Source organism: Marinobacter persicus (genome assembly GCF_900114155.1).
GTDB classification, from domain to species: Bacteria; Pseudomonadota; Gammaproteobacteria; order Pseudomonadales; family Oleiphilaceae; genus Marinobacter; species Marinobacter persicus.
In genome coordinates this window covers 286,219-343,312 of record NZ_FOSC01000002.1, presented here as the reverse complement: position 1 = coordinate 343,312, position 57,094 = coordinate 286,219, and the positions used below count along the sequence as shown (strand labels likewise).

The following is a 57,094-nucleotide window of genomic DNA, read 5'->3' as shown; positions in this document are numbered from 1 at the left end:
ACATCAGCACCACAATCGGCTCGTAATCGAGCCCCAGAGCGACGTTGCAGCCGATCACAGTGAAGGCCACCAGGCCAATGGCATCCAATACCAGAAACAGTTGATGCAAATGGCGCATGACCCGGGCAATGATAATGGTCACCAGGCCTCCGCCCAGAACCAGATAGATATAAAGCGGGTGTTGTGTCCAGTTAACCGGGTAGTTACCGAGCAGGATATCGCGGACCGTTCCGCCGCCCAGGGCGGTCAGGAAGGCCACCACGGCAACTCCGAAAATATCCATGTTACGACGACCAGCGGCAAGGGCTCCGGACATGGCTTCGGCGGTAATCGCCATCATATAGATATAGATCAGCACACAGCTCTCCTGCGTTTGCGTGCCTCTCCCCCTGTCCTGATACCTGAGAGTTTACAGGGTGGCCCCTGCTTGCCCCTTCGGTGGACTGCTCTGGCAGTCGCTCTCCAGTCGGCTTGATGTGAAGCTCCGCAGTACGTGTGCCTGAGCGTTTATGGGAGATTGCGCCTTCGGCGGGGCATTTGCACCCTCTCTCCTGCGGAGTGGCGGGATTATATAAGATAGATAAAGCGAAATCGAGCGGAGGAAAACCGGGGCGACACAAGCCGCCCCGAAGCAGATTAGACGCAACCTCTATTTCAAAGCACCATTCTGCCGGTCTTAATTGCCCCGATAAGTCGAGAAACCGTAAGGGCTCAGCAGCAGCGGCACGTGGTAGTGGTCGAGCGTTCCGTCCATGGTGAATACCACCGGAATTTCCGGGAAGAAGGTCGCGGTTTCATGCTTTTCGAACCACTCGCCGGTTTCGAACACCACGCGATAAGTGCCTTCTTCCAGCGCTTCACCTTCCGGATACAGCGCACTGATACGGCCCTGCTCGTTGGTCACCGCTTCGCTCAGATCCACCCAGTTGCCGTTCTCTTTACGCTCCAGAGTGACGGTTACGTCCGGAGACGGCAAACCGTTCTCAATGTTCAACACGTGAACGCTCAGCGGATTGCCCGCCGCGAACGCCATGCTGGACGTGCCCGCCAGAACCACACCTGCCACTACCGATTTCATGGAAAACATACACTCTCTCCTGTCTCATTGGTTGAGTTGATGGCAGCTACTTTGCCGGGCCGGCAGGAACAGAAGGTTTGCAGCTTTATTACCAAACATTCACTGAAAAAAGCGCACTATTTCCCCACCCTTTGCGCTCTCAAACGACCCTTTTTTTCAGCCACCTTCCCCGGAGCGCTCCCATGCGGATTCTGATAGTCGAAGACGAGCTCAAAGCAGCGGATTATCTGCGCAAGGGGCTTGCGGAATCCGGTTTTCAGGTGGAGGTAGCCCACGACGGTCTGGATGCGAGCCATCTGATTCTTGAGGAGTCGTTTGATCTGGTGGTACTGGACATCATGCTGCCCCACATCGACGGCTGGCAGCTGCTCAAACTACTACGCAAACACACCCAAACTCCCGTGTTGTTTTTGACTGCCCGGGATTCGGTGGAAGACCGGGTGCGGGGGCTGGAATCCGGCGCCGACGACTATCTGGTCAAACCCTTTTCCTACGCCGAGTTTCTGGCCCGGGTGCGCTCGCTGCTGCGCCGGGGTACCCAGACCCGGGATCTGGACCACCTGGTGGTGGCCGATCTGGAACTGAACACCAGAAGCCGGACGGTGACCCGCGCCGGGCAACCTCTCACCCTGACCGCACGAGAGTTCGCCCTGCTGCATTTGCTAATGAGCCACGAAGACGAAGTACTGGCCCGCAGCAATATCGCCTCGCAGATCTGGGACATGAATTTCGACAGTGACACCAAAGTAGTCGACGTGGCTGTTCGACGCCTGCGCGCAAAGATCGACGACAATCACGACCTGAAGCTAATCCAGACAGTGTGGGGTGTGGGTTATGTGCTGAAAGCGGAGCCGGCTGAATGAGGTGCCTTTCCCTGAGCCTGAGCCTGCGACTGGCGCTGCTGTTTGCCGCCATCACCCTCATCACCCTAGGCTCGCTCGGCCTTTTCCTGTACCTGTCGCTGGAGAAGGAACTGACCTGGCGTGACGACCAGACCCTGCGCGGGCGGCTGGAACGCATGGAGGCTCTGCTGTCACAGACCGATAGCGTAACCGCCTTGCAGGAACAACCCAGGCTCTACGCCAACATGCTGGGCAACACCGAAAACGTGCTCTGGGTGCTGGATGCCAACGGAAATGTACTCATCGACATCAACCCGCCCGGGTTGCCAGTGCCTCATGCCAGTCACAATACGCACATCCGGTTCAGTGCCGGCGAACAGCCAGAGCCTTACCGGCTGGCCCGGGTAGCCGTGGTCATACGGGGACAGACCCTGACCCTCGTCGCCGGCCGCACCCTGACCGAGCGAAACCGCATGCTGGCCGACTACCGCGCTACACTGGCCGGCGCACTACTGCTGGGCACCCTGGTCAGTGCATTCATGGGCTGGCTGGTCAGCCACCTGGGGCTAAGACCCGTGCGCCGCATTACCCGTACCATCGCCGACATTCACACAGATACCCTCGGCACCCGCCTGAGTCTCTCCGACCAACCGCCCGAACTACAACAATTGAGTGCTCGGCTGAACGCGATGATGGAGCGCTTGGAGGCCGGCTTTGATCGGCTGGCGCGTTTCTCCGAAGATCTCGCCCACGAGATGCGTACGCCCTTGCACACACTGATCGGGCAGACCCAGCAGAGCCTGTCTCGCCCCCGGAATACCGCAGACTACCGCCAGCTGCTGCTATCCAACCTCGAAGAACATGAGCGCCTGTCGCGCATGATCAATAGCATGCTGTTCCTCGCTCGCACCGAGCAGAGCGAGCGCACTCTTACCAAAGAAACCGTGGATTTGAACGCCCTGACGGACAACCTGTTCGATTATTTCCAGGACATCGCTGAAGAGCAGCAGATGACGCTGGAAAACAAGGCCACTGACACCCTGTGTGCCTCCCGTAAACTGGTGCAACGGGCGCTGGCCAACCTTCTGGACAACGCCTTGCGCTACGGTACACCCGGCGGGACCATCCGGGTGAGCAGCACCCGGGACGACCAGACCTTCGTCCTGAAAGTATTCAACACCGGCAACTCCATCGCCCCGCAACACCTGCCCAAACTGTTCGACCGCTTTTACCGCTGCGATCCATCCCGGCAGGATGCCTCGGAAACCGGTGGGCTGGGCCTGGCCATCGTAGCCGCAATCATGGCGCAACACGGCGGCAAAGCCATCATTGCCAATGCACCCGGCGGCGTTGAGGCTTCGCTGGTGTTTCCCTCAGCCTGAGTGCAGGCCGAGCCCGACACTCATGCTATGCTGCCGACAACAGCACAACCCACCCGCGACTCAGGGACCCGGGACATGATAAAACCGCTAGCGGCTGTCGCCTTGCTATTGCTGGCCACCCCGGTGGCCGCGCAAAGCGTGTTCAAATGCACCGATGCCCAAACTGGCGCCGTTGAATTCACTGATGAACCTTGCTCGGAAGAACAAACCACAGAGCAGATCGAGGTGCAACCCGGCACTGTGGTGAGCTCGGAACAGGTGTATAAGGAGCTGGATCGTATCGAGGCCGAGAAGGCGGCGGCCAGGGCGAAAGAGCAGGCGGAGAAGCAGAAGCAGCAGGGCGACCAGCCTTACCCGGATATTCATCCGGCGGCCGGCGCGCTGAATAAAATCAAAACCCTGATGGATACCTTAAAGGCGCCCTTTGGTGGAGAATAAGGGGCAGAGCCCAGGCGCTTACCAGAGATCGTTTTTGATGACTGACCAAAGCTCCCGATAAGCCGCTGCCGCCGGGCTTCTGGCGTCCAGTTTTTCCAGCGGAAGACCTTCTTCCCCCATGCGCTCCACCACGCTGGCGTAGGGGATGGCGACATCCGCATAGTTGTTCAGTCGTTCAGGCCCCTGCTGCACCAACGATTGGTGAAGGTTCTTGCGGCGGTCCACCATGGAGAAAAACGGGCGCAGCTTTTTCGCTCCCAGCTTCTTGTCTTTGGCGAACTCGTAAAGCTGGTTCCAGCTGTTCATGGAGAGCCACGTGGGCACCAGCGGCACGTAAACCTGGTCCGCCACGTCCAGCACCTGCTCGGTCAGGCGGGATAAGGTGGGGGGGCAGTCCAGAACCACCAGGCTGGTCTCCTCGGAAAGCGGCGCCAGCATTTTCTTCAGCTGATTGCCATCGCCATCATCCTGGTCCAGTTTGATGTCGAAATTGCGGAAACTGCTGTGAGCGGGAATGAAATCCAGCCCCGGATAGATGTCATCATGGACAAACTTGGCCATGGGCGACTTGCCTTCCAGCAGCTTGGAAAGCTTGCGGCCTTTCACCGGCTCCGCACCTGCCAGATAAAAGCTTGAGGCGCCTTGCGGGTCCAGATCCCATAACAGCGTGCGGCAGTTATCCTGGCTGGCCAGGTAAGCGATATTCACCGCCGCTGCCGTTTTACCCACGCCACCTTTGGGGCTGTATAGCGCAATTATCCTCATGACTGCCCTGCTCCTGCATTGATTTGGGTAGACTAAGCGGTACAGGATAACAGCTTGGGCTTTTTGACTTGTGACGCTTTTGTGACAAACGTCAATTTACAAGGGAGCACCGTTAATGACACTCACCATCTGGCTGACCTTCCTGGTCGCGGCCTTATTTATCAGCCTCTCACCCGGCGCAGGCGCGGTGAACTCCATGAGCAGTGGTCTGCGTTATGGGGTCAGGAAGTCTTTACCGACCATCGCGGGGCAGCAATTCGGTTACGGCGCCCAAATTGTTTTGGTGGGTGCAGGGCTTGGCGCCATTGTCGCTTCATCAACGACCGCGCTGATGGTCATCAAGTGGATTGGCGTGGCTTACCTGGTCTGGCTTGGCATCCAGAAATGGCGCGAGCCACCGGTGGAGGCCAGCCGGGGCGATCTGGCCGGCTTCAGCAAACGCCAGCAGTTCTGGAACGGCGCCCTGGTGAACCTGACCAACCCCAAGGCCACCATTTTTCTGATTGCCCTGTTTCCGCAATTCCTGGTGGCCGACGCCCCTCATGGCCCGCAACTGGCCACCATGGGCGCGACACTGATTCTGGTGGATATTCTGGTAATGGTGGGTTACGCCGTGCTGGCCAGCCAGCTGTTTCGATTCATGACCACTCCCCGGCGACAGAAACAGATGAACCGTGTATTTGGCACGCTGTTTGTTACCGCCGCCGCAGCACTGGCCACCTTCAAACGCGCCTGACACACCTAACCCAGCAGCCCCGGCGTGGCCAGCCATTGGCGCACGCCCGGGTACTGGGTCAGATCCAGCACAAATTCCTGTCCACGGGCCGCACATTTCAGCCGGCACCAATGCTCGTCTTCTCGTTGCCAGCGAGCCATCTTGTGATGGTAGCTGAGCGGTTCCTGATCCGGCCCGGGCATGAACGCTGCCGGCAAGCGCCAGTCCGTCACACCCGTGGCATCCGGCGCTGTCAGGCGCTGGAGCCCGCCAATAACCGGCACCACGCCGGCACCCGGGAGTGGTTGATTTAATCCGGGCAGGCTCAGTTGTTCCTTTGCCACATACAGACTGTTGTGAGCTGAACGCTGGCCATGCAGGTGCGGGTGATACGCGGCCCAGGCGGGCACCCGTGGTGCTTCGCCCAGCGGCCACACCTCTGCCACCTGCAACCAGCCCCAGACAGCGTGAAAAGCCCGCGTACCGGGAACAAACCGCCAGCGCCCTCTGTGCTGTTCCGCAGGGCGAAACAGTGCGAAGAATAAAAACAGATCCCCGTCGCCCACCCCATGATTGGCCAGATGCGCCTGCGCCGCGCTGTGCTGGCCCAGCAGCGGCCGCCAGCCCGGCTCCCGTTGATAGGCATCCGCCAGCAGATCCGGGTCCAGGTGCGCACCTTTACGGGAAAAACCCCGGTGTCCGGTTAGCTGCGACACCATGGGCCCAATCAATTCACCGGCATGTCGGACCTGGCTGTAGCGAATGGGTGATTGCGGGTCAGGAATGGGCAAAGCCAGGCCGCTGCCGTCCGGAAAGACCGGGTTCGGGCAGCCGCCAGCGGAGGTGTCGAAGCCTTTTCTGCTGAGGATCAGCTTCATGGGTTTACGCGCCTTATAGCTGTTAAATCAAAGCGTTGGTAAGCGAATACAGACTGTCCCGGATTACTGGACAAACCGTTCCGTCAAAATCTCTTTATTATCACTTGTTAACGATTATCATTTGCCCACCTGAAAGATTGCCAACCAGTAAGGAGTTATTCATGGCGTTCCAGAAAAAGCTGTTAGCGGTGGCCATTCCCCTGCTATCCACCGGGGTCTCCCTAAATGCCGCTGCCCAGCCAACCGAGCTTGACGAGATTGTTGTGTCGGCCTCCGGCTCTGAACAGAAAATAACAGATGCGCCGGCCAGTATCAGCGTGGTCAATCAGGAAGCGCTTCAGCAGAACCAGTATTCCAACCTGGCCGAAGCACTGGAAACCGTCGAAGGCGTGGATGTGCGCCAAAGCACCGGCAAAACCGGCGGCCTGAACATCAGCATTCGCGGCCTGCCCAGCGACTACACCCTTATCCTGATCGATGGCCGCCGCCAGAACGCGCCAGGTGGCGTTACCCCGAACGGCTTTGGCGACACTTCAACCAGCTTCATGCCACCGGTCTCCGCGATTGAGCGCATCGAAGTAATCCGGGGCCCCATGTCTACCCTCTACGGTTCCGATGCTATCGGCGGCGTGGTTAATATCATCACCAAGAAGGTGTCTGACGAGTGGTCCGGCTCCGTTTCCCTTGAGCACACTTTCCAGGAACACCGGGAATATGGCGACACTGGCAAAACCAGCTTCTACACCAGCGGCCCGTTGATCGAGGATACCCTTGGCCTGGCCGTACGAGGCAGCGTACTGGACCGCTCCGCTTCCGATATCACATTCGATGATGGCAGCGAGGCGCCCAAGCGGGGCGTGGCGCCGGTTGATGGCAGAAATAGTCATATCGGTGCCCGGCTGTCCTTTGTGCCGATGACCGGCCATGAGTTCTATCTTGACGCTGAGACCGGGCGGCAGGTTTATAACAATGACGAGTGCCAGTTGGGGACGCTAGATGGTCGAACAAGATCCTGCGAGCCAGACACCGACGACGAGGCTGACGGTTACTCCGATGAGCTGAGATTCAATCGCGATCAGTTGGCTTTAGGGAGCAACAGCCGATTCGGCTTCGGCACCTGGTCGAATGATCTGACTTACAACGTCACTGAAACTAAAGGCCGAACACTTCCTGGCCCGTTCGGAGAAGCCTACGATCCACCCTATCAGGATCTGATTGGCGGCGCAGATCGTGAACTGGAGTCCAAAGACACTGTTCTGGATACCAAGCTTGTCTCTCCCCTTGGCAACAACCACATCGCAACGTTCGGTGCACAATACCGTGACACAGAGCTGACTGACGGCATCGCAGGCACCACGTTTGAACAAAGCTCCTGGGCCGTATTTGCAGAAGACGAGTGGTACCTGCGTGACAACCTCGCACTGACGCTAGGCGGTCGCTATGAAGACCATGATGCTTTCTCGGGCCATTTCACACCCAGGGCCTATCTGGTCTGGAATACCACGCCAGCCTGGACATTCAAAGGTGGCGTAAGTCAGGGCTACAAGACACCGGAAATCAGCGACCTGCACGATGGGATCAATGGTGTAACCGGTCAGGGCGATACAATCACCATCGGCACTCCCGGCCTGGAGCCTGAAAAAAGCACCAACTATGAGATTGGGGCCTACTACGACAACCTGAACGGTTTCAAAGCGAATGCAACGGTGTTTTACACCGATTTTGAGGACAAAATTGATAGCGGCACCTCAGTCACTATCAATGGCGACCCGAACATTCCGGATGGAACCTACGATCAATTGGACAACATCGGCGAAGCCGAAACCCGTGGCATCGAGCTGGCCTCAAGCTGGCAGTTTGCTCAGGACTGGAGCGTGCTAGGTAATTACACCTTCACCGATAGTGAGCAGAAAAGCGGTGAAAATCGCGGTGCCAAGCTGACCAACACCCCGGAACACGTCTTCCATGCTCGCCTGAACTGGCAGGCCACCGATCAGTTGGATCTCTGGTTGTCGGGCGAATACCGCGGAGAAAGGACCCGCTTCACCAAGGTTAAAGGCGAGTACGATGACGAAGAGCAGGCCATCGACAACGCCGTGGGCGACCTGGATGCTTACGCGCTATTCCACCTCGGCGGCGCGTATCAGGCCAGCGACAAGGTGACCCTGACCGCAACTATCTACAACCTGCTGGACAAAGACTTCCTGTCTGGCGCGAGCTATACCTATGATGATGGCGGCACTCAGGAAACAGGCTGGGCATCTGATTACATTTATCAGAACCGAGGCATGGCCCAGGGCGGCACCATCGAACAAGGCCGTCGTCTATGGCTCTCCGCCACCGTGGAATTCTAAGCCCAACTATTTAAGTTAGCTCAGTTCAGGGGAGGCCATTCGGCCTCCCCTTTTTTGTCTAAACGCACTCTGAATTCTGCCGTTCAGTGGCGCCGGCACCGGCCGGCTCGACCCAGGCCTCCGGAACCGATCCCCGTACATGGGCAAGAAACGCCCGCACCCGGCGCGGCAGGTGCCCGTGGGGGTACAACAAGGTTACCGGCAATTCCGGCCCCTGCCAGTCTGGCAGGCAGCATTGAAAGCTGCCGGGGTGCGCTTGCATTCGGCGCTCCACAAGCCAGTGGGGCATCAGCCCAAGGCCTCGGCCCGCAGCAATGGCATCGCCCTGTACACAGGACTGATCCACCGTCAATCGCCGGGCGGGGGTGGCCACCGGATAAGTGCCCTGCCTCGGGTTTCGCAGCAATAACCCGCCCTGTGTGTCACCCAGCAGATCCACCCAGGGGTGGTCCGCTAAATCACCGGGTGTGGAGGGCATCCCGTTTTTCCGGAAATAATCCGGGCTGCCGTATATGCCTTGCGACAGCCCACCCAGTGTTTCCTGGCGCAGTGCGGTTTCCCCCACCAGGCCGAGCCAGAGGCAGACGCCGTCTTCCAGGTTATCCGGGACCTCTCGCTGGGTCTGGATCATCACCTGAAGGTCACCATGTTCGGCCATAAACGCTTCCACAACCCGGGAAAACCAGCCCCGTACGAACGATTCATGGCATTGCAGAACCAGTTTGCCGGTGACTTCCTCTTTCAGTTCATCCAAGGCTTCGCGTCCCTGGGCCATCAGTTCCAGCACATCGTTGCTGTAACGGTAGAACACCCTGCCCGCCTCGTTGGGCACAATCTTCCGGGACTGGCGCAACAGCAACGGCTGGCCAACGGTTTGTTCCAGCTGCCGTATGCGCCGGCTCAGGGTGGATTTGGGCAACCCCAGGTCTCGGGTGCTGGCCGTCAGACTGCCCGAACGCACCACCGACACAAAGGCTTCCAGTTCCTGCAAGTCATACATGTTTGCGTCTCACTAATTGCAACCGACTGTTCCAACTTAACACTTTAAAACACTAATGCGAACCATTATCATTATATTAATTCTTGATTTGCTTCCTACCCATGCATCAGAGAGCACCTGTACCAATGAGCAGCGTCCCCACGAAAACCCGATCTGCGGCCAAAAAGTCTTTTCTCGCATTGGCCGCCATCGCCTTTTCCCTGAATGTGGCAAAAGCAGAGAGCCGTACCGTCGAGACTGCTTTCGGCCCTGTCACCATTGAAGGTCAGCCCGAACGGGTGGTTACCCTGTACGAGGGTGCCCTGGACACGACACTGGCGGTTGGCTCCAGCGCCGTGGGTGCGGTGATTACCCGTGGCGGCAGTGACGTGGCCGACTACATCCAGCCACAGGCCGCCGATGTCGCCATCGTTGGCGCACCGGCAGAAACCAACATCGAAGCGGTCATTGCTGCCCGCCCGGATTTGATTCTGGCCGCACCGAGAACCAGTAAACAGCAATACCAACTGTTGTCCCGGGTGGCCCCGGTAGTTGTGTCAGATGTGCCCATGTTCCAGCCGGACAGCTGGAAACAGGAGACCCAGCTGTTCGCCCGGGCCCTGGGCCAGGAAGAAGCCGGCGAAGCGGTCATTGAACAGGTGGAAAGCCGGATAGCTGAAGTACGCCAGTTGGTGGAAGCCACCATTCCCGAAGACAGGCGCGACGCCACGCTGGTGCGCTGGATGCCACAGGGACCGCTGATCATGGCTGAGGGCCTGTTCTCAGCCTCCATCCTGCAAGCCACCGGTTTTGAGGTGACGGATAACAATCTGGTTAAAGAGGGCCGTCCGCACAGCGAACCACTGAGCCTGGAAAACCTCACGCGCATGGACCAAAGCTGGGTGGTGCTGGCGACTCTGAATGAAGACGGTAAAAAAGCGCTGGAGTCCGCCCGCAAGTCACCGGCCTTCGAACGCCTGAATGCCGTGCGGAACGAACAGGTCATCAGCGTCAGCGGCCAGCTCTGGACCAGCGCTTCCGGCCCATTGGCGGCACTGGCCATTCTGGATGACATCGAAACGGCCGTGCAAAACATTCAGCCCTGAAGGTTCCGTCCTTGAAAGCCATGGTCCCCAACCGCGCGGTTGCGTCCCGCGCCTCATTCCCGTCGCGGCTGTTAACGACATGGCTTGTGGCGGGCTTTTTGTTGTCGCTGGTTGTAATGGCCAGCCTGCTCTACGGTGCCGGACCGGTCTCCCCCGGGGACGCTTTTGCTGCGTTACTTGGCAATGGCCCGGATAATGCCCACTTCGTGGTCTCCGAACTGCGTGGGCCACGCACGATGATCGGCCTGGTTACCGGGCTGGCGCTGGGACTGGCGGGCGCCTTGCTGCAATCGATGACCCGCAACCCCCTGGCTGAACCCGGCTTGCTCGGCGTGAGCGCTGGCAGTGGCTTTGCCGTGGCGCTCGCCATTTTATTCGGCGCCAGCAACGCCACACTCACCACCTTCGTGGCCCAACTCGGGGCACTTGCCGGTTGTGCACTGGTCATTGCCGCCACCCGGGTGCAGGGCCTGGGCAATGATCCGGTCCGGCTGATTCTGGCCGGGGCCACATTGAGCGGCCTGCTGCTGGCGCTTACCTCCATGCTGATGCTGATGGACCAGCGGGCCGCCGATGAAATCCGCTTCTGGATCACCGGCAGCATTGCCGGAAAACCACTAACCCTGCTCAGCAGCACCCTGCCTGCCATTGCAGTGGGTTTGCTGATCATTGCCATGGTTGCGCGCCCACTGGCGGCCATGGCGCTGGGCGAAAAAGCGGCGGTCGGGCTGGGGCATCATCCCGGCCGCATTCGCTTTCTGATTACCCTCTCGGTCGCCTTGCTGGTGGGTTCCGCCACCGCCCTGGCCGGCCCGCTGATTTTTGTCGGGCTGGTGGTGCCTTTTATTGCCCGTGCCTTTGCCGGCCCGGATATCCGAAAAACACTGTGGCTTTGCTTACCGATTGGCCCAGCCGTGGTGCTGGGCGCTGACGTGCTCTCCCGGCTGATCGCGGCCCCGTCGGAATTACCACTGGGCGTAGTGACCGCACTGATTGGCGCACCCGTATTGCTGGCCATCGTCCGGGCAGGGCGAATGCCGTCGCTGTAACCCTTGAACCCGCAGGTTAATTGAACATGCTCCTTGCCCTGACCGACAAACGCACCGGACTCGCCAATGGCTTTCTTTTACTGGCTCTGGTAGCCGCCAGCCTGAGCTCGATGTCACTGGGCACGATTTCAGTGGCTCCTCTCGATGTTCTGGGCTCACTGCTGGGCAAGGCCGATCCGATGACGGATTTCGTGGTGAAAGAATTGCGCGGCAGCCGCATTCTCGCCGGCCTGCTAAGCGGCGCGGCACTTGCGGTGGCCGGCTGCCTGATGCAAACCCTGGCCCGCAACCGCCTGGCCACGCCGGGCATTATCGGTATCGATAACGCCGCCACAGCTTTTGCCGTGGCATCGGTGGTGGGCATTGGCCTGAGCCTGGCACCTTCAGCCATGGCACTGGCAGGCGCAGCTGCCGCTACTTCACTGGCGTTCGGACTGGCGGGCGCGAACGGTACGCGGGGTTATCGGTTCATCGTCGCGGGCATTGGTATTGGCGCCATCGCCGGTGCCGCGACTCAGGTGATGCTCAGCCGTGTGGCGATTGACGCCGCCAACGCCGCTTATCCCTGGACCGTCGGCAGCCTGAATGCCCGGTCCGGTCACAGTGTGGTAATCCTGTCCATCGGCCTGGTGCTTGCCGCTATCTTGCTGGCCATTATTAATCGTGGCCTGAACACCCTGCAGTTTTCCGACGCTGTGGCCATTGCCCTGGGCACCCGCTTGCGGGCTATCCGCATTCTGGGTCTGGGGCTCTCGGTATTGCTGACTGGCCTGGCGGTTTCTGTTTGCGGTCCCGTCGGGCTGGTCGCCCTGCTGGCCCCGGAACTGGCCCGCACGCTTTGCCGACCGGGCAAGGTTCCCCTGTTGGCCTCGGGGCTTGCCGGCGCCACCTTTATGGTGCTGGCCGATTTGCTGGGCCGCACCCTGTTTTCGCCACTGGAAATTCCCGTGGGCATCATCACTGCCATTGTTGGCAGCCCCTATCTTTTGTGGATTCTGCTGAAACCGTCCAATCGGAGCCTTACATGAACCTGACCGAGACCGCTACACTGGCTGCCGACAACATCACACTCGCCCACCGGAAGTTCACGGTTGCCAAAAACCTGAGCGTAACGCTCCCGCCAGGCAAAGTTACCGCCATTGTCGGCCCCAACGGCTGCGGTAAATCCACGCTACTAAACGGCCTGGCCCGGATTCACGCACCCGACACCGGCACGGTTCTGCTGGACGGCAAAGACATTCATGTCCTGCCCTCGAAGGAAGTCGCCCGCAAGCTGGCCCTGCTGCCCCAGGACAACACCGCGCCCGAAGGCCTGACCGTGGCCGATCTGGTGCGTTTTGGCCGCCAGCCACATCAGGGCTGGATGAAACAATGGTCCCGAAAGGACCAGCAAGCGTTCGACCACGCCGTGACCGCCGCCGATGTCATCGAGCTGCAGGATCGTGCACTGGACACCCTCTCCGGGGGGCAGCGCCAGCGGGCCTGGATTGCCATGGCCGTGGCTCAGGAGACACCCTTACTATTATTGGACGAGCCCACCTCGGCGCTGGATCTTGGCCACCAGATTGAAGTGTTCGAGTTGATCCGGCAGCTGGCAGCGCAGGGAAAAACCGTTGCCATGGTGGTGCACGACCTGGCTAGCGCCTGTCGTTATGCTGATCATATGGTGGCCATGAAAGCGGGCAAGGTGATTATGGAAGGTCCTCCGGGCGAGATTGTTTCGCCGGAGCTCGTGCATACCTTGTATGGGGTGCACTGTGATTTGCTGGAAGACCCGGCAACCGGGAGTCCACTCTTGGTGAATATGCGGCGAGAAAGAAGTGACCACGCCAGATGTCAGTAAGGGGGTAGGGCTTTCCAAAACTGTCTGCAGCCAGGGATGGCTGCAGTCAAGCCCTACAGGGATGTACTTGCGCGGCGTGTTTTGGAAAACCCTACCCCCTTACTGACTTGCACATAGTTTAATCAGCCACGCTTCGAAGCCAACCGCGCCTTTTCCCTCTGCACCGCCCTCGGTGCACCGAGTGCCAACAGCGCCGCACCCACAGAGCAGGCAAGCATGCTGGCGACAATCGGCAACAGGCTTTCGCCACCAAAGGTGGATGACAGAGCGCTGATGCCGCCAGCCAGGGTGAACTGAGAAGCGCCCAGCAAAGCAGCGGCGGTTCCCCCCATGTGTGGGAAGAAGTCGAGGGCGTTAGCCATGTTGTTGGGCACGATGCCACCCTGGAAGCCGATGCTGGTGATGATTAGCCCGGCCACCGCCCAGAACGGTCCATCCAGTGCCACAACCGTGACTAGTCCGACCAGCGCCAGGCTTTGCAGCAGCACCTGGAAGCGCAGCAGAACCACCGAGTGGAAATGGCGTAACAGCGGGCGGTTGATCAGGTTCAGTGTGGCCATCAGGGCAATGTTAGCGGCGAACAGGATAGAAAAGCTGCTGTTGGAAAGGCCAAACCACTCCTGGTAAATAAAGGACGAGTGGGTGATGAACAACAGCATGGCGCTGAAGCACAGTACCTGAATACCGATAAAACGCATGGTGGTTTTATGGCGCAGCACCAGCAGGTAGTTGGTCACCAGGGTGCTGACCGGCGTGGTGGCGCGGGGACGGGGTTTGAGCTTGGGAAACAAAGCCAGCTGCAGCACCATGGCCAGAAACACCGCGTAACCGGCCAGCACAACAAAGATAAAATGCCAGTCGCCCAGCGCCAGCATGAGCGCACCGAGTGAGGGTGCGGCCGCCGGGGCGATGAACATGATCAGGCCAATCAGGCCGAACAGTCGTGCGGCGTCCTGGCCGCTGACCTGATCGCGCACGATGGCCGGCACCGAGACCGCACAGAAGGCACCGCCAACGCCCTGGATCACCCGCCAGACCGACATTTCCATCAACGAACCGGCCTGCGCCACCATCACGGCCGCACCGGCGAAAATGGCCAGGCCGCCCAACAGAATCATGCGCCGGCCATAGCGGTCAGACAGCGGGCCGCCCACCAATTGGGCCATACCCAGTGTGGCCACGTAGGCGCTGAGGGTGAGCCCCACATCGGAGTGATGTATACCAAAACCGTCAGCAATGTCCGGGAAGGCGGGCAGGTAGGCATCGAGGGCCAGGGGGCCCAATGCTACCGTCATGCCCAGCAAAAGTGCCAAGTAAAAATGGGACAAGATCTACCTCCTGTTAGCAGGTAGATAGCTAACAATAATTATTATCAAAGAACAATGAGCGGTTTCCGAAGGTTCAGGGAACCGCCAGGCTTCAATCAACCGAGGATGCATTCCCGGCTGTGCTGCCGGCTCAGTTCACGGCGCTGCTCGCGCAGCCGGTTGCCCCGATCGTTTTCATAGCCGCTGCGCAACTGGGCCTGGATACGTTTAAGGCGCTGCTCCAGTTTTCGGCAACTGTCGGCTTTTGCGGATTTGTCTCCGGAGCTGAAGCGGTCTTCGTGCTCGGATTCCAGCATTTTACCCACGGCCCGCCGGCTGCGGCTGACACTGTCGGCCTGCTTCAGGTTCTCGTGCATGGGTACAGTAACCATGGGTTGCATGTCTAAGGGCTGGTGGTTGCCCTGCTCCGGCGGGGTGTCGGAGAAGTGCACGGCGCCTTTGGCGTCGGTCCATTGGTAGATTTCGGCAAACGCATGAGGGGAAAGCCCTGCACAAACCAGCAGGGCCAGGGCCGTGATCCTTGGCATGATGTTCACTTCCTGTGTTGTTTAATAGCTTGTTAATAGTCCGACCGTCAGTTTACGGGGGAGGCCTTTCCAAAACACGCTGTAAAGACATCCCTGTCCCGCTCGAGCTCCGCCATCCCTGGCTCCGCACGGTTCTGGAAAGGCCTCCCCCGCAAACCGACTCCTATCTGCAACCCTAGACTGAAAAGATCGACGAGTGCAATAAGGTGCACCTACCTATCCAACAACTCTACCCAGTGCTGCACCGGCACTTTGGCCTTGCTCTCCAGATGCAACTGGCAGCCAATGTTGGCGGTGACAATCCTCACCGGATCTTCCACCGTCAGTGCCTTCAGTTTGTTATCCAGCAGCTTCTGGCTCATTTCCGGCTGGGTGATGGAATAGGTGCCCGCCGAACCGCAGCACAGGTGCTTGTCGCGGGTTTGCGCCAGGGGCACGCCGGCACGGGTCAATACCTGTTCCACCACGCCGTTCTGTTTCATGGCGTGTTGCAGGGTACAGGGGCAATGGAACGCCACCTTGCCACCCTCGGCGCTGGCTTTCAGTGGTTCCAGATCCTCTTTTAGCAGGAACTCGCCCAGATCCACACACAACTCGCTGACACGCGCGGCTTTGCCGGCATAGACGGGGTCATGGCGAAGCAGGTGGCCGTATTCCTGCACCATGGCGCCACAACCGGAGGCTGTCATCACGATGGCCTCCGCTCCAGACTCAATGGCCGGCCACCAGGCATCGATGTTCCGGCGCATTTCCTGCAGGCCGCGTTCATGTTCGGAGAGGTGATAGTTCACCGCACCGCAGCAACCGGCCTGTGGCGCTTCCACCAGGGTTATGCCCAGCTTGTCCAGCACCCGGGCGGCAGCGGCGTTGGTGTTGGGTGCGGCCGAAGGCTGCACGCAGCCGGCCAAGGCCAGCACAATGCGGTTGTGACTAGACGACGGCCAGGGGCTGGCCTTTCGTCTGGGCGGCACCTTGGCCCGAAGCGCCTGCGGTAAAACCGGCCGGAAGGCCTGGCCTACACGCAGACCAAGACCAAAGAGGCGGCGGTTGGGCAGCAGGCGGGTCAGCCCCCAGCGCAGCCACTTTTCCTTGGCCGGGCGAGGCAATTGTTCGTCGATCAACCCCCGGCTGATGTCCACCAGGCGGCCGTACTTCACACCGGAGGGACAGGTGGTTTCGCAGCTGCGGCAGGTCAGGCAGCGGTCCAGGTGTTCCCGGGTTTTCTCGGTGACTTCGCTCCCTTCCAGGAACATCTTCATCAGGTAGATTCGCCCCCGGGGACCGTCCCGCTCGTCGTTCAGTTCCTGGTAGGTCGGGCAGGTGGCGGTGCAGAAACCGCAGTGCACGCAGGCCCGCAGGATTTCCTCGGCTTCCTGCCCCTCGGGGGTATTGGCAAATTGTTGAACCAGATTCGTTTGCATGATTACAACCAGCTGTAGAGGCGGCCCGGGTTAAACAGGCCGTCGGGATCGAACGATTGCTTGATGCGGCGCTGAATGGCTTTCAGCGCCTCGGGCTGGGAGAGCATCACCTCACCGGTGCGGTCTCCGCCACGGAACAGGCTGACCTGCCCGCCGGCCTCAAGAGCCAGTGGCTCCAGGTCTCTCAGGGTCGCCTGCCCCCGGTACCAGCGCTGGGCGCCGGCCCAGTCCACCAGCCAGGGGCCATCCAGGCTCGGCATGATCGCAGAGGACTTCACGGAAAAGCGCCAAAACGGGTCATCACCGGCGAAGAACTCGTGCTGCAGGTCCCGAATCTGCTGCCAGAGCGCATCGCCGCCTTCAAACACCTCGCCCTCCCACTGCTCAGCCGTGGCCTCCACCGCCGAACGGGCACCGGCCAGCCGCAGGTAGACTTTGCCATCGAACCAGCAGGCGCCGGTCAGGGGCTTGGGCTCGCCGGCGCGGCGGTTCATGTAATCAATGGCGCTGTCCAGGGGCATTTCCTGTACCAGGGTGGCGGTGGTCGCCGGCTTGGGCATGACTTTCAGGCTGATCTCTGTCATCACGCCGAGCGTGCCCATGGCGCCGGCCTGCAGGCGCGAGACATCGTAGCCCGCCACGTTTTTCATGACCTGCCCACCAAAGCGCAGGTGTTCGCCCTGGCCATTGAGCAGACGCAGCCCCAGCACCTGATCCCGCACCGAACCGCTCCAGGGCCGCGCGGGGCCGGACAGGTTGCAGGCCAGGGTACCGCCAATGGTGGCGCCCTCACCGTTTTCGCCCAACCGGGGCGGTTCAAAGTGCAGGCACTGGCCTTCCTCGGCCAGCACGGCTTCGATCTCACTCAGCGTGGTACCGGCGCGCACCGTCAGCACCAGCTCCACCGGGTGATATTCCACAACGCCAGTATGTTCGGCCAGGCTGAGAGTCGCGGCGTCATTGTCCGGTGTCCTCCCCATGAACGATTTGGTACCACCGCCGACGATATTCAGTGTTTGCCTTTCCGCGCGGGCCTTGAGTACTTGCTCCTGCAGGGATTGAATTTGATCAGCCATGCTCGGCCCCCGCCTGTTCGTGCTTGTGTTGTTTGTGCTCAATCGAGCGGTATTCCTGGCAGAACTTGAGCGTAGGCACGCCCTTGCCCGGGTTGAGGATACCCTTGGGGTCGAAGGCGACTTTCACGCTGTGGAACTGCGCCAGTTCCCGGTCATCGAACTGCACCGCCATCTGCCGGATCTTCTCCACGCCCACGCCGTGCTCGCCGGTGATGCAGCCGCCCACTTCGACACACAGCTCCAGAATCCGGGAACCGAAGGCCTCGGCCTTCTCAAACTCGCCGGGCACGTTGGCGTCAAACAGGATCAACGGGTGCAGGTTGCCATCGCCGGCATGGAAAACATTGGCCACGCGCAGGCCGAACTCGTCCGACATCTTTTCCATTTCAAGCAGTACGCGGGCCAGATGGCGCCGGGGAATGGTGCCGTCCATGCAGTAATAATCCGGGGAGATGCGCCCCACGGCCGGGAACGCCGATTTGCGGCCTTTCCACAACAGCGCCCGCTCTTCCTCGCTGGTGGAGGTGCGAATGGAGGTGGCGCTGAGCTTGCGGAACACGGCCTCGGCCTCGGCGATGTGTTCGTCCACTTCCTCTTCGGTGCCATCCACCTCGCACAGCAGCAGGGCCTTGGCGTCCCGTGGATAGCCGGCCTGGCAGAAATCATCGGCGGCAATAATGGCGTGGCCGTCCATCATTTCCAGGCCACCGGGGATAATGCCATGGGAGATCACCGCGCCCACCGCGTCGCCCGCCTTTTCGATGCTGTCGAAGCCGGCCATGATCACCCGCGCCACTTCGGGGGTGGGCAGCAGCTTCACGGTGACTTCCGTGACCACCCCCAACAAACCTTCCGAACCGGTCAGCAGCGCCAGCAGGTCCATACCGCAGGCATCCAACCCATCGCTACCAACGGTGACTCGTTCGCCCTCAACGGTGATCACTTCCACTTTCAAAAGGTTGTGAACGGTCAGCCCGTATTTCAGGCAATGCACGCCGCCGGAGTTTTCCGCCACGTTACCGCCGATGGTGCAAGCGATCTGGGAGGACGGATCAGGCCCGTAATAAAGGCCGTATTGCGCTGCCTCTTCACTGATGGCCAGGTTGCGCACGCCCGGCTGCAACCGGGCAGTGCGGGCCACCGGGTCAATATCCAGGATGCGATTGAACTTGGCCAGCGACAGCACCACACCCTCTTTATGGGGCATGGCACCTGCACACAGGCCCGTGCCCGCGCCCCGGGCCACGACCGGCACACCCTTTTCATGGCAGATGCGCATCACCCGCTGCACCTGCTCCACGGTTTCCGGCAGCACCACCAGCATCGGCATCTCCCGATACATGGCGAGGCCGTCGCACTCGTAGGGCTTGAGGGTTTCCTCGTCACTGATGACGAACTGTGGGTCGATAAACGACCGGAATTCGTCCGCCAGCTGCTGTTTGCTGGATCTGGATTCGCTTGTCATGGCTCTCTCGGGTGTTATTGGCGTTTGCCTAGAAAATAGTCGATTCCAGCCTGGGCGCAATCCATGTCCTGTTGCGGCGTGCCGGAGCTCAGGCCAATGCCGCCCACCACGTCGCCGTCGACGATAACCGGCAGGCCGCCACCGACGGAGCTGAGGCGTCCGCCCACTTCGGTGTTGATGCCAAAGGCCAGGTTACCGGGCACATTTGCGGCGTTGTATTCGTGGGTGGCTTTTCTGGCGGCACCGGCGGTGAAGGCCTTGTCCTGGGCGATGATCACGCTGGTGGTTTTGCCACCGTCCATCCGCTCAAAGGCAATCAGGTTGCCGGATTCATCAGTCACCGCGATGCACATGGGCACACCGATCTCCCGGGCCTTTTCCGAAGCGCCGGCAATCAAAGTCCGCGCGTCGTCCAGAGACAGTCGTTTTATGGTAAGCATGGTCGGCACCTATTTTGTTGTTGGAGGGTTACCGCGATATACCTTCGATGGTCTTTGGATTCGCCTCAAAGGTCCATAGGTTTTGCAACTGGTCCGACCAGTTTATTTGATGCCAGTTCGGCGGGTAACGCTAAGGTGCCGTGTATCGGGAAGTTTGCCCGGGCCCCGAGCCATCGCCTAAACTACCGGTAAACACAGCAACTGGTCAGACCAGCAGGCAATGGGCATATCCAGAGACATCTCCTATCGACTCGAACACCTGATTCTGGAAGGTGGGCTTGCACCCGGCCAGAAAATACCCTCGGAGCGCCAGCTTTCCGCCCGCTTGCAAGTGTCCCGCTCGGCGGTTCGCGAGGCGCTTCATGAGTTACAGGCGCGGGGCGTGATAGAGACCCGTCACGGCAAAGGCTCGTTCGTCGCCAGTATTGTTCCGGATGCCGACAACCGGCATTCCGACAGCCCTCTGATGTACCTGTACCAGGGCCACTCCCGCACCCTGTTTGACCTGCTGGAAGTTCGGGAGCAACTGGAAGGCCAGGCAGCGTTCCTTGCCGCCCAGCGCGCCACCAATCTGGATCGCCACCGGCTTACCCAGGCCTATCAGGCCCTGGAGAACACCGACCCGCTGCACAATGCCCGCCTGGACCACGGGTTTCATCAAGCCATTGTTGAGGCCTCCCACAACCCAGTGCTGGTACATGTGCTCAGCGGCCTGAAAAACATGATGCTGCTGACAGTCCAGGCCTCGGTATCGAACCTGAATCCCCGGGAGGAGATGCGGCGCCGGATCACCAGGCACCACAAGCAGCTGTACGAGGCAATCATGGCCGCCAACCCCCGGCAGGCCCGTAAAATTGCCACCCACCACGTTCAGTTTGTGCGCCAGACCTTGATGGAAATGGAAAAACGGGGCGACCAGCTACTGCGCGAGCCAGCCCCGGAAGCTCCTTAAGGCTTGCATTGATCAACAATTAAGCGAGAATGGCGTTCAAACATCCGTTTCGAATAAGACAATTTGCTATTGATTTCCTCGGCCGCAGTCCGTAAAACAAGCGCCTTTGAAAAAACAGCCTCAGGAGCCACCCCATGGCGGAACCCGCGCCTCTGATTTGCAGGGACATTCACAAAACCTTCGACAAGCACGAAGTACTGAAAGGAATCTCTCTGGAAACCCGCAAGGGCGATGTGGTCTCGTTGATTGGCAGCTCCGGTTCCGGTAAAAGCACCTTCCTGCGTTGCATCAACCTGCTGGAAACGCCCACCTCCGGCGACATTATCGTGCACGGTGACCCGATCCGGTTCACCGAGAACCGCAAGGGCCAGCGCATTCCAGCTGACAATAAACAGGTGGAGCAGATTCGCGCCCGGCTTTCCATGGTGTTCCAGGGTTTCAATCTGTGGTCACACATGACCATTCTGGAGAACATTATCGAGGCGCCGGTGCACGTGCTGAAGGTGCCCAAAAAAGAAGCCATCGAGCGGGCCGAGGCGTATCTGCACAAGGTCGGCATTTACGAGCGCAAGGACTATTACCCGGCCCAGATGTCCGGTGGCCAGCAGCAGCGGGCAGCCATCGCCCGGGCCCTGGCGATGGAGCCGGAAGTGATGTTGTTTGATGAACCCACATCGGCACTGGACCCGGAGCTGGTGGGCGAAGTATTGAAAGTGATGCAGAGTCTGGCCGAGGAAGGCCGAACCATGATCGTGGTGACCCACGAGATGGCCTTTGCAAGGGATGTGTCGAGTCAGGTCCTGTTCTTGCATCAGGGCGTGATTGAAGAGCAGGGTACGCCGCAAAAGGTATTCGACAACCCGGATTCCGAGCGGATGAAACAGTTTCTTGCTCCCAAGTTCTGAGCCGGTGCTACCTTTAACCGGTAACAGAACTGAAAACTTCCATAAAAATTAAAGCCCACAAGGCAAAACTGGAGAAGTGACACATGAAAAAACTGATGGTTGCCGCAACAACTGCCCTGGCCCTGATGGCCGGCGGCGCCCAGGCCCAGGACCGCGACCTGCGTATCGCCTTCGACGTTCCCTACGAGCCCTTTGAATACCGCAACGACGACGGCGAGCTGACCGGTTTCGAGGTAGAGCTGGCCGAGGCCATGTGCCAGGAAATGCAGGCCAACTGTGAATTCGTTATCCAGGCCTGGGACGGCATGATTCCCGGTCTGCTGGCCCGCAAATTTGATCTGATCATGTCCTCCATGTCGATCACCGAAGAGCGCGCCAAGCGGGTGAACTTCTCCGAGCCCTACTACATCACCCCGGGTGGCTGGTTTGCTCCGGAATCCTTTAATACCGACGTGACCGACATGGCGGCCATGGAAGGCAAAACCGTGGGCGTGCAGCGTGGCACCACCATGGATTCCTACGTGACCGAGAACATGGGCGGTACCGTGAACATCAAGCGCTACACCACTGCCGAGGATATGGTCCTGGACCTGGAAGGCCAGCGGCTGGACGTGGTGTTCGTTGATTACCCGGTGGGCGAGCAGACTATCCTGAACCGAGAGGGTTTCAAGGAAGTCGGTGAGCCGGTGAAACTGGGTCAAGGCGTTGGTGTAGCCATGCGCAAGCGTGACCGGGAGCTGGCCGATGAGGTTAACGCCGCCCTGAAAACGCTGAAGGAAGACGGCACCTACGACGCCATTATGGAAAAATACTTCAGCTACGACATCAAGATTTAACCCAGCTGTTGACGACAAGCCCGGGAGCAGCGCTCCGCTGCTCCCCGCTTCCCGGATATTCCCATGTTTGATCTGAAAGGTTACGGCCCGGAGCTCGCCGCAGGGGCGTTGGTTACCATTGAACTGGCGTTTTTATCCCTGGCCCTGGCACTCACCCTTGGTTTGCTGGGTGCCAGCGCCAAGCTGTCCGGCAATCGGTTTCTGGCCGGCTTTGCCGCCACGTACACCACCCTGATTCGCGGTGTCCCCGACATCGTCATGATGTTGCTGTTCTACTATGGCGGCCAGGTGGGCGTGAATATGCTGTCGGATTACCTGTGGGAAGCCTACGAGATCGACTTCTTCTTCCAGTTTGATCCGTTCATTTCCGGCGTCGTGACCATTGGTCTCATTTTCGGAGCCTACATGACCGAGACCTTCCGCGGTGCCTTTCTGGCGGTGGAAAGCGGCCAGATTGAAGCGGCACGGGCCTACGGGTTCACCCGCTGGCACACCTTCCGGCGGGTCATGGTGCCGCAAATGCTGCGCCATGCCCTGCCCGGCATCGGCAACAACTGGCAGGTGCTGCTCAAAACCACCGCACTGGTGTCGATCATTGGCCTGACCGACATGGTGCGCGTGGCGGAAGAAGCCGCCAAGGCCGAACGCATGCCCTTTCATTTCTTTATTCCGGTAGCGGCGGTGTATCTGGCATTGACCGCCGGCTCGGAACTGTTCATCAAGTGGCTCGACAAGCGGGCGCACGCCGGCGTGGTCCAGGGGAGCTAAGTGATGCCCGAGTTTATTGTCGAGTGGCTTAATCAGAACGACATTTTTACCGCCATGACCCTGATGGAATACTGGGACGGGCTGGTAACCACGGTCCACCTGGTGTTTCTGTCGCTGATTATCGGGCTGGTGGTGGCGGTACCGCTGGCGATTCTCCGCACGGTGAAAAACCCCTTTGTGTCCGGCCCGATCTGGCTCTACACCTATCTGTTTCGCGGCACGCCGTTGCTGATTCAGTTGTATATTATTTATTACGGGGTGGCGCAGATTCACGGCATTCAGGATTCTTTCTGGTGGGAAATTTTCCGCGAACCGCTGTACCCGGCACTATTGGCGTTCACCCTGAATACGGCAGCCTACACCACGGAAATCATTCGGGGAGCCATTGTGGCCACCCCCCATGGTGAAATTGAAGCCGCGAAGGCGTATGGCATGAACTGGTTCTTGCGCATGCGACGGATCATTCTGCCCAGTGCGGCGCGGCGGGCGGTGCAGGCCTATGCCAATGAGGTGATTTTCATGCTGCACGCCAGTGCGATTGCCAGTGTGGTGACCATCGTGGATTTGACCGGGGCGGCGCGGAATATTTATTCGCGGTTTTATGCGCCTTTTGAGGCGTTTATTTTTGTGGCGCTTTGTTACATGGCGCTGACGTTTTTGCTGGTGTTTGCGTTCCGGAAGCTGGAGAAGCGGCTTTTGCGGCACCAAAGACCAGTCAGTTCTTAGGTTTCGGGTGCAAGAACTGCCGCTGGGGATGCCTTTCCGGAAACCGCTACGAGCTTATGGTGCAAGGCCAGCCGGCAGGGAACGCCTTCTGGAAAGCGCTACGAACATTTGTGCAAGGCAAACAGGCAGGAGGCTTCTCCCGGGAACCGCTACGAGCACCCGCAAGCGGGTCCGGCCCGCAATCATAGATTGCGGTCGTCCGGCTGTCGCATGAAGCTTTGCTTCATAAGCGCTCGGCCAGACCCATGTGCGCTTATCTCAGGCCATCCATGGCCTTCGAAATTCCCGGGAGAAACCTCCTGCCTGTCTGCCCCAGAGTTTTTTCGGGGATTCAATTGCGGTCAACTCACAATCCCTGACTAACGGGGACTATATGAACGCTTCAAACCATCTCTTCGATTTCCACGGCGACTGGCTTACCCACACGCTTACCCACGCTTCTGCTGATCTCTCTGAAACCAAAACCGAGCTACCAGACGGCACTCGTGTGTCGCGCAAGGGCACCGGTATGCTGTGGTTCGCGCCACCCGCCGGGCGGGCCAACCTGAACCAGGAAGCGCTGATTGTCTCTGCCGGGATTCATGGCAATGAGACGGCGCCGATTGAGGTGTTGAACGGGTTGGTGTCGGAGTTGTTGGCCGGTGAGTGGTCGCTAGGTTGCCCGCTGTTGCTGATTCTTGGCAACCCGCCCGCAATGGTGGCGGGGGAACGGTTTTTGGATGTGAATCTGAACCGGTTGTTCAATGGGGCGCATCGGGAGAGCCAATACGAAGGGCTGCCGGAGGCGCGGCGGGCGCGGTTTCTGGAGGAGATGTGTCGGCAGTTTGCGATGGCGCATCAGGAGCTGGCGCTGAGCCATTACGATCTGCACACGGCGATTCGGCCTTCGAAGCGGGAGCGGTTTGCGTTGTATCCGCATGTGGAAGGGCGTTCAGTGCCGCCCGCGGATCAGTGTGCGTTTTTGCTGGAAGCCGAAGTGGAGACGCTGCTTCTCCAGCACAAGGAATCCACCGTGTTTTCGGCGTTTTCCGCCAGCCTGCTAGGGGCGGAGAGTTTTACCGTGGAGCTGGGTAAGGTGGAGCCGCTTGGCCACAATGACCTGCGTCGGTTCCGGGGTATTGAACAGGCATTGCGGCGGCGGTTTCGGGGGTTGCCGGCACCGGAGGCGGGGCCGCCGTTTGATCATTTGACGGTATTCGAGGTAGTTCACGAGATTCTGAATACCGGGCCATCGTTCCGGTTCCATGTGCCGGACGATGTGGCGAATTTTACCGAGCATCCATCCGGCACGATGATCTGGGAGGATGACCAGACCTGCTATCGTGTGGGCACGGCGCCGGAGGCGATTGTGTTTCCGAATCCGGCTGTGCCCGTCGGCCAGCGGGTGGGGCTGCTGGTACGGCCGGCGCCACCAGCTTACAACTGGAAGTCGTAGATACTGCCCAGGCCAAGTATGCCGGTAAGCTCGTCCAGAGCCTTGCGGCTTTCTTCCAGCAACATGGGATCGGCCAGGTCGGCTTGCGTGAGCTCGTCCCGGTAATGGGCCTCCACCCAGGTCACCAGTCGTTGGTACAGGTCATCGGTCAGCAGCACACCGTGATTCATGGCCTTCAGTTCGTCGTCTGTCAGGACCACCCGCAGGCGCAGGCAGGCCGGGCCACCGCCGTTGCGCATGGATTGTTTGACGTCGAACACCTCAACGCTGGTGATCGGCCCATTGCTGAGCAACAACTCATCCAGGTATCGGCTCACGGTTTCGATTTCACGACACTCACCCGGCACAGCCAGCAGCATGCCGTCGGGTGTATTCAGCAACTGACTGTTAAACAGGTAGGAGGCCACGGCGTCCTGCAGCGGGACGTCTTCGGAAGACACCCGCACTGCTTCGAGTTCCACGCCCGCCAACCTCTGGCGAATATCCGCCAACACCCGTTGCTCATCCAGAAACGCCTGTTCGTGGTAGAACAGCGCATTGCCGTTGCCCACGGCGATCACGTCGTTGTGAAACACACCCGCGTCGATGGCGGCCGGGTTCTGCTGGGCATACACGGTATGGTCTGCGGTTAACCCGTGCAGGCGAGCGATGGCCTGCGAAGCCTCCAGGGTCTGTCGGGCCGGGTATCTGGCCGGCGCAGGCGCGGCTTCGTTAAACGCAGCTTTGCCGTAGACAAACAGCTCCACTCCCGGCTCACCGTAGCGGCTGCACAACCGGGTATGATTGGCCGCGCCTTCGTCACCGAAGTGGCTGCCCGACGGTAAGGCCGGGTGGTGGGCGAAGTAGCTTTCGTCCGTGAATATGGCTTTCAGGGCCCGGCCGGTCACCTCGTGTTCAATGGAGCGGTGGAACTTGGCGCTGAGGTTGGCAGGCGTGAAATGCACCCGGTGATCACCGGTATCGGCACTGGGCGAGACGGTTGCCGCGTTGGCCGTCCACATGGCCGAGGCTGAAGAAACCGCTGCCAGCACGGCCGGGGCCGATTGAGCCGCCTGCGCCAGCACATCGGCGTCGTTGCCGGTGAACCCGAGGGCGCGCAAGGTGGGAATGTGTGGCCGCTCGTGGGGCGGCAACACACCCTGCACATACCCCCGGTCCGCCAGCAGCTTCATCTTGGCCAGGCCTTGCAACGCGGCTTCCTTCGGGTTGGCCACGGCGTTCACGTTGGTTTTCGAGGCCACGTTACCCCAGGACAGGCCGGCGTAGTTATGGGTCGGCCCCACCAGGCCGTCGAAGTTGGCTTCCACTGCGTGCGTTACCATGGCGGGCGCCCCTTTTCTGTTGTCTTGAGTGTTGTTGTGAGTCGTGGGTTGTGAACCTTGTGCTTTGCCCCTCAAGGCGTCAGTCGAAGCTCAGGCCCGGTGCCAGGTTGTCCGGCATTTCGGGCTTGTCGGCTTCGAGCGAGGCCATGGGCCAGGCGCAGTAATCAGCTGCGTAGTATGCGCTCGGCCGATGGTTGCCACTGGCGCCGACGCCACCAAAGGGCGCCGCACTGCTGGCGCCGGTCAGTGGCCGGTTCCAGTTAACGATGCCGGCCCGGGCTTCTTCCTCCAGCCGTTTGTACAGCTTGCGGTCGTCGGTCAGGATGCCGGCCGCCAGCCCGAAACGGGTACTGTTGGCCAGTTCAAGCGCTTCATCAAAGCTCTTGTAGCGAATCACTGTGAGCAGCGGGCCGAAGTGTTCTTCGTCCTGCTGTTCAAGGCCGGTGGCGTCGATGATCCCTGGCGACAGCAGGCCGGTGCCCGGTTTCAGTTGCTGCATTTCGAGCAACGGCTTTGCGCCCTTCGCCAACAAGTCTTTTTGCGCGTTCAGCAGTTTATCGGCGGCCTCCGGCGAGATGACCGCCCCCATGAACGGCTGTGGCTCGGCATCAAACTCGCCCACTTTCAGTTTGCCAGCCACCTGTGCCAGTCGGTCAAGGAAGGCGTCACCCTTTTTACCCTTGGGTACGAGCAAACGCCGGGCGCAGGTGCAGCGCTGGCCGGCGGAGACAAACGCAGACTGGATGGTGTGATGCACAGCGGCGTCAATATCGGCCACGTTCTGCACGATCAGTGGGTTGTTGCCCCCCATTTCCAGCGCCAGGATTTTTTCCGGCTGGCCACCAAACTGATGGTGCAACTGATGGCCCACGGTGGCGCTGCCGGTAAAAAACAGGCCATCCACAAGCGGATGGCGGGACAGCGACTTGCCGGTGTCGGCGCTGCCCTGTACCAGGTTTAGCACGCCCTGGGGCAAACCCGCTTTTTCCCAGAGCTTGACGGTGATCTCCGCCACACCCGGCGCCAGCTCGCTGGGCTTGAACACAACGGTGTTGCCCGCCAGCAGTGCGGGCACAATATGGCCGTTGGGCAGGTGCCCGGGGAAGTTGTAGGGGCCGAACACGGCGACCACCCCATGGGGCCGGTGGCGAAGCACCGCGCGCCCGCCGGCCACCTCGGTTTTGGACTGACCGGTGCGGGTGTTATAGGCGTCAATGGAAATGGCGATCTTGCCAATCATGGAGGCCACTTCGGTGCGGGCTTCCCACAGGGGTTTGCCGGTTTCCAGGCCGATTTGCCGGGCCAGTGCTTCCTTGTTCAGCTCCAACTGATGGCCAAACCCTTCCACCAGCGCCCGGCGCTGGGCAAAACTCTTGCGCCGCCAGTCAGAGAAGGCCCTTTGCGCCTCGCGTACGGCAGCGTCCACATCTTCCTGATTGGCGGCGTTGCCGTCCCACACGGTGTCACCGGTTACCGGGTGCTCGGATTCAAACGCGGCTCCGTGGCCCTGAAGCCAGAGGCCGTTGATGTAGAGTTCGCCGGTGAGGGTGTGGCTCATAAAACCTCCTGCTAGCCAGTGCCTGAGTTATCGGGTACGTGTTCCCAAAACACGCTTTAAATACATCCATGTAACGCTCGAGCTCCGCCATCCTTGGCTCCGCACGGTTTTGGGAACACGTACCCGATAACTCTCATAATTTGGTACAAAACCTCATCTACTACAGGTATTGCTCACAACCCCACCTCTTTCAAGGGCGTGACCCGCACCTCGTCATCTTCTGTAATTTGCAAGGCATCCATGACCGCTTTCGGTAAGCGCAGGTGGGAGTCACCGCAGGCCGGGACAATGGCCACGCGGAAATCGCTGAAAGAACCATTGCTGACCATGACCGGGTTGTCGCCATGGTCCATGGACACGGAATCGTCTTGCACCACGCGGCGCAGGGTGCTTTGGCGAATGCTGCGGATGTTGTGCAGAAAGGCTTCCAGCAGCGGGCCGCCGTCGAATATGTCCACCAGTCCGTTAAAGTTGAAGCCTTCGGCCTGGAGCATTTTCAGGGCTGGCCGGGTATCACGGTGTACCTGGCCAATCACCTCGCTGGCGCTATCTGGTAGCAGGGACAGATAGATGGGAAAGCGCGGCATGAGTTCGGCGATGAAGCTTTTGTTGCCCAGCCCGGACAGGCGGTCGGCTTCGGTGAATGACATGTCGAAGAACCGCCGGCCCAGGGCTTCCCACAACGGGCTTACGCCCTGGTCATCGGAGATGCCGCGCAGTTCGGCAAAGATTTTGTCGGAGAAGTGCTGCCGGAATTCTCCCAGAAACAGGAACCGGCTGCGGGCCAGTAGCAGGCCGTTGCCACCACCGCGATAGTCTTCTGCCAGCAGCAGAGAGCCGATCTCGGTGGCGTCGGTCATGTCGTTGGTCAGGTAGAGCGTGGGGGTGCGAACGTGTACGTCCAGCTCGCGGCTGTCGTGTACGGTGATGCTCAGGCGGTAATTGTAGAATACTTCGTCCAGCCCTACCCGGGCCTGGATGCCGCTGACGCCCACGCAGCGGTTTTGTTCCAGGTCTTCGAGCACAAACAGGTAGAGCCCGGCGTCCGGTGGACAGCGGCCTTCGAAGGTGTCCCTGGCCTTGCGGATTTTTTGCTGCAGGATGTCGCGGTCCTGCGGGAGCGTGGTCAGGCCGTTGCCGGCGGCGCCGGTGAGCTCGTAGAGGTCGTCCAGGTCGTCGGTTTGGATGGGCCTTATTATTAGCATTCTTGGGCTCCTGGTTTGGGAGTTTCCGCTTTTGGGGCCTGCTTGTTTGGTGCTGCCTGTTCGGAGTCTGTCGGGTACGGCTTTCCAGGAGACGCTCGAGACATCCCTGGCAGATTTTTGCTCCTGCAAAATCTGCACTTCCGCCCTCCATGGCGGTCGTTCTCTTAGCTGAAGCCATCCATGGCTTCAGATACTCCTTCCAAGCCGTACCCGACAGCCTCCTTATCCTGAAGCAGGCCTCTAATCAGGCACTTCCTGCCTGCACGCACCAAGGTGCGACCCAAGAGCAGTTAAAGGCCTGTCAGTGTTGCCACCGCCCGCTCAAAACGCGCCAATGCTTCTTCAATATCAGTTTCAGGAATAATCAGCGAAGGCGCCAGGCGCACCACATCACCGCCAGCGACGAGTACCATGACGCCTTCATCCAGACCAGCAGCGACAAAATCCTTGGCCCGGCCTTTCCATTCTTCGGTCAGCACACACCCCAGCAGCAAACCGGCGCCGCGCACTTCACGGAATACGCCGTAGCGCTCGCCGATGTCCATCATGCCTTTACGCAGCATGTCGGAATGGGCTTTCACCCCTTTGAGCACTTCCGGCTGGCTGACGGTATCCACCACTTTCTGGGCTACAGCGCAGGCCAGGGCGTTGCCGCCGTAGGTGCTGCCATGGGTGCCCACGCTCAGGCTGGCGGCCACTTTTTCCGTGGTTAGCATGGCGGCAATCGGGAAACCGCCACCCAAGCCCTTGGCGCTGGTGAGGATATCCGGGGTTACGCCATACATTTCGTAAGCGTAAAGGTGGCCGGTGCGGCCGGCGCCGGTTTGCACTTCGTCAAACACCAGCAGCGCATCGTGTTCGTCGCACAGTTCGCGCAGACCCTGCAGGAAGTCTTTATCGGCGGGCAAAACACCGCCTTCGCCCTGAATGGGCTCGACCACCACGGCGCAGGTTTTCTCTTTGGAGATCAGCGCCTTCACCGATTCCAGGTTGTTGAATTCCGCGTGGTGAATGCCACCCGGCGCCGGTTCGAAGCCTTCCAGGTACTTCGGCTGGCCACCCACGGCGACGGTGAACAGGGTTCGACCGTGGAAGGAGTTGGTGAAGGAGATGATTTCGTTCTTCTCCGCGCCAGTATTGTCCCAGGCATAGCGGCGAGCCAGTTTGAAGGCGGCTTCATTGGCCTCGGCGCCGGAGTTGGCGAAGAAGACCCGTTCGGCGAAGGTCAGGTCGCACAGGGTTTTGGCCAGACGCAGGGCCGGCTCGTTGGTCATGACGTTGGACAAATGCCAGATTTTCTCGGACTGCTCGTACAAGGCGCCCAGCAGCCCCGGGTGCGCATGGCCCAGGCTGGTCACGGCGATGCCACCCTGCAGATCCACGAATTCACGTCCGTCCTGGTCCCAAACGCGGGAGCCTTCGCCTCGCACCGGAATGATGTTCCCGGGGGCGTAGTTGGGCACCATAACTTCGTCAAACAGTTCGCGGGAGACGGGGTCTTTGTTCATGGATCTCTCTCAATCAGTCAGTCTTAAAAGAAGCTTTCGGAACTAATACTAACGTGTGCGGGAGTAAGCGGATAGGCCTTTCAAGGCATCACAACCGACGGCTGATGAATGGCCGGCATCTCAATCACACGGTGATGATGGCGCTCCGGTCCCAGCAAAGCCTTGGCCAGTAGTTTGTAGGAATCCAGATCAAAGGTGACGGGAGTGGTGGGCGGCTCAAAGTCAGCCAGGTCTTGCTCGCTATGCAGGGTAGCGATGTGAATCCAGTTCCAGACCACCAGAAAATCCGTGCGTTGCGTGGCTTTATTGTGTTCAACCAACGCCACGGGACCGGCCCAGGGCCAGGTTTTCAATTGCAGGTTGTGGAAGGCAATCTGCATACGTAGGTTGTAGCGGGTGACATCTTCCGCACCTTCGCAGGCCCCCTTGCAGCGGCCGAGCGAACGCTGGAAACAAGGGCCCGGCCCTTGCGGTTCCAGCCCAAGCAACTTGCCACACAAGTCATTTTTGCTGGCAATGCCGCGCAGGGCATTCACTGCGTCTCGTTTGCTGCGGAAAAGCCCGAAGTAGTCACCCAGCCGGTCGGGCGAGATTTCCCTTGCCAGACCGGCCTCCAAATAACCGTCCGCATTGGCCTGCAGCGCAATGCTCACCAGGCTTTTCGCGGCACGGGAACGGCGGTTATAAAGCGGGCTCAGGTTTTTGATTTGTTTGAGCTCGAACAGCAATGCTCCCAGCTCGCCTGCGGTTTCGGTGTAGGCCACCCGGCGCAGGCTTTCGGACATCCTCAGGGCCTTGCCGGATTGATGATCCCCGGCAAAATGGGATGCCACTCGTTGGGCAATGTTGGTGCTTTTGCCCACGTACAGCAGCACATCGTTATCGCCGTAGAACCGGTAAACACCCGGGCGGGATGGCAAATCCCTGAGCATTTCAGCCGGCACGTGGGACGGCGTGCTGGGCCGTTGCAGCAGGGTTGCCAACACCGGCTCCACAGTTTCAGCGCCGCGCTCGGCCAGCACATGCTCGAAAAACGACAGCATCGCGGCCACATCACCCATGGCCCGGTGGCGCTGAACCTGCGGCAGGTTATGGCGCGCCATCAGTGCATCCATGTTGTGGCGTTTGTGCTGGGGATAAAGCGCCCGGGACAAACGCACCGTGCAAAGCACTTTCGCCGTAAACAAATGGCCGAGACGGCGAAACTCCGCTTTCAGAAAGCCATAGTCAAACCGGGCATTGTAAGCCACCAGCACCTTGCCCCGGAGCTGCTCCTCCAGCTCATTGGCGATATCAGCAAACACCGGCTCATCGGCCACCAGCGAATTGCTGATACTGGTCAGCTGTTCGATAAATCCGGAAATGCGGGTTTCAGGGTTCAACAGGGTTTGCCACTCGCCCACCACCTGACCATCGCGCCAGAAACGAATACCGATCTCGGTAATGCGATCCCGCTGCGGGTTACCGCCGGTGGTTTCGATATCCAGGAAGGCGAACGTCTCGCCGGAAAGCAGTGAAGGTTTCTTTGCCATTCGTTGGTTTACGCCGAACATCGACATATAGATGTTTTCCTACCGACCGATCACTCCATAGACATTCGTCTAAATATCTGCCGAATCTGTTTGAATTGTCACACTTTCGTAACTACCTTGTTTTCTGGGTCCAACAAAAACAAATTGATGATTGGAGAAAACAACGATGCAAAACAACAAACTCAGAATGGCAATCCGAGCGACGGCTGCAATGGCTGCTTTTGGTATGGCAGGACAGGCAGCTGCGCTTGACGTGCCAACTGGCGATTGGGAGACCAGCATTTATGGTTTTGCACGCCTGAACGCTTCTTACGATATCGATGAGGACACAGCTACTTCGACTCAAGCTGGTGATTTTTCCAAGATCAACACTGGCGCTGCTGAAGATGATGAAGTAACTGGTCACCTCGGCGCTGACGCAAAGCAAAGTCGGGTCGGTATCAAGACCGTCACACCTGAAGGCGTAAAAATCCTCGTAGAAGGTGATTTCCGCGGGTCAGGTAACTCGGCAGGCAGCCTTCGCTTGCGCCAAGCATATGGCGAATACAAGGGCGTTTTGGCCGGCCGCACATGGTCTAACTTCAACAGCTTTGTAGGCACCACTGCGACGCTAGATTTCGATGGCACCGCTGGCAACCCCGGCATGCAAGATCGGGAGGAGCAAGTCCGGTATACAACCGGCCCCTTGTCGGTAGCACTGGAAGATCCCCGGGGTTCACTTGGCGCGGTAAGCGCTCCAACTACCCAGTGGGTTATTGATCAGGACACAGGCACACTCGCACAAGAGACAGTCGATGCCGCTGTTGGTGACGTTGAAGCCAAGAAAAGTCTCCCTGCTTTGACTGCCCGATTCGAAGACTCCAACGACATGATGTCTTATTCTGCTGCGGCCGTCATTAAGCAGCTGTCTTACGACACAGGTACCGCCGATGACAGCGCGATAGGCTTTGCTGCTTTCGCTGCCGCGAAATTCAATGTTACTGACATGCTCTCCATCCAAGGCGCCGTTAACTACAGCGATGGCGCTAACACCTATGTGTGGCGCACTGGTGACAACTATTACGGCACGGATGGTTACGTCGTAGATGGCGACATCGAAACCATCTCTAGCTACTCTGCCACCATCGGCACAAGCCTTTCCCTCGGAAATGGCAGCAGCGTCAACGTTGGCTACGGTTTGGCCAAGATGGACTGGGATGACGCAGAAAGCGATTATGCAAACAGCCAGAATCAGCTGGAAGCGGTCCGCTCTCAAACCGAAACCAACCAGAAAGTTCACGTAAACTACATGATGACACCAGTGGAAAACGTGATGCTGGGTGTTGAATATCAGTACCTGAAAACAGAAGAAGTGAACGGCGACGATGGCGACGCCAACCGCCTGATGTTCGCTGCGCAGTACAACTTCTAATTCTTCCGTTAGAAGTTAACTCAGCAGAAACCCCGGCCTTTGCGCCGGGGTTTTTGCGTTTATCGGCAACCAATTTCCAGCGTTATCATAGAGGTAGGAAGAAAGAGTGCCGGGCCCCCTTGCCTCCACCAAAACAGCCAGGCTATGAGCACAAATCAACAAGCCCTCCTGAGTGACACAAAAAACCCCGGCCCGAAGGCCAGGGTCTTATTACAACGGCTTTGGCGTTACGCCGCCTCACAGCAACAAGGTACGAATATCCCCCAGCAGCTGCGTTAGCAGGTTGGTAAAGCGCGCCGCATCAGCGCCATTCACGGCCCGGTGGTCGTAGGACAGTGACAGCGGCAGCATCAGCCGTGGCTGGAACTCCTCGCCATCCCACACCGGCTTCATGGCCGCCTTGGACACGCCAAGGATTGCCACTTCAGGTGTGTTCACAATCGGCGTGAAGGCCGTGCCACCAATGCCGCCGAGGCTGGTGATGGTGAAGCAGGCACCCTGCATCTCTGCAGGCTTCAGCTGCTTGTCCCGGGCCTTCTGGGCCAGTTCGGCGCTCTCGGCCGCCAGTTCCCACAGGCCTTTCTGGTCCACGTCCCGAAGTACGGGCACCATCAGGCCGTGCGGCGTGTCCACCGCAATGCCGATGTGGATGTACTTCTTGTGCACCACTTCCTTGCGCTCCATGTCCAGCGACACGTTGAACTGCGGCAGTTCCGCCAGCGCGGCGGCACAGGCCTTCAGCAGGAACGGCAGCGGCGTCATCTTGATGCCTTTCTTCTCGCCGGCCGCTTTCTGCGCCTTGCGGAAGCTTTCCATCTCGGTGATGTCGGCTTCGTCGAACTGGGTCACATGCGGCACGTTCAGCCAGCTGCGCTGCATGTTCACGGCTGTGGCCGCCATCATGCGGGACATGCTTTCGCGCTCCACCTCACCAAACTGGCTGAAGTCCGGCAGCTTCACGCCTGGAATACCGGCACCGGTGGCACCGGCGGCTCCATCCCCCTTCTGGGTTTGTTGCAACTGGCCTTTCACATAGGCCTGAACGTCGTCCTTGAGAATGCGGCTTTTCGGGCCACTGCCCTTGATGCGCGTCAGGTCCGCCCCGAATTCCCGCGCCAGCTTGCGCACGGCGGGCCCGGCATGCACCTTGGTGCCCGGAGCCGGTGGCTCGTAGCCGGAATCCTGTGGCTTGGTATCGGCCTCACTCTTCCCCGGCGCCGGCTCCGAAGAGTCTCCGGATGGTTCAGGCTCAGCGTTTTCCGACGAGGAACTGCCTTCCGCCGGAGAAGCCTCTTGCTCTTCATCGCCGTCTTCCTCAACCGTCATTTCCAGCAGATCGTTGCCTTCGGACAGCTTGTCGCCTTCCTTGACCAGAATCTTGCTGATCTTGCCGGCAAAAGGAGAAGGTATCTCCATCGTGGCCTTATCGGATTCCACCGTCACCAGCGGATCCTCCTCGCTCACGGTGTCGCCTTCGGCCACGTTGATTTCTATCACCGGCACGTCGTCAAACCCGTCCAGGTTCGGCACTTTCACCGTTTCCTGACGCGAGCCGCCTTTTTTCTTTGGCCTGGATTCTTCCGCTTTTGGCTCGTCAGCGCCTTTCTCGGCGTTTTCTTCGGGTTTGTCTTCGGACTTCTCTTCAGACTCTGCCCCGGCCGGCTCTTTCTCCGGCTCCTCGGCAGGCTCGTCGTCTGAGCTCGCACCCTCACCGCTGGCGTCGATCATGCCGACCACATCGCCCTCCTTGACCTTGTCACCCACCTTGGCGGTGATTTTGGTGATCTTGCCGGCAGCGGGCGACGGCAGTTCCACCGAGGCCTTGTCCGATTCAATGGTCAGGATCGGGTCTTCCGCCTCAACCGAATCGCCCTCGCTGACGGTGATTTCGATGATCTCGACTTCATCAGCGCCGCCGAGATCGGGAACCTTGATTTCCTGTTCACTCATGGCGGTCTCCTTAGCTCAGCACCGGGTTCGGTTTGTTGCGGTCGATTCCGTACTTGCGCATGGCTTCGAGCACCACCTCCTGCTTGATGTCACCATCTTTGGCCAGGGCAGCCAGAGCCGTTACCGTCACATAGTAGCGATCCACCTCGAAGAAGCTGCGCAGCTTCTGGCGGGTATCACTTCGGCCAAAGCCGTCGGTGCCCAGGGTCATGTAGGTCTTCGGGATGAAGGCGCGCAACTGTTCGGAATGCAGCTTGATATAGTCGGTGGAAGACACCACCGGGCCCTTCTGCTCTTCGAGCATCTGGGTCACGTAGGCTTTGCGCGGCTTGTCATCCGGATGCAGGTGGTTCCAGCGTTCTACGTGCTGGCCATCCCGGGCAAGCTCATTGTAGCTGGTGACACTCCAAACATCAGAGGCCACACCCCAGTCGTCCTTAAGCATCTGCGCGGCAGCGGTAACTTCATTGAAGATGGCGCCGGCACCCAGCAGCTGAACCCGCGGGGCTTTCTTGCCACCTTTTGCTTCCACCGAGTCGAACTTGTACATGCCTTTGATGATGCCGTCTTCGCAGCCTTCCGGCATGGCTGGCTGCTCGTAGAACTCGTTTTCCACAGTCAGGTAATAGAAAACGTTCTGGTTGTCTTCGAACATTTCCTTCATGCCCTGACGGATCACCACGGCCATTTCGTAACCGAAGGCCGGGTCATAGGCACGGCAGTTCGGGATGGTGTTGGCCAGCACATGGCTGTGGCCATCCTGGTGCTGCAGACCTTCACCATTAATAGTGGTGCGACCGGCGGTTCCACCGATCAAGAAGCCTCGGGCCTGGATGTCACCGGAGGCCCAGGCCAGGTCGCCCACTCGCTGGAAACCGAACATGGAATAGAACACGTAAAACGGAATCAGCGGGAAGTTGTTGGTGCTGTAAGACGTGGCCGCCGCCATCCAGGTGGCCATGGCGCCGTCTTCATTGATGCCTTCCTGCAGGATCTGGCCCTTTTTGTCTTCCCGGTAGTACATGATCTGGTCACGGTCCTGGGGCACGTATTTCTGGCCCTCGGACGTATAAATACCCAGCTGCCGGAACATGCCTTCCATGCCGAAAGTCCGGGCCTCATCCGGCACAATGGGCACTACCCGCTTGCCGATACGCTTGTCCTTCACCAGTGACGTCAGGATGCGCACAAACGCCATGGTGGTGGAAATTTCACGGCCGTTCGAACCTTCCAGTACCTGTTTGAAGATATCCAGATCGGGGATCTTCAGCGGCTGGCAATCCTTGTTGCGCTTGGGATAGAAACCACCGAGTTCCTGGCGACGCTTTTTCATGTACACCAGCTCCGGGCTGTCCGGTGCCGGGCGGTAATAAGGGACGTCTTCCAGCTCGTCGTCTTTCAGCGGAATAGCGAAACGGTCGCGGAAGTCCTTCAGGGTATCCAGGTCCAGCTTCTTCAGGGAGTGAGCGGTGTTTTGTGCTTCGCCGGCCTGACCGAAGCCATAGCCCTTGATGGTGTGGGCCAGGATCACGGTCGGCTTGCCATTAGCCTGGTTGACAGCCTTGTGGTAAGCCGCATAGACCTTATAGGGGTCATGGCCACCGCGATTGAGCTTGAGCAGCTCTTCATCAGACCAGTCTTCCACCATCTTGGACAGTTGCGGATAACGACCAAAGAATTCCTTGCGGGTGTAGGCCGGGCCCTTGAACACATAGTTCTGCAGGTCGCCGTCACAGATTTCGTCCATGGCCTTCTGCATCACGCCGTCTTCGTCTTTCTCGAACAGCGGGTCCCACATGCGGCCCCAGACCACCTTGATCACGTTCCAGCCCGCGCCGCGGAACACACCTTCGAGCTCCTGGATGATTTTGCCGTTACCACGAACCGGGCCGTCCAGGCGCTGCAGGTTGCAGTTCACGACAAAGATCAGGTTGTCCAGCCCTTCACGGCCTGCCTTGGAAATGGAACCCAGGGTTTCCGGCTCGTCGCACTCACCATCGCCGACAAAGGCCCAGACTTTGCGCTTGTCGGAGTCGATCAGCTCGCGGTTGTCCAGGTACTTCATCACATGGGCCTGGTAGATGGCCTGAATCGGCCCAAGGCCCATGGAAACCGTTGGGAACTGCCAGTAATCCGGCAGCAGCCACGGGTGCGGGTAGGAAGGCAGGCCTTCGCCATCAACTTCTTCGCGGAATTTATCCAGTTGCCACTCATCAAAGCGGCCCTCCAGGAAGGAGCGGGCGTAGATGCCCGGTGCCGCATGCCCCTGGAAATACACCAGGTCGGCGTCGCGCTTGTCGTCGCCGCCGTGGAAGAAGTAGTTGAAGCCCACGTCATAAAGGGTGGCGGCGGAGGAGAAGGTGGAAATGTGGCCGCCCAGCTCGCCCGGGCGCTTGTTGGCTCGAACCACCATGGCCATGGCGTTCCATCGGATCAGCGAGCGGATACGGCGCTCCATGAACAGATCGCCCGGCATTTGCGATTGCTGGGAAACGGGAATGCTGTTGCGAAATGGCGTGTTGATGGAATACGGCAGCTCGGTGCCATCGCGACTGGCGCGCTCAGACAGGCGTTCAAGAATGAATTTGGCCCGCTCCACGCCCTCGTTTTCTATCAAAGACTCGAGCGCGTCGAGCCATTCCGTGGTTTCAATGGGATCGTCGTCCTGGTACATCAAACCTCCCCTCGGGATTGTCAGCAGTTGCCTGGAACTGTCTCAATCATAGAACAGTCTTTGCAAACTTTCTGTGTTGTCTTTGTTTTCGAAACTTTCGTATTTTTACTACAAAACCACCAAAAGAAACAACCAAACAGCCGTTTAAATCGGAAAACCACTTCATTTATTCAGATTTCCTACGTAAAAAAGCGGAAAACCGACCAGCCTGAAAGGTTTAATCTTTAGACCTGAAAATAAATTTCCTTTTCTGTATACTTGCCTGCCCGTTTTTTAACCAGTGGAGGCGGCACACCCCCTCCTTTCATTTTGGCTCATAACAGAGGGCGATCTATGAACTCCATCGTCACCTTTCCGAACCAGATTCCGGTTCAGGAATTCGAGGAACGCCGGTTCAAGGTTTTTACGGACCGCCAGCTAGACAAAATCGAAGCGATCCAGAATCTCCCGGAAGAGACTCTGTTCGAAATGAAGGTTGTAGCCAGCGTGCTGCCCTTCCGTGTGAACGAGTATGTGATCAACGAGCTGATCAACTGGGACAAAGTACCCAATGATCCGATCTACCAACTTGTCTTCCCTCAAAAAGGCATGCTCAAGGACGAACATTACGAGCGCATGGCGAAGATGCACCGTGAGGGCGCGGACAAGAAGGAAATCCAGGCTGTTGCCAAGGAAATCCGCGACGAACTGAACCCGCATCCGGCCGGGCAGATGGAAATGAACATGCCGGAGCTGGACGGCGAGGTGCTGGACGGCGTGCAGCACAAGTACCGCGAGACCGTGCTGTTTTTCCCGGCCCAGGGCCAGACCTGCCACTCTTACTGCACCTTCTGCTTCCGCTGGGCGCAGTTTGTCGGTGACAAGGACCTGAAAATGGCCAGCACCGAGGCCGAGAAGCTGCACGGCTACCTGGCCGAGCACACCGAGGTGACCGATCTGCTGGTTACCGGCGGCGACCCCATGGTGATGAAAACCAAGAGCCTGGTGCAATATCTGGAGCCGCTGCTGCAGCCGGAGTATGACCATATCCAGACCATCCGGATCGGCACCAAGGCCCTGACCTTCTGGCCGTACCGGTTTGTCACCGACAAGGATGCCGACGAGCTGATCGAGCTGTTCGCCAAGCTGGTTGATGCCGGCAAGCACGTAGCGATCATGGCGCACTACAACCACTGGCAGGAAATCACCACCGACATCGCCGAAGAGGCCATTCGCCGTATTCGCGCCACCGGTGCCGAGATCCGTGCCCAGGGCCCGCTGATCAAGCACGTGAACGACGATGCCGACGCCTGGGCCAAGCTGTGGAAGAAGGAAGTGCAACTGGGCATCACCCCCTACTACATGTTTGTGGAGCGGGACACCGGCGCCAAGAATTACTTTGAAGTGCCGCTGGCCGAGGCCTTCCAGATCTACCGTGAAGCCATGAAAAAGGTGTCCGGCCTGGCCCGCACCGCCCGCGGCCCCAGCATGAGCGCCGGGCCAGGCAAGGTGGAAGTCCAGGGAATCACCGAAATCAATGGCGAGAAAGTATTCGTACTGCGTTTCCTTCAGGGCCGAAACCCGGACTGGGTGCAACGCCCGTTCTTCGCCAAGTACAGCGACACAGCCACCTGGCTGCACGAGCTGGAACCGGCGTTCGGAGAAGAGAAGTTCTTCTTCGAGGACGAGTTCGAGGCAATGAAGAAGGGCAACGGCTGAACATACAGCCACCATGCCACATGAAAAAGCCCGGAAGGTTAACGCCTTCCGGGCTTTTTGTTTCCTGGCGGCTTATTCGGCTTTCCGGAAATACTCCTGCAACAGCCACGCATCATCAAAGTGCCGGGTACCCACAAAAGCCGTGGCATGGCTGCCCCATTGGCGCATGGCGCCGGGCGACGGCACACCGGTGGGCCACAAAAAGAAGCGTTCGGAGCGCTCGGTGCCAGGAATCATGCCGCTTTCGTCAAACAGCCGCTGTCCCGCCCGGGAAGGACCACGCAGATTGTTGTAGGGCTCCAGACCATAGCGCTGCGGCACAAGCTTAGTCTCCGGCACATCGGCGGTAACATTCATCAGGTAATGACTGCCGGCAGAGACGTGCAGCACCACCCCGCCATCGGCCTCGGGGGCGATACCGGCAATCCACAGGGGCTCTTCCCAGAACCCAGGCTCCCCTTTCGGCCTCAAGCCGCCCGGTGCCAGCACCCAGGTGTGATAACAGCCACAGGGGTGAATAGAATCATAAATCAATGGCTGGCCGTCGGCGCCCAGGGTCACCCGCCAGACCAGCCCATCCAGCTCACCGGCGACGATATCAAAACGACTCTCTGCCGGTCGACGCGGGAACCAGAGGGTGTAAACCAGTTGCGGCAGCACATCGCCCTGAAAACGAGTAAAAACCATCTGACTGAACACCACCGGCTCTGGACGAAAATCCAGCGCTCCATTGGCCGACCGGCCCGGGCGCCCCGGAATATCATCTTTACTCGCGGTTTCCACCACCCAGGCAGGCGCGTAACGCGCCACCAGGGCTTCTCTCTCGGCAGGCGTAAAAACAGGAATCCCCAGCTCGCTGCGGGCCTGGGCGCTTCTTACCACAAACCTGTCCAGCTCTGTGGTACCGGCCCGAGGTAAGTAAATCGCTAAAGGTGCCTCGGGCTGGTCATGGCCGAACTCATCCATCAACTCACCCATGACCACACCGGCCCGCCAGCGCACAACGGGGGCAACCAACGGGTAGGCGCCCAGCGCCCGCCCGACGTTATTGTAATCATCCGGAATTTGCATGGCCTGCTGAAGCTGTGCCCAGGCATCCTCCTGTTCCATCAAGGTTTCGGCAGCCAGCCGGGCACAGCGCTGCAACGCGGGCAGCCTCTGCTCGGCGGTGCCGCCAAGGCTCTCAGCCTCGTATTGCCAGGCCGTAAGCGCCAGCTGTTGGGCCCGTTTCAGCCATTCCTGCCGCTGGGCGGAATCCAGCCTGGCAACCTGAAAACTGGCCAGCAAACGATTCACACGCAAATAGGGAAAACCGGGCGGAGACCAAGTCTGGGCATCGAAATGGTTACCGGCCTCCACCATCGCCTGCCATTGCCGGAAGGTCTGCTGGCAGGCGGACTCCTGAACAGCGACAACCGTCGTTGCCTGGTATTGCCGGGAGGCACAGCCGGCAAGCACCGCAAGGGCAAGCGCTACAATACCTGCCCTGATCACAGACGTATTCAAGGTACATGACTCCTTATGTCACCCGGCGCCAACGTTGCCCGCGCTTGCGGAATAGGGCGGTCGTCAGTACATCATCGCATACAACTTGCGCCGGTAGGTCCGCACATCCGGGTTGTTGTTCCCCAGCTTTTCAAACAGCTCCACCAACGTAGTCTTGGCCACACCATCTTTGTACTGGCTATCGGCCTGCATCAAGCGGATCAACAAGTCCATCGCTTCGGCATTCTGCTCCTGCAAAATCTTGTGCAGAGCCAACTGGTGCAAGGCTTCAGGGTCTTTCGGGTCGGCTTCCAGCTTTTGCTCCAACTCGGCGACTGGAGGTAATTCACCAGATTGCTGCATAAACTTCACCCGGGCCGCCAGCTGTTTGGCCTTGTGGCCCAGCTTGTCTTCCGGCGCCAGGCTGTTCAGCACCTGCTCGGCGGTTTCCAGGTCGCCCTTCTCGGCTTTCAGCTGAGCCAGGTCGATCAGCACATCGACGTTTTCCGGGTCTTTCTGGTTCATTTCGGTGAAGATGGCCAGCGCACCATCCACATCACCCGCTTCCCACAGGCTGTGCGCTTTTTCATAGGGACCTTCAGCAGGCGCTTCCACGTGTTTTTCCAGAAGCTTACGTAATTCACTTTCCGGCAGTGCGCTGTTGAAGCCATCCACCGCCTGGCCATCTTTCACCAGGATCACCGTTGGCAGGCTGCGCACCCCCAGTGAAGCAGTCAGCTCCTGCTGTTGGTCCGCGTTCACTTTGGCCAGCAGCAGGTTGCCCTGGTATTCGTTCACCAGCTTTTCCAGTATCGGCATCAGCTGCTTGCACGGCGCACACCAGTCCGCCCATACGTCCACCAGCACCGGCGTTTTGGCCGAGGCCTCCATCACCTGTTGCTGAAAGTTGTCTGCAGTGGCATCAAAAATATACGGGGAATCGCTCATAAACCGCGCACCTGAACCAGAATGTATGAAAGAGATTATTCATATGGTGGCAGCCCCCTGAAAATCAAGCCAACTTGAAAAAGCCAAAGCCGCCGTCACATAGCTAAATAACCTTTCACAAAGCCCTGAGAGCAAACCGGTATGAGCGACGAGAACCGCAACGACTCCCTGGAAGAATTCGAAGAAGACGTGACCGAATACATCGGCAAGGACGAAAGCAGCACCGGCCTGGCGTTGCCGGAACACAGCCGGCCACGGCGCATGTATGTGCTACCCGTTTCCAACCGGCCGTTCTTCCCGGCCCAGGTGCAGCCAGTCATGGTGAATCAGGATCCCTGGCAGGAAACCCTGAAGCGGGTGGGGGAAACCGACCACAAGGTGCTGGGTGTGTGTTTTGTCGATGAGCCGGAAACCGAAACCGGCATTCCGGCCAGCGACGAACTGGAAACCATGGGTTGCGCCGTTCGGGTGCACCACGCCCAGAGCGAGGGCGGCAAGGTGCAGTTCATTGCCCAGGGTCTGCAACGTTTTCGGATTGTCCAATGGCTGCGCCGCCGGCCGCCTTATCTGGTTGAGGTGGAATACCCGGAAGAGCCGGAAGAGCCGGCAGACGAACTCAAGGCTTACACCCTGGCCATCATCAGCGCCATCAAGGAGCTCCTGCGAACCAATCCGCTCTATGGCGAGGAGGTGAAGCAGTACCTGTCCCGCTTTGGTCCGGACGACAGCTCGCCCCTGGCGGACTTCGGCGCCTCCATGACCAGCGCGCCCGGCCGGGAGCTGCAGGACGTGCTGAATACCGTGCCACTGCTGCGGCGCATGGAAAAAGTGCTCTTGCTGATGCGCAAGGAGCAGGAAGTGGCGCGCCTGCAGAGCGAGATCAACGAGGAAGTGAACGAGAAGGTGCAAAAGCACCAGCGTGAATTCTTCCTGCGTGAACAGATGAAGGTCATCCAGCGGGAGCTGGGCATTGCCAAGGACGACAAGACCGCGGATGTGGAACGCTTCGAGCAACGCATGGCCGAGCTGGACCCGCCCGAGGCGGTGCAGGAGCGCTTCCGCGATGAAATCCAGAAGCTGCAAGTGCTGGAGCAGGGGTCACCGGAATACGGTGTCACCCGCAACTACCTGGACTGGCTGACCCTGGTGCCCTGGGGCGTGCACTCCGAAGACCACTTCGACCTGGCCGAGGCCCGCCGCATTCTGGACCGCGACCACGACGGCCTGGACGATGTGAAAGACCGCATCGTTGAGTTTCTTGCCGAGGGCACCTTCAAGGGCGAAGTGAGTGGTTCCATACTTCTGCTGGTGGGCCCACCGGGCGTGGGCAAAACCTCCATCGGCCGCTCGGTGGCTGACGCCCTGGGCCGGGAATTCTACCGGTTCAGTGTCGGCGGCATGCGCGATGAAGCGGAAATCAAGGGCCACCGCCGCACCTACATCGGCGCCATGCCGGGCAAGTTCGTGCAGGCACTGAAGGACAGCAAGGTCGCCAACCCGGTGATCATGCTCGATGAAATCGACAAAATCGGCAGCTCGTTTCAGGGCGACCCGGCCTCGGCCCTGCTGGAAACCCTGGACCCGGAACAGAACAAGGAATTCCTGGACCACTACCTGGATGTGCGCATGGATCTGTCCAAGGTGCTGTTCATCTGCACCGCCAACCAGCTGGACACCATTCCCCGCCCGCTACTGGACCGCATGGACACCATTCGCCTGTCCGGCTACATCGGCGAGGAAAAGCTGGCCATTGCCAAGCACCATTTGCTGCCGCGATTGCTCAAACGAGCCGGTCTGCTGAAAAAGCAGCTGAACATCACCGACGCCGCCATTCGCCAGATCATCGAGGGCTACGCCCGGGAAGCCGGTGTGCGGAATCTCGAGAAGCTGCTGCACAAGGTGATCCGCAAGGGTATCGTGAAGCTGCTGGAAAACCCGGAACAGCCGGTGAAAGTCGGTGTCTCCGACCTGCCCCATTACCTGGGCCAGCCGGCCTTCAAAAAAGAGAAATCCCTGAAAGGCACCGGTGTGGTCACTGGCCTGGCGTGGACCGCCATGGGCGGCGCCACCCTGAGCATTGAGGCCTCCCGGGTGCACACCAGCCAGCGGGGCTTCAAGCTGACCGGCCAGTTGGGGGATGTCATGAAAGAGTCGGCGGAGATTGCCTACAGCTTTGTGTCCTCCAACCTCAAACGCTACAAGGGCGACCCCACATTCTTCGACAAGTCATTCGTGCACCTGCACGTGCCCGAGGGCGCAACCCCGAAGGATGGCCCCAGCGCCGGTGTGACCATGGCCACCGCCCTGCTCTCTATCGCCCGGAAGGAAGCACCACAGCAGAACATCGCCATGACCGGCGAGCTGACCCTGACCGGCCAGGTACTGCCGGTGGGCGGTATTCGGGAAAAGGTGATTGCCGCCCGAAGGCAGAAGATCAGCAGCCTGATTCTACCGGAGGCTAACCGGGGCGATTACGACGAATTGCCGGAGTATCTGAAGGAAGGGCTATCGGTGAATTTCGCCAAGCACTACAACGATGTGTTCCAGGTGTGCTTTGCCAGCAAGCCCAGGAAAGGGGCTTCGGTTCATTAACCCCCTCGCCCCCGGCCCCTCTCCCGCCAGGGGAGAGGGGGGGGATGCCACCAGGTTTTAGTAAGCCATTCCCTCTCCCTTGGTGGGAGAGGGCCAGGGAGAGGGGGATAAAAAGCGCATCTAAGCCTTCTCCTTCCAGCCATCGTCTTTAAGCATGGACCCCACGGTCAGCACCGGCGAGGCATCGATGTCATCCGCGTTCATCATGTTCGCCACCCGCTGCAGGGAGGCCAGAATCATGGTCTGCTCCCACTCATCCAGGCTCTGGAACTTCTGCACGAAATCCTCCTGCAGCGGATTGGGAGCCTGGGCGAGCAGCTCTTCACCCTGTTCGGTAAGATGGGCATGAACCTTGCGCTTGTCGCGGGTGCTACGCACCCGGTAAACCAGCCCCCGATGCTCCAGGCGGTCCAGAATGGTGGTCACCGTGGCCTGACTGAGGCTGACATGATCGGCGATGGTTCCGATGGTCACTTCGCCCAGATCACGAATCGTGCGCATAATCAGCAGCTGGGGACCGGTCAGCCCCGCGTGTTTGCTCAACCGCTTCGAATGCAAATCCGTCGCCCGAATCACCCGCCTAAGCGCCACCAACACCTTTTCGTAACTGCTCACGCTTTTCTCCATCGCCAGAAATACTTACAACTCTAAACATTAGATGGCTTTGCCATTGGTAATGCAAGTGGGGTTTCCCGCAATGCCGGGCCCATTATTTCTGACGATCACTGTGCTATGGTCACCGTCTAGAGTTACCCCTAAACACTTCTTCTTCGCGGACACGGTTAATGATCAGGTACAGCCTCGCTTTCGTTCTTGCTTTGGTTTTCACGGCTCCGGTTCTCGCCCAGGAACAGGAACTGGGCCCTGAAAAAGAGATCACCGCAGAGGATGTCAGGGAAAGCATCAAAACTCTGGACGAGCGGCCAATGTACACGCCCTTTGTGGAGCTGTACTTGCTGGAAGAATCCAAGGCCTTGCGCAAGGAGATGCAGGACACCCGCGCCGAGTTGATCGAAAAGGTGGTTGAGAAGGAGCTGTCCGTGGCGGACAAAACCATGTCCTACGCCACCGATACGGTCACCTACTTCTTCTACCTGATTGCCGGCGCCACCTCCATCCTGGTGGTGATCGGCTGGAATTCCATTCGCGACATGCGCAGCCAGTTGACCAGCCTGGCGGAGAAGCGGGTGAACGAACTGGTTATCGAATACGAAAACCGGCTGCAATCCATTGAAGACCAGTTGCAGCAGAAATCCGAAATCATTCACCAGAACCAGGCCGAGATCGAGCGCACCAATGAGGTGCACGGCCTTTGGCTGAAGGCCAGCCAGGAAACCTCGCAACAGAACAAGATTGCCGCCTACGACCAGATACTGGACCTGCGACCGGACGATGTGGAAGCGCTCAGCTACAAGGCGGATGCGGTGCTGGAAATGCAGGAACCCCTGTGGGCCATCAGTCTGTGCCAGCGCGCCCTGAAACTCGCCCCGGACAACGGCCACGCCCACTACCAGTTGGCCTGCGCCTATGCGGAAATCGGCCGCTGGGAGGATGCCGTGTCCACCCTGGCCCGGGCCATCGACATCTCTGAAGCCTACCGGGACGATGCCTCGGTGGACCCGAGTTTCGAGCGGCTGCATGAATTCGAGAACTTCAAGGAACTGATCTTCACCGATCAGGACACAGACCCGACCAGCTGACTGGCCTGCCGCAGGCAACGTCCTGCGGCACGGACCTTGCTTCAGTTTTCCTGATCACAGGTGTCTCGGAGCACCCGATTCTTGACATAACCTCACCGGTGGTGTTTGTTAATGCTCTGAGCACACAAGAACAACACTAAAGACACAGGAAAACACAATGACACTCTCCGTGAAGAAGCTTGCTACTGCTGTAGGCGCCTCCGTTGCCCTGATGGCCGCCGGCCAGGCCGCCGCTGAAATCAAGATTGGTGTTGCCGGCCCCATGACCGGCCCGGTTGCCCAGTATGGCGACATGCAGTTTTCCGGCACCCGCATGGCCATTGAGCGCATTAACGAAGCCGGCGGTGTACTGGGCGAAGAACTGGTTGCGGTGGAAATGGATGACGCCTGCGATCCCAAGCAGGCGGTTACCGTCGCCAACCGCATGGTTAACGAAGGCGTCCGGTTTGTTGTCGGTCACCTTTGCTCCAGCTCTACGCAGCCCGCCTCCGATATCTATTACGATGAAGGCATTCTGATGGTTACCCCGGCAGCCACCAGCCCGGCCCTGACCGAGCGTGGCTATGACCTGATTTTCCGCACCATCGGCCTGGACAGCATGCAGGGGCCAGCCGCCGCCGATTACATTGCCGCCCAGAACCCGGAACGGGTCGCCATCGTGCACGACAAACAGCAGTACGGTGAAGGCATTGCCACCGCCGTGCGCGACACCCTGGAGGACAAGGGCGTGGCCATCGCCATGTTCGAGGGCATCACCGCCGGTGACAAGGACTTCTCCTCGCTGGTCACCAAGATCAAGCAGGCCGACGTGGACTACGTCTATTACGGCGGCTACCACCCAGAACTGGGTCTGATTCTCCGCCAGGCCCGCCAGGCGGATGTGGATGCCACTTTCATGGGCCCGGAAGGCGTGGGTAACGACGGTATCACCAGCATCGCCGGCGATGCCGCCGAAGGCCTGCTGGTTACTCTGCCGCCCGCCTTCGATCAGAAAGAAGAAAACCAGGCGCTGACCAAGGCCTTCGCCGAGAAAGGCGAAGATCCCTCCGGCCCGTTCGTGCTCACCTCCTACGCGGCCGTGCAGGTCATTGCCCAGGGCATGGAACAGGCAGGCTCCACCGACCCGTTTGAAGTGGCCGACGCACTGCGCGCAGGTACCTTCGAAACTCCGATTGGCACCATCGAATACGCTGAAAACGGCGACATGGAATCGTTCGAGTTTGTGGTGTACGAGTGGCACGCCGACGGCAGCAAAACCCTGGCCGAGTAACCCACTCAATACCATCCGCGTTGAGACAATCACCCCACCCCCCTGCCCCGGGGCAGTGGGGTGAATGTCCGGGCTTCTGCTGACCCTCCCCGGGCGCAGGCATTCGGAGTGCCACGCACATGCAAGATCTACTGTATTTTTTCCAGCAGCTGATCAACGGACTGACCATCGGCAGCACCTATGCCCTGATCGCCATTGGCTACACCATGGTTTACGGCATCATAGGCATGATCAACTTCGCCCACGGCGAGATTTACATGATCGGCGCCTACACCGCGCTGATCGCCATCACCGGCCTGGCGACTCTGGGCATTGCCTGGTTGCCCCTGGTGCTTCTGGTCGCCCTTATATGCGCCGTTATCGTTTCCAGCTCCATGGGCTGGGCGGTGGAACGGGTGGCCTACCGACCAGTACGGGGCCGGCACCGGCTGATTCCGCTGATTTCCGCCATCGGCATGTCAATTTTCCTCCAGAATTACGTGCACCTGGCCCAGGGCTCTCGCAACATCGGCTTTCCGGCGTTGATTGAAGGCAGTTTCCGGATGGGACCGGAGAACACCTTCCAGTTGTCCATTTCCTACATGCAGATCACCATTTTCATCATCACCCTGGTTTGCATGACGGCACTTTCCTTGTTCATTTCCCGCTCCCGCACCGGCAGGGCCTGCCGCGCAGTCTCCCAGGACCTGGGCATGGCCAGCCTGCTGGGCATCGACACCAACCGCATCATCTCGGCCACCTTCGTGATCGGCGCCGCGCTGGCTGCCGTGGCCGGTCTGTTGCTGGGCATGTATTACGGCTCGGTGGACCCGCTGTTCGGCTTTATTGCCGGCCTCAAAGCCTTCACGGCGGCGGTACTGGGAGGCATTGGCAGCATACCCGGCGCCATGCTGGGCGGGCTGATTCTGGGCGTGGCCGAGAGCATGACCTCCGGCTACCTGAGTGGCGAATACAAGGATGTGGTGGCATTTAGCCTGTTGATCCTGATCCTGCTATTCAAACCCACCGGGCTGCTGGGCAAACCGGAGGTTGAGAAGATCTGATGGCTGCTGAAAACATCAAACACGCATTCTTCTGTGCGGTGATCACCCTGATCATCGCCTATCCCATTCTTGGCCTGAACCTCATTCCCAGTGGCGCAGTGGTCAGCCTGGAAGGCGCCGATGGCTCGACCATCGCGGCGATTATCGCCGCCGCTGTGGTGGTCTTTCTGTTCCAGTTATTCCGCGACTCCATCATGGCACGCCTGGGTTTTCTCTCCCGGGTCAATCCATTGTCCGGTCGCGAGCCCATGCCCCAGCACAAACGAGCGAGGCTGGAATCCTGGCTGCTCACCGGCATTATCGTGCTGGCCCTGTTCTGGCCATTCTTCGTATCCCGCGGCTCGGTGGACCTGGCCACCCTGGTGCTGATTTACATCATGCTGGCCCTGGGCCTGAACGTGGTGGTCGGCCTGGCCGGACTGCTGGACCTGGGTTACGTGGCCTTCTACGCCGTGGGCGCCTACACCTTTGCCCTGCTCTCGCAATACACCGGCATTTCCTTCTGGATGTCGCTGCCCATTGGCGCCTGCCTGGCGGCCCTGTTCGGGCTGGTACTCGGCTTTCCGGTACTGCGGCTGCGGGGGGACTATCTGGCCATCGTCACCCTGGGCTTTGGCGAGATCATCCGCATACTGCTGAACAACTGGACCCACCTTACCGGCGGCCCGAACGGCATTGGCGGCATTCCCGAGCCCACCCTGTTCGGCATGGAATTTGGCCGGCGCATCAAGGAAGAAGGCAACACGTCCTTCCACGAAACCTTTGGCATCGCCTACGCCAGTGAACACAAGGTCATTTTCCTGTACCTGATTGCCCTGGTACTGGCGGTGATTACCGCGCTGGTGATCCGCCGGTTCATGCGCATGCCGGTGGGCCGCGCCTGGGAGGCCCTGCGGGAAGATGAGATTGCAGCCCGCTCTCTGGGTCTCAGCCGCACCGCGGTCAAGCTCTCGGCGTTCACCATTGGCGCTTTCTTCGCCGGGTTTGCCGGCACGGTGTTCGCCTCCAAGCAGGGCTTTATCAGCCCGGAATCCTTTGTCTTCCTGGAATCGGCCATCATTCTCGCCATTGTAGTGCTCGGCGGCATGGGCTCGCAGATTGGCGTGATACTGGCCGCCATTGCCGTGACCATTCTGCCGGAACTGGCGCGGGAGTTTTCCGACTACCGCATGTTGGTGTTCGGCGCCGCCATGGTGCTGATGATGGTCTGGCGCCCGCAGGGGCTGCTGCCCATGCGCCGTATCCACATTGAACTCAAGGACCAGGGGTAACCGTATGCTGGAAGTGAAAAATCTGTCCATGCGTTTCGGCGGCCTGCTGGCGGTGGATCAGGTCAGCGTGGATGTGCAGGAGCATGAGATTGTCTCCATCATCGGCCCGAACGGGGCCGGCAAAACCACCGTATTCAACTGCATCAGCGGGTTTTACAAACCGACAGGTGGGCAAATTCTTTTCGAGGGCAAGGAAATTCAGGGCAAGCCGGATTACAGGATCTCCCGTATGGGCATGGTGCGTACGTTTCAGCACGTGCGACTGTTCGGCAACATGACCGTGGTGGAAAACCTGCTTGTGGCCCAACATCGGCATGTGAACACCAACCTGCTGGCCGGCCTGCTGAAAACCCCGGATTACCGCGCCCGTGAAAAGCGTTCGCTGGACCGTGCGCGCTACTGGCTAAACCGGGTGGGCCTGCTGGACATGGCCAACCGGGAGGCCGGCAACCTGGCCTATGGCCAGCAACGGCGGCTGGAAATCGCCCGCTGCATGGTCACCGAACCCAAACTGCTGATGCTGGACGAGCCCGCCGCGGGTCTGAACCCGGCCGAAACCCGTGAGCTCGACCAGTTGATTGTCAGCCTGAAAGAGGATTACCACGTGTCGGTGCTGCTGATTGAGCACGACATGAGCCTGGTGATGGGTATTTCCGATCGCATCAATGTGATCAGTCAGGGCCGGCCCTTGGCCAGTGGCAAGCCCGAGGAAATCCGCCAGAACGACGACGTGATCAAAGCTTATCTGGGCGAGGCCTGAGGAACACTATGCTGGTACTGGAAAACGTTCATACCCATTACGGCAAAATTGAAGCCTTGCACGGGGTGTCTGTGGAGGTTAAACGTGGCGAAATCGTCTCCCTGATTGGTGCCAACGGCGCAGGTAAAACCACTCTGCTGATGACCGTATGCGGCAACCCCCAGGCCTGTTCGGGCCGGGTATTGCTGGAAGGCCGGGACATTACCCGCGAGCCCACGGCACAGATCATGCGTTCGGGCATTGCCATCGTACCGGAAGGCCGAAGGGTATTCTCCGGGCTAACGGTGGAAGAAAACCTGCACATGGGCGGGTTCTTCAACACCAAGTCGGAAATCCGTGAGAGCCTCGACCACGTTTATCATCTGTTCCCGCGCCTGAAGGAGCGCGAGCAGCAACGGGCCGGCACCATGTCCGGTGGCGAGCAGCAGATGCTGGCCATTGGGCGGGCACTGATGAGCAAGCCACGCATGATTATCCTTGACGAGCCTTCGCTGGGGCTGGCGCCGCTGATCATCCAGCAGATCTTCGAAATCATCGGGCAGCTCCGGGAGGAAGGCATCACCGTCTTTCTGGTGGAACAGAACGCCCACCAGGCCCTGGGCCTGGCGGACCGGGGGTACGTTCTGGAAACCGGCCGCATCCGCCTGCACGACACCGGCAAGAACCTGCTGAACAACCCGGAAGTTCGGGAGGCCTACCTGGGCGGTTAACCCCCGGTCGTCATTCGCTCAGGCACAAAAAAGCCCGCCAGACTCAGAGCCTAGCGGGCTTTTTATTCAGACCGGAGCGGGAATTACTCGCCCAGGTCGGTCGGCTGTTCGCCTTCCTTCACTTCCTTCATGGACAGCTTCACGCGGCCACGGTTGTCCACATCCAGAACCTTGACCAGCACTTCCTGGCCTTCGCTCATCTCGTCAGTCACGTTTTCCACGCGGTGGTCAGCGATCTGGGAGATGTGTACCAGGCCATCTTTGCCCGGCAGGATGTTAACAAAGGCACCGAAGTCGACGATGCGCTCAACGCGGCCCTTGTAGATGGCACCCACCTCAATCTCGGCGGTGATTTCCTTCACTCGCTTCACAGCAGCCTGTGCGGCGGCCTGATTGTCGGCGTAGATCTTCACGTTGCCGTCATCGTCCAGGTCGATGGAGGCACCGGTCTCGTCGCAGATGGAACGAATGGTGGCGCCGCCCTTACCGATCACGTCACGGATCTTGTCCGGGTCGATCTTGATAGTGGTGATGCTCGGCGCACGATCAGACAGTTCGGCACGCGGCTCGGCGATGACCTTGTTCATCTCGCCCAGGATGTGCTGACGTGCGCTGTAGGCCTGCTCCAGAGCAATTTCCATGATCTCGTCGGTGATGCCGTTGATCTTGATGTCCATCTGCAGGGCAGTCACACCGTCTTTGGTACCGGCAACCTTGAAGTCCATGTCGCCCAGGTGGTCTTCGTCACCCAGGATGTCAGTCAGAACGGCGAATTTGTCGCCTTCCTTGACCAGACCCATGGCGATACCGGCGACCGGTGCCTTCAGCGGTACGCCCGCATCCATCAGCGCCAGGGAAGAGCCACACACGGAAGCCATGGAGCTGGAACCGTTGGACTCGGTGATCTCGGACACCGCACGGATGGCGTACGGGAATTCCTCGATGGTCGGCATAACCGCCGCCACACCACGCTTGGCCAGACGACCGTGACCGATTTCACGACGGCCCGGAGAGCCCATACGACCAGCTTCGCCCACGGAGTACGGAGGGAAGTTGTAGTGGAACAGGAACGGGTCCTTGCGCTCGCCTTCCAGTGCATCAATGATCTGCACGTCACGGGTGGTGCCCAGCGTGGCAGTCACGATGGCCTGGGTTTCACCACGGGTGAACAGGGCGGAACCATGAACGGACGGCAGGATGCCGACTTCCACTTCGATCGGGCGCACGGTCTTGTTGTCACGACCATCGATGCGCGGCTTGCCATCGATCACCTGTTGGCGAACCACGGTTTTCTCAACCTTGCCGAAGTACTTCTTCACTTCGTCTTCGGCTGGCTTGCCGTCGTCTTCTTCCGTGCTGGCCAGCTTCTCAACCGCTTCGGTCTTGATCTCACCCAGACGCGCGTAACGGTCCATCTTGTCGCGGATGCTGTAGGCTTCCTCGATGGCCGCGCCGAATTCGCTCTGGATGGCATTCAGCAGCTCGGTGTTTTCCGGCTCCGGCTGCCATTCCCAGCGCGGCTTGCCGTTTTCAGCGGCAAATTCCTTGATGGCGCTGATGGCGGTCTGCATCTCCTGGTGGCCAAACAGAACGGCGCCCAGCATCTGATCTTCGGTCAGGCCCTTGGCTTCGGATTCCACCATCAGCACCGCTTCGTCGGTACCGGCAACAACCATGTCCAGCGATGAGCTTGCCAGCTCTTCGAAGGTCGGGTTCAGGAAGTAACCCTTCTCGTTGGTGTAACCCACACGGGCGGCACCGATCGGGCCGTCAAACGGAATGCCGGAGACAGCCAGCGCCGCAGAGGCGGCCAGCATGGCGGCGATATCCGGGTCATGCTCCTTGCTGGCGGACATGACGGTACAAACCACCTGTACTTCGTTCATGTAGCCGTTCGGAAACAGCGGGCGGATCGGACGGTCGATCAGACGCGAGGTCAGGGTTTCTTTCTCGGAAGGACGACCCTCTCGCTTGAAGAAACCACCCGGAATTTTACCGGCGGCGTAGGTTTTTTCCTGATAGTTAACGGTCAGCGGGAAAAAGCCCTGGCCCGGCTTCGGCTCCTTGGCACCAACAACGGTACCCAGCACGGCGGTATCGCCAGTGGAGACCAGAACCGCACCAGTTGCCTGGCGGGCAATACGACCGGTTTCCAGGGTGAAGGTCTCGCCACCCATTTCAAAGGTTTTCTTACGTGGTTGCAGATCCACAACAGACTCCTGAGTTTTCGAAGATATCGTCAGTTATGTGAACCAAAGGCAACCCGTCTGAAAGCTAACAGGCTGTTGCAAAACCCCGGTAAGGCGTGCAGTTGCCACTGCAGCACCCGGGCTTTTCAACAACCTGCTATTTATATCGGCTTTCAGTTGCGACAGGGAGCACCCTTCGGTTTCACGGACACATTTATTGCGGTTTTCGCCCTCCGGCTTTCCCGGAAAGGGCCAGCACAGACAGCGGGAGAGAAGCACGGCGAACCCCGGAACCCCGGGGCCGCCATCAATCGCCAATCCGGCTTAGCGACGCAGACCCAGACGCTGGATGAGATCCAGGTAACGGTCAGCGTTTTTACGCTTCAGGTAGTCCAGCAGCTTACGACGCTGGTTTACCATGCGGATAAGACCACGGCGGGAATGGTGATCCTGCTTGTTGGTCTTGAAGTGATCCTGCAGCTTGTCGATGTTGGCGCTCAACAGGGCCACCTGAACTTCAGGGGAACCTGTATCACCTTCGGCTTGCTGAAAATCCTTGACGATCTGAGCTTTCTCGTTGGCAGACAGTGCCATATTACACCTCATTAGTTGCGATGCTTATCGAATTCAGCCGAACCGCGCATCTCTACAGCCCGGCTAATCAGCCAGCGGAAAACTTAGGACCGCTGGCTGCTCTTGACCAACCGACGGGGCACCAGTTCAATGCCTTCGTCCATTGGTAATGCTTCTGCCAGCCCGACAAACGAGTGATTGCCATACAGGCGCACATACCCTTCGACAGGCTGATCGGTCATTTTAACCGGTTGTCCGTTCAATATCGATACCAACGATGGCCCGGAAAGCTGCACCTCCGGAAACATGGTCAATGCGCTTTCCGGCGGCAACAGCAGGCCGTCCAGGCTTTCGCCTTTTTCGCGCATGGCTTCCAGTTCCGGAACCGCGTGGGCGTCCTCCAGTGTGTAACCGGAGGCCATGGTGCGACGCAGGGCACTGACGTGGGCGCTACAGCCCAGGGCGTTGCCGATGTCCTCGACCAGGGAACGCACGTAAGTGCCCTTGGTACAGCTCACCGCCAGGTCCAGCTCGTTCTCGCGCATGGCGAGCAAGGTCAGTTCATGGATAGTGACCGGACGGGCCGGGCGATCGATCTCGATACCTTCCCGGGCGTATTCATAGAGCGGACGCCCCTGGTGCTTGAGCGCCGAGTACATGGACGGCACCTGCTCAATGGGACCACGGAACCGCTCCAGCACCTGCTCCACGTCGGCCTCGGTCAAGGCCGGCACCGGGTTTTCTTCCACCACGGCGCCTTCACTATCGCCGGTTTCGGTGCGAATACCTAGCCTGGCGGTGGTGACATAGGCCTTGTCACTGTCGAGCATCATCTGGGAAAACTTGGTGGCTTCACCAAAGCACAGCGGCAGAACGCCGGTAGCGAGGGGATCAAGCGCTCCGGTATGGCCGGCCTTGGCCGCACCGTACAGGCGTTTGACCTGCTGAAGAATTCCATTGGAGGTGACACCCTGGGGTTTATCAATCACCAGGATGCCATTTACGTTGCGGCCTTTGCGTTTACGGCTCAAGCGTCACGCTCCGGGTTATCAGATACCGGGTCGTCGTTGTCATCGCGGGGCACGGCCGGCTGGTCGCCCACCGCTTCGCGAATCAGGCGGTCCATCCTGCGGCTCTCGCCCTGCAGGGTATCGAAATGGAAGCGCAGTTGCGGCACCACACGCAGCTTCATGGCACGGCCAATCTGGCCACGCAGAAAGCCCGACACTTTATTCAGTACCTGCAGACAGTCCTGAATCTCCGGTGACTCTTCAGTCAGCTCTTCGGTAGAGAGCAAAGACACATAGATATCGGCGTAGCCCAGGTCACGACTGACTTTCACATCGTTGATCGTGACCAGTCCCACGCGAGGGTCTTTCACCTCGCGCTGGATCAGTTGGGCCAGCTCACGCTGCATCTGATCGCCGATGCGATCAACGCGACTGTATTCCCGTGCCATCAGGCCCCCGTGGATTCGAGCTGACGTTCAACCTGGACGCGATCGAAGACTTCGATCTGGTCACCGACTTTCACATCGTAACCCTTCACGCCGATACCGCACTCCATGCCGTTACGCACTTCCTGAACGTCGTCCTTGAAGCGGCGCAGGGATTCCAGCTCGCCTTCGAAGATCACCACGTTATCACGCAGCACACGAATCGGCTTGTTACGGTAGACGTTGCCCTCGGTCACCATGCAGCCGGCCACCTGGCCGAACTTCGGTGAACGGAAGACATCACGCACATCGGCCACGCCCAGGATCTGCTCGCGGAATTCCGGCGCCAGCATGCCAGTCAGGGCCGCTTTCACGTCATCAATCAGGTTGTAGATGATGCTGTAGTAGCGCAGATCCAGGTTTTCCTGCTCCACCAGCTTCTTGGCGGCGTTGTCGGCACGCACGTTGAAGCCGAAGATCACGGCGTTGGTAGCCATGGCCAGGCTGACGTCGGTTTCGGCAATACCGCCGACACCGGAATAGACGATTTTCACCTGAACTTCGTCGTTACCCAGATCCTGCAGAGCCTTGACGATGGCTTCCAGGGAACCGCGCACGTCGGTCTTGAGCACGACATTGAGGGTCTTGACCTCATCTTTGCCCATGTTCTCGAACATGTTCTCAAGCTTGGCCGCCTGCTGGCGCTGCAGACGCTGCTCGCGTTCACGGGTCTGGCGGAACTCGGCCAGCTCTTTGGCTTTTTTCTCGTCAGCGACAACGAAGAACTCGTCACCGGCGTCCGGCGTGCCGTTCAGACCGAGGATTTCCACCGGAATGGACGGCCCGGCTTCTTTCACCTGTTTGCCGGCTTCGTCGGTCATCGCGCGGATCTTGCCGTAGTAGGCGCCCGCCACCAGGGTATCGCCCTGGCGCAAGGTGCCGTTCTGTACCA

At 59.3% G+C, this 57,094-nt stretch carries 50 protein-coding genes and 2 riboswitches (2 of these 52 running past the window's edge); of the genes, 24 read left to right on the top strand and 26 right to left on the bottom strand.

Annotated elements, in window-relative coordinates; translation table 11 throughout:
- Both BMZ63_RS03575 and uraH read right to left on the bottom strand, forming a co-directional pair.
- Positions 1–358 carry the 5' portion of a trimeric intracellular cation channel family protein gene (locus BMZ63_RS03575; protein ID WP_091701737.1) on the bottom strand. 260 nt of this gene lie to the left of the window's left edge, so 358 of the gene's 618 nt are visible here — the first part of the coding sequence; its start codon is at positions 356–358; the stop codon falls past the left edge of the window.
- 21 nt (positions 359–379) lie between these two features.
- Positions 380–476: riboswitch (glycine riboswitch) on the bottom strand.
- Position 477: 1 nt separating this feature from the next.
- Positions 478–564: riboswitch (glycine riboswitch) on the bottom strand.
- A gap of 112 nt (positions 565–676) precedes the next feature.
- Positions 677–1,087 carry a hydroxyisourate hydrolase gene (gene uraH / locus BMZ63_RS03570; RefSeq protein ID WP_091701734.1) on the bottom strand — a complete coding sequence of 137 codons (411 nt, stop codon included), beginning with the start codon at positions 1,085–1,087 and terminating at the stop codon, positions 677–679.
- Between the two features lie 173 nt (positions 1,088–1,260).
- On the opposite strand from uraH, the gene BMZ63_RS03565 reads away from it, so the two are divergent.
- From BMZ63_RS03565 to BMZ63_RS03555, 3 genes are read left to right on the top strand one after another with little or no spacing between them, the layout of a single operon-like run.
- A complete protein-coding gene (locus BMZ63_RS03565; RefSeq protein WP_091701731.1) occupies positions 1,261–1,941 on the top strand; it encodes a heavy metal response regulator transcription factor in 681 nt (226 codons plus the stop codon).
- Positions 1,938–3,302, top strand: a complete 1,365-nt coding sequence (locus BMZ63_RS03560; protein WP_091701729.1) for a heavy metal sensor histidine kinase — start codon at positions 1,938–1,940, stop codon at positions 3,300–3,302. The genes BMZ63_RS03565 and BMZ63_RS03560 overlap by 4 nt, the downstream gene beginning before the upstream one ends.
- 27 nt (positions 3,303–3,329) lie before the next feature.
- Positions 3,330–3,740 carry a DUF4124 domain-containing protein gene (locus tag BMZ63_RS03555; protein ID WP_091701726.1) on the top strand — a complete coding sequence of 137 codons (411 nt, stop codon included), beginning with the start codon at positions 3,330–3,332 and terminating at the stop codon, positions 3,738–3,740.
- Between the two features lie 18 nt (positions 3,741–3,758).
- Here the strand turns inward: BMZ63_RS03555 and BMZ63_RS03550 are convergent, their stop codons facing one another.
- On the bottom strand, positions 3,759–4,505 hold the full coding sequence (locus tag BMZ63_RS03550) for a ParA family protein (protein ID WP_091701723.1): 747 nt from the start codon (positions 4,503–4,505) through the stop codon (positions 3,759–3,761).
- A 115-nt stretch (positions 4,506–4,620) separates the two neighbouring features.
- Here BMZ63_RS03550 and rhtB point away from each other — a divergent pair, with 115 nt between their 5' ends.
- Positions 4,621–5,241, top strand: coding sequence for a homoserine/homoserine lactone efflux protein (gene rhtB, locus BMZ63_RS03545; RefSeq protein WP_091701720.1), 621 nt, complete (start codon positions 4,621–4,623; stop codon positions 5,239–5,241).
- Positions 5,242–5,246: 5 nt separating this feature from the next.
- Here the strand turns inward: rhtB and BMZ63_RS03540 are convergent, their stop codons facing one another.
- The gene (locus BMZ63_RS03540) at positions 5,247–6,098 is read right to left on the bottom strand and encodes an Nmad3 family putative nucleotide modification protein (protein ID WP_091701717.1); all 852 of its coding nucleotides are present in this window, start codon (positions 6,096–6,098) and stop codon (positions 5,247–5,249) included.
- A 161-nt stretch (positions 6,099–6,259) separates the two neighbouring features.
- Between BMZ63_RS03540 and BMZ63_RS03535 the strand changes: the two genes are divergently transcribed.
- Positions 6,260–8,452, top strand: coding sequence for a TonB-dependent receptor domain-containing protein (locus BMZ63_RS03535; protein ID WP_091701713.1), 2,193 nt, complete (start codon positions 6,260–6,262; stop codon positions 8,450–8,452).
- 58 nt (positions 8,453–8,510) lie between these two features.
- Here BMZ63_RS03535 and BMZ63_RS03530 read toward each other — a convergent pair whose 3' ends face one another.
- Entirely contained in the window at positions 8,511–9,452 is a 942-nt protein-coding gene (locus BMZ63_RS03530; protein ID WP_091701710.1) for a LysR family transcriptional regulator, read from the bottom strand.
- A gap of 125 nt (positions 9,453–9,577) precedes the next feature.
- On the opposite strand from BMZ63_RS03530, the gene BMZ63_RS03525 reads away from it, so the two are divergent.
- Genes BMZ63_RS03525 through BMZ63_RS03510 form a run of 4 tightly spaced genes read left to right on the top strand, consistent with a single transcriptional unit; the run spans position 9,578 to position 13,429 of the window.
- On the top strand, positions 9,578–10,537 hold the full coding sequence (locus BMZ63_RS03525; RefSeq protein WP_091701707.1) for an ABC transporter substrate-binding protein: 960 nt from the start codon (positions 9,578–9,580) through the stop codon (positions 10,535–10,537).
- A 20-nt stretch (positions 10,538–10,557) separates the two neighbouring features.
- Positions 10,558–11,586, top strand: a complete 1,029-nt coding sequence (locus BMZ63_RS03520) for a FecCD family ABC transporter permease (RefSeq protein ID WP_091701864.1) — start codon at positions 10,558–10,560, stop codon at positions 11,584–11,586.
- Positions 11,587–11,612: 26 nt separating this feature from the next.
- Positions 11,613–12,614 carry a FecCD family ABC transporter permease gene (locus tag BMZ63_RS03515; protein ID WP_177187018.1) on the top strand — a complete coding sequence of 334 codons (1,002 nt, stop codon included), beginning with the start codon at positions 11,613–11,615 and terminating at the stop codon, positions 12,612–12,614.
- A complete protein-coding gene (locus BMZ63_RS03510; protein WP_091701705.1) occupies positions 12,611–13,429 on the top strand; it encodes an ABC transporter ATP-binding protein in 819 nt (272 codons plus the stop codon). The genes BMZ63_RS03515 and BMZ63_RS03510 overlap by 4 nt, the downstream gene beginning before the upstream one ends.
- A gap of 122 nt (positions 13,430–13,551) precedes the next feature.
- On the opposite strand, the gene BMZ63_RS03505 is transcribed toward BMZ63_RS03510, so the two are convergent.
- The 6 genes from BMZ63_RS03505 to BMZ63_RS03480 form a co-directional block, all read right to left on the bottom strand.
- A complete protein-coding gene (locus BMZ63_RS03505; RefSeq protein ID WP_091701702.1) occupies positions 13,552–14,757 on the bottom strand; it encodes a multidrug effflux MFS transporter in 1,206 nt (401 codons plus the stop codon).
- A 95-nt stretch (positions 14,758–14,852) separates the two neighbouring features.
- The gene (locus BMZ63_RS03500; protein WP_091701700.1) at positions 14,853–15,284 is read right to left on the bottom strand and encodes a DUF4124 domain-containing protein; all 432 of its coding nucleotides are present in this window, start codon (positions 15,282–15,284) and stop codon (positions 14,853–14,855) included.
- 212 nt (positions 15,285–15,496) lie between these two features.
- Complete coding sequence (gene glcF / locus BMZ63_RS03495; protein WP_091701697.1) at positions 15,497–16,705, bottom strand: glycolate oxidase subunit GlcF; 1,209 nt, start codon at positions 16,703–16,705, stop codon at positions 15,497–15,499.
- Between the two features lie 2 nt (positions 16,706–16,707).
- Positions 16,708–17,781, bottom strand: a complete 1,074-nt coding sequence (gene glcE, locus BMZ63_RS03490; RefSeq protein ID WP_091701694.1) for a glycolate oxidase subunit GlcE — start codon at positions 17,779–17,781, stop codon at positions 16,708–16,710.
- Positions 17,774–19,246, bottom strand: coding sequence for an FAD-linked oxidase C-terminal domain-containing protein (locus BMZ63_RS03485; protein ID WP_091701692.1), 1,473 nt, complete (start codon positions 19,244–19,246; stop codon positions 17,774–17,776). The genes glcE and BMZ63_RS03485 overlap by 8 nt, the downstream gene beginning before the upstream one ends.
- Before the next feature lie 14 nt (positions 19,247–19,260).
- Positions 19,261–19,686, bottom strand: coding sequence for a GlcG/HbpS family heme-binding protein (locus BMZ63_RS03480; RefSeq protein WP_091701689.1), 426 nt, complete (start codon positions 19,684–19,686; stop codon positions 19,261–19,263).
- Between the two features lie 220 nt (positions 19,687–19,906).
- Between BMZ63_RS03480 and BMZ63_RS03475 the strand changes: the two genes are divergently transcribed.
- The 6 genes from BMZ63_RS03475 to BMZ63_RS03450 all read left to right on the top strand — a co-directional run bounded on the left by BMZ63_RS03475 (position 19,907) and on the right by BMZ63_RS03450 (position 25,308).
- Positions 19,907–20,638, top strand: coding sequence for an FCD domain-containing protein (locus BMZ63_RS03475; RefSeq protein WP_091701686.1), 732 nt, complete (start codon positions 19,907–19,909; stop codon positions 20,636–20,638).
- A 134-nt stretch (positions 20,639–20,772) separates the two neighbouring features.
- Positions 20,773–21,543 carry an ABC transporter ATP-binding protein gene (locus BMZ63_RS03470; RefSeq protein ID WP_091701684.1) on the top strand — a complete coding sequence of 257 codons (771 nt, stop codon included), beginning with the start codon at positions 20,773–20,775 and terminating at the stop codon, positions 21,541–21,543.
- Positions 21,544–21,626: 83 nt separating this feature from the next.
- On the top strand, positions 21,627–22,379 hold the full coding sequence (locus BMZ63_RS03465) for a transporter substrate-binding domain-containing protein (protein ID WP_091701681.1): 753 nt from the start codon (positions 21,627–21,629) through the stop codon (positions 22,377–22,379).
- Positions 22,380–22,442: 63 nt separating this feature from the next.
- Positions 22,443–23,147, top strand: coding sequence for an ABC transporter permease (locus BMZ63_RS03460; RefSeq protein ID WP_091701679.1), 705 nt, complete (start codon positions 22,443–22,445; stop codon positions 23,145–23,147).
- Between the two features lie 3 nt (positions 23,148–23,150).
- On the top strand, positions 23,151–23,873 hold the full coding sequence (locus tag BMZ63_RS03455) for an ABC transporter permease (RefSeq protein ID WP_091701676.1): 723 nt from the start codon (positions 23,151–23,153) through the stop codon (positions 23,871–23,873).
- A gap of 373 nt (positions 23,874–24,246) precedes the next feature.
- A complete protein-coding gene (locus tag BMZ63_RS03450) occupies positions 24,247–25,308 on the top strand; it encodes a succinylglutamate desuccinylase (protein ID WP_091701673.1) in 1,062 nt (353 codons plus the stop codon).
- On the opposite strand, the gene astB is transcribed toward BMZ63_RS03450, so the two are convergent.
- From astB to BMZ63_RS03425, 5 genes are all read right to left on the bottom strand, one after another.
- Complete coding sequence (gene astB / locus BMZ63_RS03445) at positions 25,290–26,630, bottom strand: N-succinylarginine dihydrolase (RefSeq protein ID WP_091701671.1); 1,341 nt, start codon at positions 26,628–26,630, stop codon at positions 25,290–25,292. The two genes, BMZ63_RS03450 and astB, sit on opposite strands and share 19 nt — an antisense overlap.
- A gap of 79 nt (positions 26,631–26,709) precedes the next feature.
- On the bottom strand, positions 26,710–28,188 hold the full coding sequence (gene astD, locus BMZ63_RS03440) for a succinylglutamate-semialdehyde dehydrogenase (protein WP_091701668.1): 1,479 nt from the start codon (positions 28,186–28,188) through the stop codon (positions 26,710–26,712).
- A gap of 173 nt (positions 28,189–28,361) precedes the next feature.
- Positions 28,362–29,393, bottom strand: coding sequence for an arginine N-succinyltransferase (gene astA / locus BMZ63_RS03435; protein ID WP_091701665.1), 1,032 nt, complete (start codon positions 29,391–29,393; stop codon positions 28,362–28,364).
- Positions 29,394–29,683: 290 nt separating this feature from the next.
- The gene (locus tag BMZ63_RS03430) at positions 29,684–30,901 is read right to left on the bottom strand and encodes an aspartate aminotransferase family protein (RefSeq protein ID WP_091701663.1); all 1,218 of its coding nucleotides are present in this window, start codon (positions 30,899–30,901) and stop codon (positions 29,684–29,686) included.
- A gap of 80 nt (positions 30,902–30,981) precedes the next feature.
- Complete coding sequence (locus BMZ63_RS03425) at positions 30,982–32,433, bottom strand: exonuclease domain-containing protein (protein WP_091701858.1); 1,452 nt, start codon at positions 32,431–32,433, stop codon at positions 30,982–30,984.
- Between the two features lie 166 nt (positions 32,434–32,599).
- On the opposite strand from BMZ63_RS03425, the gene BMZ63_RS03420 reads away from it, so the two are divergent.
- The gene (locus tag BMZ63_RS03420) at positions 32,600–33,844 is read left to right on the top strand and encodes a DcaP family trimeric outer membrane transporter (RefSeq protein WP_091701661.1); all 1,245 of its coding nucleotides are present in this window, start codon (positions 32,600–32,602) and stop codon (positions 33,842–33,844) included.
- Between the two features lie 237 nt (positions 33,845–34,081).
- On the opposite strand, the gene aceF is transcribed toward BMZ63_RS03420, so the two are convergent.
- Both aceF and aceE read right to left on the bottom strand, forming a co-directional pair.
- The gene (gene aceF / locus BMZ63_RS03415) at positions 34,082–35,794 is read right to left on the bottom strand and encodes a dihydrolipoyllysine-residue acetyltransferase (protein ID WP_091701658.1); all 1,713 of its coding nucleotides are present in this window, start codon (positions 35,792–35,794) and stop codon (positions 34,082–34,084) included.
- A 10-nt stretch (positions 35,795–35,804) separates the two neighbouring features.
- Positions 35,805–38,468 (bottom strand): pyruvate dehydrogenase (acetyl-transferring), homodimeric type, encoded by a 2,664-nt coding sequence (gene aceE, locus BMZ63_RS03410; protein WP_091701655.1) that lies wholly within the window; start codon positions 38,466–38,468, stop codon positions 35,805–35,807.
- Between the two features lie 333 nt (positions 38,469–38,801).
- On the opposite strand from aceE, the gene BMZ63_RS03405 reads away from it, so the two are divergent.
- On the top strand, positions 38,802–40,166 hold the full coding sequence (locus BMZ63_RS03405; RefSeq protein ID WP_091701651.1) for a KamA family radical SAM protein: 1,365 nt from the start codon (positions 38,802–38,804) through the stop codon (positions 40,164–40,166).
- A gap of 72 nt (positions 40,167–40,238) precedes the next feature.
- Here the strand turns inward: BMZ63_RS03405 and BMZ63_RS03400 are convergent, their stop codons facing one another.
- Both BMZ63_RS03400 and BMZ63_RS03395 read right to left on the bottom strand, forming a co-directional pair.
- The gene (locus BMZ63_RS03400) at positions 40,239–41,672 is read right to left on the bottom strand and encodes a hypothetical protein (protein WP_143072189.1); all 1,434 of its coding nucleotides are present in this window, start codon (positions 41,670–41,672) and stop codon (positions 40,239–40,241) included.
- A gap of 63 nt (positions 41,673–41,735) precedes the next feature.
- The gene (locus tag BMZ63_RS03395; protein WP_091701646.1) at positions 41,736–42,599 is read right to left on the bottom strand and encodes a thioredoxin family protein; all 864 of its coding nucleotides are present in this window, start codon (positions 42,597–42,599) and stop codon (positions 41,736–41,738) included.
- A 141-nt stretch (positions 42,600–42,740) separates the two neighbouring features.
- Here BMZ63_RS03395 and lon point away from each other — a divergent pair, with 141 nt between their 5' ends.
- Positions 42,741–45,191 (top strand): endopeptidase La, encoded by a 2,451-nt coding sequence (gene lon, locus BMZ63_RS03390; protein ID WP_091701643.1) that lies wholly within the window; start codon positions 42,741–42,743, stop codon positions 45,189–45,191.
- Positions 45,192–45,311: 120 nt separating this feature from the next.
- Here lon and BMZ63_RS03385 read toward each other — a convergent pair whose 3' ends face one another.
- Positions 45,312–45,806 carry a MarR family winged helix-turn-helix transcriptional regulator gene (locus BMZ63_RS03385; protein WP_091701856.1) on the bottom strand — a complete coding sequence of 165 codons (495 nt, stop codon included), beginning with the start codon at positions 45,804–45,806 and terminating at the stop codon, positions 45,312–45,314.
- Between the two features lie 170 nt (positions 45,807–45,976).
- Between BMZ63_RS03385 and BMZ63_RS03380 the strand changes: the two genes are divergently transcribed.
- The 6 genes from BMZ63_RS03380 (at position 45,977) to BMZ63_RS03355 (ending at position 51,945) form a co-directional block, all read left to right on the top strand.
- Positions 45,977–46,891, top strand: coding sequence for a tetratricopeptide repeat protein (locus BMZ63_RS03380; RefSeq protein ID WP_091701640.1), 915 nt, complete (start codon positions 45,977–45,979; stop codon positions 46,889–46,891).
- A gap of 157 nt (positions 46,892–47,048) precedes the next feature.
- Positions 47,049–48,161 carry a branched-chain amino acid ABC transporter substrate-binding protein gene (locus BMZ63_RS03375; RefSeq protein ID WP_091701637.1) on the top strand — a complete coding sequence of 371 codons (1,113 nt, stop codon included), beginning with the start codon at positions 47,049–47,051 and terminating at the stop codon, positions 48,159–48,161.
- Between the two features lie 119 nt (positions 48,162–48,280).
- The gene (livH, locus tag BMZ63_RS03370) at positions 48,281–49,204 is read left to right on the top strand and encodes a high-affinity branched-chain amino acid ABC transporter permease LivH (protein WP_091701634.1); all 924 of its coding nucleotides are present in this window, start codon (positions 48,281–48,283) and stop codon (positions 49,202–49,204) included.
- On the top strand, positions 49,204–50,475 hold the full coding sequence (locus BMZ63_RS03365) for a high-affinity branched-chain amino acid ABC transporter permease LivM (RefSeq protein WP_091701631.1): 1,272 nt from the start codon (positions 49,204–49,206) through the stop codon (positions 50,473–50,475). The genes livH and BMZ63_RS03365 overlap by 1 nt, the downstream gene beginning before the upstream one ends.
- Before the next feature lie 4 nt (positions 50,476–50,479).
- On the top strand, positions 50,480–51,235 hold the full coding sequence (gene livG, locus BMZ63_RS03360; protein ID WP_091701628.1) for a high-affinity branched-chain amino acid ABC transporter ATP-binding protein LivG: 756 nt from the start codon (positions 50,480–50,482) through the stop codon (positions 51,233–51,235).
- An 8-nt stretch (positions 51,236–51,243) separates the two neighbouring features.
- Entirely contained in the window at positions 51,244–51,945 is a 702-nt protein-coding gene (locus tag BMZ63_RS03355; protein ID WP_091701625.1) for an ABC transporter ATP-binding protein, read from the top strand.
- A gap of 83 nt (positions 51,946–52,028) precedes the next feature.
- On the opposite strand, the gene pnp is transcribed toward BMZ63_RS03355, so the two are convergent.
- The 5 genes from pnp to infB all read right to left on the bottom strand — a co-directional run.
- Positions 52,029–54,122 carry a polyribonucleotide nucleotidyltransferase gene (pnp, locus tag BMZ63_RS03350; RefSeq protein WP_373296667.1) on the bottom strand — a complete coding sequence of 698 codons (2,094 nt, stop codon included), beginning with the start codon at positions 54,120–54,122 and terminating at the stop codon, positions 52,029–52,031.
- Between the two features lie 336 nt (positions 54,123–54,458).
- Entirely contained in the window at positions 54,459–54,728 is a 270-nt protein-coding gene (gene rpsO / locus BMZ63_RS03345; protein WP_091701620.1) for a 30S ribosomal protein S15, read from the bottom strand.
- A gap of 83 nt (positions 54,729–54,811) precedes the next feature.
- A complete protein-coding gene (gene truB, locus BMZ63_RS03340) occupies positions 54,812–55,738 on the bottom strand; it encodes a tRNA pseudouridine(55) synthase TruB (RefSeq protein WP_091701617.1) in 927 nt (308 codons plus the stop codon).
- Positions 55,735–56,166: a 30S ribosome-binding factor RbfA gene (gene rbfA, locus BMZ63_RS03335; RefSeq protein ID WP_091701614.1), complete on the bottom strand. Its 432-nt coding sequence runs from the start codon at positions 56,164–56,166 to the stop codon at positions 55,735–55,737. The genes truB and rbfA overlap by 4 nt, the downstream gene beginning before the upstream one ends.
- Positions 56,166–57,094: the 3' portion of a translation initiation factor IF-2 gene (gene infB, locus BMZ63_RS03330; RefSeq protein WP_091701613.1), read on the bottom strand. The gene runs 1,633 nt beyond the window's last position; only the last 929 of its 2,562 coding nucleotides appear in the window; its start codon lies beyond the right edge, outside the window — the gene reads right to left on this strand; its stop codon occupies positions 56,166–56,168. The genes rbfA and infB overlap by 1 nt, the downstream gene beginning before the upstream one ends.

Excerpts from the sequence above, each read along its gene's own strand:
- uraH (WP_091701734.1), bottom strand. The coding sequence starts at position 1,087 with ATGTTTTCCATGAAATCGGTAGTGGCAGGTGTGGTTCTGGCGGGCACG.
- BMZ63_RS03565 (WP_091701731.1), top strand. The coding sequence starts at position 1,261 with ATGCGGATTCTGATAGTCGAAGACGAGCTCAAAGCAGCGGATTATCTG.
- BMZ63_RS03560 (WP_091701729.1), top strand. The coding sequence starts at position 1,938 with ATGAGGTGCCTTTCCCTGAGCCTGAGCCTGCGACTGGCGCTGCTGTTT.
- BMZ63_RS03555 (WP_091701726.1), top strand. The coding sequence starts at position 3,330 with ATGCTGCCGACAACAGCACAACCCACCCGCGACTCAGGGACCCGGGAC.
- BMZ63_RS03550 (WP_091701723.1), bottom strand. The coding sequence starts at position 4,505 with ATGAGGATAATTGCGCTATACAGCCCCAAAGGTGGCGTGGGTAAAACG.
- rhtB (WP_091701720.1), top strand. The coding sequence starts at position 4,621 with ATGACACTCACCATCTGGCTGACCTTCCTGGTCGCGGCCTTATTTATC.
- BMZ63_RS03540 (WP_091701717.1), bottom strand. The coding sequence starts at position 6,098 with ATGAAGCTGATCCTCAGCAGAAAAGGCTTCGACACCTCCGCTGGCGGC.
- BMZ63_RS03535 (WP_091701713.1), top strand. The coding sequence starts at position 6,260 with ATGGCGTTCCAGAAAAAGCTGTTAGCGGTGGCCATTCCCCTGCTATCC.
- BMZ63_RS03530 (WP_091701710.1), bottom strand. The coding sequence starts at position 9,452 with ATGTATGACTTGCAGGAACTGGAAGCCTTTGTGTCGGTGGTGCGTTCG.
- BMZ63_RS03525 (WP_091701707.1), top strand. The coding sequence starts at position 9,578 with ATGAGCAGCGTCCCCACGAAAACCCGATCTGCGGCCAAAAAGTCTTTT.
- BMZ63_RS03520 (WP_091701864.1), top strand. The coding sequence starts at position 10,558 with ATGGTCCCCAACCGCGCGGTTGCGTCCCGCGCCTCATTCCCGTCGCGG.
- BMZ63_RS03515 (WP_177187018.1), top strand. The coding sequence starts at position 11,613 with ATGCTCCTTGCCCTGACCGACAAACGCACCGGACTCGCCAATGGCTTT.
- BMZ63_RS03510 (WP_091701705.1), top strand. The coding sequence starts at position 12,611 with ATGAACCTGACCGAGACCGCTACACTGGCTGCCGACAACATCACACTC.
- BMZ63_RS03500 (WP_091701700.1), bottom strand. The coding sequence starts at position 15,284 with ATGCCAAGGATCACGGCCCTGGCCCTGCTGGTTTGTGCAGGGCTTTCC.
- glcF (WP_091701697.1), bottom strand. The coding sequence starts at position 16,705 with ATGCAAACGAATCTGGTTCAACAATTTGCCAATACCCCCGAGGGGCAG.
- glcE (WP_091701694.1), bottom strand. The coding sequence starts at position 17,781 with ATGGCTGATCAAATTCAATCCCTGCAGGAGCAAGTACTCAAGGCCCGC.
- BMZ63_RS03485 (WP_091701692.1), bottom strand. The coding sequence starts at position 19,246 with ATGACAAGCGAATCCAGATCCAGCAAACAGCAGCTGGCGGACGAATTC.
- BMZ63_RS03480 (WP_091701689.1), bottom strand. The coding sequence starts at position 19,686 with ATGCTTACCATAAAACGACTGTCTCTGGACGACGCGCGGACTTTGATT.
- BMZ63_RS03475 (WP_091701686.1), top strand. The coding sequence starts at position 19,907 with ATGGGCATATCCAGAGACATCTCCTATCGACTCGAACACCTGATTCTG.
- BMZ63_RS03470 (WP_091701684.1), top strand. The coding sequence starts at position 20,773 with ATGGCGGAACCCGCGCCTCTGATTTGCAGGGACATTCACAAAACCTTC.
- BMZ63_RS03465 (WP_091701681.1), top strand. The coding sequence starts at position 21,627 with ATGAAAAAACTGATGGTTGCCGCAACAACTGCCCTGGCCCTGATGGCC.
- BMZ63_RS03460 (WP_091701679.1), top strand. The coding sequence starts at position 22,443 with ATGTTTGATCTGAAAGGTTACGGCCCGGAGCTCGCCGCAGGGGCGTTG.
- BMZ63_RS03455 (WP_091701676.1), top strand. The coding sequence starts at position 23,151 with ATGCCCGAGTTTATTGTCGAGTGGCTTAATCAGAACGACATTTTTACC.
- BMZ63_RS03450 (WP_091701673.1), top strand. The coding sequence starts at position 24,247 with ATGAACGCTTCAAACCATCTCTTCGATTTCCACGGCGACTGGCTTACC.
- astB (WP_091701671.1), bottom strand. The coding sequence starts at position 26,630 with ATGGTAACGCACGCAGTGGAAGCCAACTTCGACGGCCTGGTGGGGCCG.
- astD (WP_091701668.1), bottom strand. The coding sequence starts at position 28,188 with ATGAGCCACACCCTCACCGGCGAACTCTACATCAACGGCCTCTGGCTT.
- astA (WP_091701665.1), bottom strand. The coding sequence starts at position 29,393 with ATGCTAATAATAAGGCCCATCCAAACCGACGACCTGGACGACCTCTAC.
- BMZ63_RS03430 (WP_091701663.1), bottom strand. The coding sequence starts at position 30,901 with ATGAACAAAGACCCCGTCTCCCGCGAACTGTTTGACGAAGTTATGGTG.
- BMZ63_RS03425 (WP_091701858.1), bottom strand. The coding sequence starts at position 32,433 with ATGGCAAAGAAACCTTCACTGCTTTCCGGCGAGACGTTCGCCTTCCTG.
- BMZ63_RS03420 (WP_091701661.1), top strand. The coding sequence starts at position 32,600 with ATGCAAAACAACAAACTCAGAATGGCAATCCGAGCGACGGCTGCAATG.
- aceF (WP_091701658.1), bottom strand. The coding sequence starts at position 35,794 with ATGAGTGAACAGGAAATCAAGGTTCCCGATCTCGGCGGCGCTGATGAA.
- aceE (WP_091701655.1), bottom strand. The coding sequence starts at position 38,468 with ATGTACCAGGACGACGATCCCATTGAAACCACGGAATGGCTCGACGCG.
- BMZ63_RS03405 (WP_091701651.1), top strand. The coding sequence starts at position 38,802 with ATGAACTCCATCGTCACCTTTCCGAACCAGATTCCGGTTCAGGAATTC.
- BMZ63_RS03395 (WP_091701646.1), bottom strand. The coding sequence starts at position 42,599 with ATGAGCGATTCCCCGTATATTTTTGATGCCACTGCAGACAACTTTCAG.
- lon (WP_091701643.1), top strand. The coding sequence starts at position 42,741 with ATGAGCGACGAGAACCGCAACGACTCCCTGGAAGAATTCGAAGAAGAC.
- BMZ63_RS03380 (WP_091701640.1), top strand. The coding sequence starts at position 45,977 with ATGATCAGGTACAGCCTCGCTTTCGTTCTTGCTTTGGTTTTCACGGCT.
- BMZ63_RS03375 (WP_091701637.1), top strand. The coding sequence starts at position 47,049 with ATGACACTCTCCGTGAAGAAGCTTGCTACTGCTGTAGGCGCCTCCGTT.
- livH (WP_091701634.1), top strand. The coding sequence starts at position 48,281 with ATGCAAGATCTACTGTATTTTTTCCAGCAGCTGATCAACGGACTGACC.
- BMZ63_RS03365 (WP_091701631.1), top strand. The coding sequence starts at position 49,204 with ATGGCTGCTGAAAACATCAAACACGCATTCTTCTGTGCGGTGATCACC.
- livG (WP_091701628.1), top strand. The coding sequence starts at position 50,480 with ATGCTGGAAGTGAAAAATCTGTCCATGCGTTTCGGCGGCCTGCTGGCG.
- BMZ63_RS03355 (WP_091701625.1), top strand. The coding sequence starts at position 51,244 with ATGCTGGTACTGGAAAACGTTCATACCCATTACGGCAAAATTGAAGCC.
- pnp (WP_373296667.1), bottom strand. The coding sequence starts at position 54,122 with ATGGGTGGCGAGACCTTCACCCTGGAAACCGGTCGTATTGCCCGCCAG.
- rpsO (WP_091701620.1), bottom strand. The coding sequence starts at position 54,728 with ATGGCACTGTCTGCCAACGAGAAAGCTCAGATCGTCAAGGATTTTCAG.
- rbfA (WP_091701614.1), bottom strand. The coding sequence starts at position 56,166 with ATGGCACGGGAATACAGTCGCGTTGATCGCATCGGCGATCAGATGCAG.